Source organism: Kitasatospora sp. NPDC085895 (genome assembly GCF_040702125.1).
Classification (GTDB): Bacteria; Actinomycetota; Actinomycetes; order Streptomycetales; family Streptomycetaceae; genus Kitasatospora; species Kitasatospora arboriphila.
In genome coordinates this window covers 1-54,619 of sequence record NZ_JBFBJY010000021.1, presented here as the reverse complement: position 1 = coordinate 54,619, position 54,619 = coordinate 1, and the positions used below count along the sequence as shown (strand labels likewise).

Annotated in this window: 52 protein-coding genes and 3 pseudogenes (1 of these 55 cut by a window edge); 26 read left to right on the top strand and 29 right to left on the bottom strand. The window is 73.9% G+C overall.

The window, feature by feature from the left end; translation table 11 throughout:
• The 4 genes in view from AB0442_RS16090 to AB0442_RS16075 are tightly spaced (at most 37 nt apart) and all read right to left on the bottom strand, a layout consistent with a single transcriptional unit that may run on beyond the window.
• Positions 1 to 2,139: the 5' portion of a 3-hydroxyacyl-CoA dehydrogenase NAD-binding domain-containing protein gene (locus AB0442_RS16090; protein WP_366163329.1), read on the bottom strand. Its footprint begins 27 nt before the window's first position; only the first 2,139 of its 2,166 coding nucleotides appear in the window; its start codon is at positions 2,137 to 2,139; the stop codon falls past the left edge of the window.
• A 37-nt stretch (positions 2,140 to 2,176) separates the two neighbouring features.
• On the bottom strand, positions 2,177 to 3,391 hold the full coding sequence (locus tag AB0442_RS16085; protein ID WP_366163327.1) for an acetyl-CoA C-acetyltransferase: 1,215 nt from the start codon (positions 3,389 to 3,391) through the stop codon (positions 2,177 to 2,179).
• A gap of 34 nt (positions 3,392 to 3,425) precedes the next feature.
• Entirely contained in the window at positions 3,426 to 4,568 is a 1,143-nt protein-coding gene (locus AB0442_RS16080; RefSeq protein WP_363540237.1) for an acyl-CoA dehydrogenase family protein, read from the bottom strand.
• 10 nt (positions 4,569 to 4,578) lie between these two features.
• Positions 4,579 to 5,793, bottom strand: coding sequence for a CaiB/BaiF CoA-transferase family protein (locus AB0442_RS16075; protein ID WP_366163324.1), 1,215 nt, complete (start codon positions 5,791 to 5,793; stop codon positions 4,579 to 4,581).
• 185 nt (positions 5,794 to 5,978) lie between these two features.
• On the opposite strand from AB0442_RS16075, the gene AB0442_RS16070 reads away from it, so the two are divergent.
• The 3 genes from AB0442_RS16070 to AB0442_RS16060 all read left to right on the top strand — a co-directional run bounded on the left by AB0442_RS16070 (position 5,979) and on the right by AB0442_RS16060 (position 8,772).
• Positions 5,979 to 6,242, top strand: coding sequence for a DUF1876 domain-containing protein (locus AB0442_RS16070; protein WP_363493760.1), 264 nt, complete (start codon positions 5,979 to 5,981; stop codon positions 6,240 to 6,242).
• Between the two features lie 185 nt (positions 6,243 to 6,427).
• Positions 6,428 to 7,894 carry an endo-1,4-beta-xylanase gene (locus AB0442_RS16065; RefSeq protein WP_366163322.1) on the top strand — a complete coding sequence of 489 codons (1,467 nt, stop codon included), beginning with the start codon at positions 6,428 to 6,430 and terminating at the stop codon, positions 7,892 to 7,894.
• A gap of 200 nt (positions 7,895 to 8,094) precedes the next feature.
• A complete protein-coding gene (locus AB0442_RS16060; protein WP_366163320.1) occupies positions 8,095 to 8,772 on the top strand; it encodes a Pr6Pr family membrane protein in 678 nt (225 codons plus the stop codon).
• A 105-nt stretch (positions 8,773 to 8,877) separates the two neighbouring features.
• On the opposite strand, the gene AB0442_RS16055 is transcribed toward AB0442_RS16060, so the two are convergent.
• The gene (locus AB0442_RS16055) at positions 8,878 to 10,500 is read right to left on the bottom strand and encodes an ABC-F family ATP-binding cassette domain-containing protein (protein WP_366163319.1); all 1,623 of its coding nucleotides are present in this window, start codon (positions 10,498 to 10,500) and stop codon (positions 8,878 to 8,880) included.
• A gap of 352 nt (positions 10,501 to 10,852) precedes the next feature.
• On the opposite strand from AB0442_RS16055, the gene AB0442_RS16050 reads away from it, so the two are divergent.
• The 6 genes from AB0442_RS16050 (at position 10,853) to AB0442_RS16025 (ending at position 16,756) form a co-directional block, all read left to right on the top strand.
• Positions 10,853 to 11,803: a MerR family transcriptional regulator gene (locus AB0442_RS16050; protein WP_366163317.1), complete on the top strand. Its 951-nt coding sequence runs from the start codon at positions 10,853 to 10,855 to the stop codon at positions 11,801 to 11,803.
• Positions 11,800 to 13,035, top strand: coding sequence for an MFS transporter (locus AB0442_RS16045; RefSeq protein WP_366163316.1), 1,236 nt, complete (start codon positions 11,800 to 11,802; stop codon positions 13,033 to 13,035). The genes AB0442_RS16050 and AB0442_RS16045 overlap by 4 nt, the downstream gene beginning before the upstream one ends.
• 83 nt (positions 13,036 to 13,118) lie before the next feature.
• A complete protein-coding gene (locus tag AB0442_RS16040) occupies positions 13,119 to 13,616 on the top strand; it encodes a DUF4232 domain-containing protein (protein WP_366163315.1) in 498 nt (165 codons plus the stop codon).
• A gap of 62 nt (positions 13,617 to 13,678) precedes the next feature.
• Positions 13,679 to 15,316, top strand: coding sequence for an ABC-F family ATP-binding cassette domain-containing protein (locus AB0442_RS16035; RefSeq protein WP_366163313.1), 1,638 nt, complete (start codon positions 13,679 to 13,681; stop codon positions 15,314 to 15,316).
• A 63-nt stretch (positions 15,317 to 15,379) separates the two neighbouring features.
• Positions 15,380 to 16,057 (top strand): nitroreductase family protein, encoded by a 678-nt coding sequence (locus tag AB0442_RS16030; RefSeq protein WP_366163311.1) that lies wholly within the window; start codon positions 15,380 to 15,382, stop codon positions 16,055 to 16,057.
• Positions 16,058 to 16,156: 99 nt separating this feature from the next.
• Positions 16,157 to 16,756 (top strand): GNAT family N-acetyltransferase, encoded by a 600-nt coding sequence (locus AB0442_RS16025; RefSeq protein WP_363540246.1) that lies wholly within the window; start codon positions 16,157 to 16,159, stop codon positions 16,754 to 16,756.
• A 64-nt stretch (positions 16,757 to 16,820) separates the two neighbouring features.
• Here the strand turns inward: AB0442_RS16025 and AB0442_RS16020 are convergent, their stop codons facing one another.
• Entirely contained in the window at positions 16,821 to 17,777 is a 957-nt protein-coding gene (locus tag AB0442_RS16020) for an aldo/keto reductase (RefSeq protein WP_366163309.1), read from the bottom strand.
• Between the two features lie 286 nt (positions 17,778 to 18,063).
• Between AB0442_RS16020 and AB0442_RS16015 the strand changes: the two genes are divergently transcribed.
• From AB0442_RS16015 to AB0442_RS15995, 5 genes are all read left to right on the top strand, one after another.
• On the top strand, positions 18,064 to 19,605 hold the full coding sequence (locus tag AB0442_RS16015) for a carbohydrate binding domain-containing protein (protein WP_366163307.1): 1,542 nt from the start codon (positions 18,064 to 18,066) through the stop codon (positions 19,603 to 19,605).
• Positions 19,606 to 19,783: 178 nt separating this feature from the next.
• A complete protein-coding gene (locus tag AB0442_RS16010) occupies positions 19,784 to 20,662 on the top strand; it encodes a hypothetical protein (RefSeq protein ID WP_366163305.1) in 879 nt (292 codons plus the stop codon).
• 201 nt (positions 20,663 to 20,863) lie between these two features.
• Positions 20,864 to 22,252 carry an SDR family oxidoreductase gene (locus tag AB0442_RS16005; protein WP_366163390.1) on the top strand — a complete coding sequence of 463 codons (1,389 nt, stop codon included), beginning with the start codon at positions 20,864 to 20,866 and terminating at the stop codon, positions 22,250 to 22,252.
• Positions 22,253 to 22,352: 100 nt separating this feature from the next.
• A complete protein-coding gene (locus AB0442_RS16000; protein WP_363540250.1) occupies positions 22,353 to 22,847 on the top strand; it encodes a peptidylprolyl isomerase in 495 nt (164 codons plus the stop codon).
• A gap of 182 nt (positions 22,848 to 23,029) precedes the next feature.
• Positions 23,030 to 23,599, top strand: a complete 570-nt coding sequence (locus tag AB0442_RS15995; protein ID WP_366163303.1) for an NUDIX domain-containing protein — start codon at positions 23,030 to 23,032, stop codon at positions 23,597 to 23,599.
• 82 nt (positions 23,600 to 23,681) lie between these two features.
• On the opposite strand, the gene AB0442_RS15990 is transcribed toward AB0442_RS15995, so the two are convergent.
• From AB0442_RS15990 to AB0442_RS15980, 3 genes are all read right to left on the bottom strand, one after another.
• Positions 23,682 to 24,188 carry a hypothetical protein gene (locus AB0442_RS15990; RefSeq protein ID WP_366163301.1) on the bottom strand — a complete coding sequence of 169 codons (507 nt, stop codon included), beginning with the start codon at positions 24,186 to 24,188 and terminating at the stop codon, positions 23,682 to 23,684.
• Positions 24,185 to 24,745, bottom strand: coding sequence for a thioredoxin family protein (locus tag AB0442_RS15985; RefSeq protein ID WP_366163299.1), 561 nt, complete (start codon positions 24,743 to 24,745; stop codon positions 24,185 to 24,187). The genes AB0442_RS15990 and AB0442_RS15985 overlap by 4 nt, the downstream gene beginning before the upstream one ends.
• 216 nt (positions 24,746 to 24,961) lie before the next feature.
• Positions 24,962 to 27,304, bottom strand: coding sequence for a Tex family protein (locus tag AB0442_RS15980; RefSeq protein ID WP_366163388.1), 2,343 nt, complete (start codon positions 27,302 to 27,304; stop codon positions 24,962 to 24,964).
• Between the two features lie 214 nt (positions 27,305 to 27,518).
• Between AB0442_RS15980 and AB0442_RS15975 the strand changes: the two genes are divergently transcribed.
• Entirely contained in the window at positions 27,519 to 28,832 is a 1,314-nt protein-coding gene (locus AB0442_RS15975; protein WP_366163298.1) for a glycosyltransferase 87 family protein, read from the top strand.
• 39 nt (positions 28,833 to 28,871) lie between these two features.
• Here AB0442_RS15975 and AB0442_RS15970 read toward each other — a convergent pair whose 3' ends face one another.
• Positions 28,872 to 29,318 (bottom strand): MarR family winged helix-turn-helix transcriptional regulator, encoded by a 447-nt coding sequence (locus tag AB0442_RS15970; RefSeq protein ID WP_366163296.1) that lies wholly within the window; start codon positions 29,316 to 29,318, stop codon positions 28,872 to 28,874.
• A gap of 142 nt (positions 29,319 to 29,460) precedes the next feature.
• On the opposite strand from AB0442_RS15970, the gene AB0442_RS15965 reads away from it, so the two are divergent.
• Both AB0442_RS15965 and AB0442_RS15960 read left to right on the top strand, forming a co-directional pair.
• Positions 29,461 to 29,835, top strand: a complete 375-nt coding sequence (locus tag AB0442_RS15965) for a cupin domain-containing protein (RefSeq protein WP_366163295.1) — start codon at positions 29,461 to 29,463, stop codon at positions 29,833 to 29,835.
• An 82-nt stretch (positions 29,836 to 29,917) separates the two neighbouring features.
• Positions 29,918 to 30,658 carry a DUF4230 domain-containing protein gene (locus AB0442_RS15960; protein WP_366163293.1) on the top strand — a complete coding sequence of 247 codons (741 nt, stop codon included), beginning with the start codon at positions 29,918 to 29,920 and terminating at the stop codon, positions 30,656 to 30,658.
• A gap of 120 nt (positions 30,659 to 30,778) precedes the next feature.
• On the opposite strand, the gene AB0442_RS15955 is transcribed toward AB0442_RS15960, so the two are convergent.
• From AB0442_RS15955 to AB0442_RS15920, 8 genes are all read right to left on the bottom strand, one after another.
• Entirely contained in the window at positions 30,779 to 31,045 is a 267-nt protein-coding gene (locus AB0442_RS15955; RefSeq protein WP_363540258.1) for a GlsB/YeaQ/YmgE family stress response membrane protein, read from the bottom strand.
• Positions 31,046 to 31,149: 104 nt separating this feature from the next.
• A complete protein-coding gene (locus AB0442_RS15950; protein WP_344626065.1) occupies positions 31,150 to 31,692 on the bottom strand; it encodes a gamma carbonic anhydrase family protein in 543 nt (180 codons plus the stop codon).
• Positions 31,693 to 31,748: 56 nt separating this feature from the next.
• Positions 31,749 to 32,537, bottom strand: coding sequence for an SGNH/GDSL hydrolase family protein (locus AB0442_RS15945; RefSeq protein ID WP_366163291.1), 789 nt, complete (start codon positions 32,535 to 32,537; stop codon positions 31,749 to 31,751).
• A gap of 79 nt (positions 32,538 to 32,616) precedes the next feature.
• Positions 32,617 to 33,033, bottom strand: coding sequence for an avidin/streptavidin family protein (locus AB0442_RS15940; RefSeq protein WP_366163290.1), 417 nt, complete (start codon positions 33,031 to 33,033; stop codon positions 32,617 to 32,619).
• 181 nt (positions 33,034 to 33,214) lie between these two features.
• On the bottom strand, positions 33,215 to 34,132 hold the full coding sequence (locus tag AB0442_RS15935; protein WP_366163288.1) for a hypothetical protein: 918 nt from the start codon (positions 34,130 to 34,132) through the stop codon (positions 33,215 to 33,217).
• A gap of 14 nt (positions 34,133 to 34,146) precedes the next feature.
• Positions 34,147 to 34,989, bottom strand: a complete 843-nt coding sequence (locus AB0442_RS15930; RefSeq protein WP_366163286.1) for a papain-like cysteine protease family protein — start codon at positions 34,987 to 34,989, stop codon at positions 34,147 to 34,149.
• A gap of 169 nt (positions 34,990 to 35,158) precedes the next feature.
• Positions 35,159 to 35,818 (bottom strand): hypothetical protein, encoded by a 660-nt coding sequence (locus AB0442_RS15925; protein ID WP_363540263.1) that lies wholly within the window; start codon positions 35,816 to 35,818, stop codon positions 35,159 to 35,161.
• An 81-nt stretch (positions 35,819 to 35,899) separates the two neighbouring features.
• The gene (locus tag AB0442_RS15920) at positions 35,900 to 37,906 is read right to left on the bottom strand and encodes an RICIN domain-containing protein (RefSeq protein ID WP_366163284.1); all 2,007 of its coding nucleotides are present in this window, start codon (positions 37,904 to 37,906) and stop codon (positions 35,900 to 35,902) included.
• 551 nt (positions 37,907 to 38,457) lie between these two features.
• On the opposite strand from AB0442_RS15920, the gene AB0442_RS15915 reads away from it, so the two are divergent.
• Together AB0442_RS15915 and AB0442_RS15910 are read left to right on the top strand one after the other, a co-directional pair.
• A complete protein-coding gene (locus AB0442_RS15915; protein WP_366163282.1) occupies positions 38,458 to 38,643 on the top strand; it encodes a hypothetical protein in 186 nt (61 codons plus the stop codon).
• 7 nt (positions 38,644 to 38,650) lie between these two features.
• Positions 38,651 to 39,166 carry a DinB family protein gene (locus tag AB0442_RS15910; protein ID WP_344623094.1) on the top strand — a complete coding sequence of 172 codons (516 nt, stop codon included), beginning with the start codon at positions 38,651 to 38,653 and terminating at the stop codon, positions 39,164 to 39,166.
• Positions 39,167 to 39,195: 29 nt separating this feature from the next.
• Here AB0442_RS15910 and AB0442_RS15905 read toward each other — a convergent pair whose 3' ends face one another.
• Complete coding sequence (locus AB0442_RS15905) at positions 39,196 to 39,789, bottom strand: dihydrofolate reductase family protein (protein ID WP_344623095.1); 594 nt, start codon at positions 39,787 to 39,789, stop codon at positions 39,196 to 39,198.
• A gap of 120 nt (positions 39,790 to 39,909) precedes the next feature.
• The gene (locus AB0442_RS15900) at positions 39,910 to 40,278 is read right to left on the bottom strand and encodes a helix-turn-helix domain-containing protein (RefSeq protein ID WP_030262099.1); all 369 of its coding nucleotides are present in this window, start codon (positions 40,276 to 40,278) and stop codon (positions 39,910 to 39,912) included.
• Positions 40,279 to 40,363: 85 nt separating this feature from the next.
• Between AB0442_RS15900 and AB0442_RS15895 the strand changes: the two genes are divergently transcribed.
• Together AB0442_RS15895 and AB0442_RS15890 are read left to right on the top strand one after the other, a co-directional pair.
• A complete protein-coding gene (locus AB0442_RS15895; protein ID WP_366163280.1) occupies positions 40,364 to 41,575 on the top strand; it encodes a pyridoxal phosphate-dependent aminotransferase in 1,212 nt (403 codons plus the stop codon).
• 112 nt (positions 41,576 to 41,687) lie between these two features.
• Complete coding sequence (locus tag AB0442_RS15890) at positions 41,688 to 42,170, top strand: peroxiredoxin (protein ID WP_366163279.1); 483 nt, start codon at positions 41,688 to 41,690, stop codon at positions 42,168 to 42,170.
• A gap of 54 nt (positions 42,171 to 42,224) precedes the next feature.
• Here the strand turns inward: AB0442_RS15890 and AB0442_RS15885 are convergent, their stop codons facing one another.
• The 7 genes and pseudogenes from AB0442_RS15885 to AB0442_RS15855 form a co-directional block, all read right to left on the bottom strand.
• Positions 42,225 to 43,838: a metallophosphoesterase family protein gene (locus AB0442_RS15885; protein ID WP_366163278.1), complete on the bottom strand. Its 1,614-nt coding sequence runs from the start codon at positions 43,836 to 43,838 to the stop codon at positions 42,225 to 42,227.
• Between the two features lie 93 nt (positions 43,839 to 43,931).
• Positions 43,932 to 46,325 (bottom strand): glycoside hydrolase N-terminal domain-containing protein, encoded by a 2,394-nt coding sequence (locus AB0442_RS15880; protein ID WP_366163276.1) that lies wholly within the window; start codon positions 46,323 to 46,325, stop codon positions 43,932 to 43,934.
• 81 nt (positions 46,326 to 46,406) lie between these two features.
• A pseudogene (locus AB0442_RS15875) lies at positions 46,407 to 46,997 on the bottom strand (beta-galactosidase trimerization domain-containing protein); the annotation flags it as partial.
• A gap of 211 nt (positions 46,998 to 47,208) precedes the next feature.
• Positions 47,209 to 47,847: pseudogene (locus AB0442_RS15870) on the bottom strand (beta-galactosidase); the annotation flags it as partial.
• Positions 47,848 to 47,927: 80 nt separating this feature from the next.
• Positions 47,928 to 48,158: pseudogene (locus AB0442_RS15865) on the bottom strand (sugar ABC transporter permease); the annotation flags it as partial.
• 90 nt (positions 48,159 to 48,248) lie between these two features.
• On the bottom strand, positions 48,249 to 48,470 hold the full coding sequence (locus tag AB0442_RS15860; RefSeq protein WP_366163274.1) for a hypothetical protein: 222 nt from the start codon (positions 48,468 to 48,470) through the stop codon (positions 48,249 to 48,251).
• The gene (locus tag AB0442_RS15855; protein WP_366163272.1) at positions 48,467 to 49,921 is read right to left on the bottom strand and encodes an extracellular solute-binding protein; all 1,455 of its coding nucleotides are present in this window, start codon (positions 49,919 to 49,921) and stop codon (positions 48,467 to 48,469) included. The genes AB0442_RS15860 and AB0442_RS15855 overlap by 4 nt, the downstream gene beginning before the upstream one ends.
• Positions 49,922 to 50,409: 488 nt before the next feature.
• On the opposite strand from AB0442_RS15855, the gene AB0442_RS15850 reads away from it, so the two are divergent.
• From AB0442_RS15850 to AB0442_RS15840, 3 genes are all read left to right on the top strand, one after another.
• Positions 50,410 to 50,592 (top strand): hypothetical protein, encoded by a 183-nt coding sequence (locus AB0442_RS15850; RefSeq protein WP_366163270.1) that lies wholly within the window; start codon positions 50,410 to 50,412, stop codon positions 50,590 to 50,592.
• Between the two features lie 132 nt (positions 50,593 to 50,724).
• The gene (locus AB0442_RS15845) at positions 50,725 to 51,387 is read left to right on the top strand and encodes a ThuA domain-containing protein (protein ID WP_366163269.1); all 663 of its coding nucleotides are present in this window, start codon (positions 50,725 to 50,727) and stop codon (positions 51,385 to 51,387) included.
• A gap of 76 nt (positions 51,388 to 51,463) precedes the next feature.
• A complete protein-coding gene (locus tag AB0442_RS15840) occupies positions 51,464 to 51,937 on the top strand; it encodes a DNA starvation/stationary phase protection protein (protein ID WP_366163268.1) in 474 nt (157 codons plus the stop codon).
• Positions 51,938 to 51,980: 43 nt separating this feature from the next.
• On the opposite strand, the gene AB0442_RS15835 is transcribed toward AB0442_RS15840, so the two are convergent.
• Positions 51,981 to 52,748, bottom strand: coding sequence for an aminotransferase class IV (locus AB0442_RS15835; RefSeq protein ID WP_366163267.1), 768 nt, complete (start codon positions 52,746 to 52,748; stop codon positions 51,981 to 51,983).
• Positions 52,749 to 52,832: 84 nt separating this feature from the next.
• Between AB0442_RS15835 and AB0442_RS15830 the strand changes: the two genes are divergently transcribed.
• Positions 52,833 to 53,318 (top strand): hypothetical protein, encoded by a 486-nt coding sequence (locus tag AB0442_RS15830; RefSeq protein ID WP_366163387.1) that lies wholly within the window; start codon positions 52,833 to 52,835, stop codon positions 53,316 to 53,318.
• 3 nt (positions 53,319 to 53,321) lie between these two features.
• Here AB0442_RS15830 and AB0442_RS15825 read toward each other — a convergent pair whose 3' ends face one another.
• A complete protein-coding gene (locus AB0442_RS15825) occupies positions 53,322 to 53,726 on the bottom strand; it encodes a (2Fe-2S) ferredoxin domain-containing protein (protein ID WP_363540274.1) in 405 nt (134 codons plus the stop codon).
• A gap of 242 nt (positions 53,727 to 53,968) precedes the next feature.
• On the opposite strand from AB0442_RS15825, the gene AB0442_RS15820 reads away from it, so the two are divergent.
• Positions 53,969 to 54,403 (top strand): CBS domain-containing protein, encoded by a 435-nt coding sequence (locus AB0442_RS15820; protein WP_363540275.1) that lies wholly within the window; start codon positions 53,969 to 53,971, stop codon positions 54,401 to 54,403.
• Positions 54,404 to 54,619 lie beyond the last annotated feature (216 nt).

Sequence of the window (54,619 nt, the reverse complement as noted above, 5' to 3'; positions counted from 1 at the left end):
GGCCATCTCGTCCAGGAGGGCGGGCGGGGTGAAGCGGTCGCCGTAGGCGGCGGCCAGTTCGCGGGCGCGGGCGGCGAATCCGGCGAGGCCGCCGGGGTAGCCGTTGATGTACTGGAGGACGCCGCCCGTCCAGGCGGGGAAGCCGATGCCGAGGATGGAGCCGATGTTGGCGTCGGCGACCGAGGTGAGGACGGACTCCTCCAGGCAGCGGACGGAGTCCAGGGCCTCGGCGAAGAGCATCCGCTCCTTCATGTCCTCGAACGGGATCTCCTTGCCCGGCTGCGTGAAGTGCTCGCGCAGGCCGGGCCAGAGCCGGGTGCGCTGCCCGTTCTCGTACTCGTAGAAGCCGGCGCCGCCGCTGCGGCCCTCGCGGCCGAACTCGTCGACCATGCGGTCGATGACGGTGTCGGCGGGGTGCGGCTGCCAGCTGCCGCCGGCCTCCTCGACGGCCCGCCGGGACTCGTTCCGGATCTTGCGGGGCAGGGTGAGGGTGAGCTCGTCCATCAGCGAGAGCACCTTGGCCGGGTAGCCGGCCTGGGCGGCGGCCTGCTCGACGGAGACCGGGTCGAGGCCCTCGCCGACCATCGCCACGCCCTCGTTGATGAACTGTCCGATCACGCGGGAGGTGAAGAAGCCGCGGGAGTCGTTGACCACGATCGGCGTCTTGCGGATCTGCCGGACGAGGTCGAAGGCGCGGGCGAGCGCCTCGTCGCCGGTCTGCGGGCCGCGGATGATCTCGACCAGCGGCATCTTGTCGACCGGCGAGAAGAAGTGCAGGCCGATGAAGTCGGCGGTGCGGTCGACGCCTTCGGCGAGCAGCCCGATCGGCAGGGTGGAGGTGTTGGAGCAGAGCAGGGCGTCGGGGGCGACGACGTCCTGGACCTCCTGGAAGACCTTGTGCTTGAGCTCGGGGTTCTCGAAGACGGCCTCGATGACGGCGTCGCAGCCGGCCAGGTCGGCGGCCTCCGCGGTCGGGGTGATCCGGGCGAGGAACTCGGTGCGCTCGGCCTCGGTGCTGCGGCCGCGGGCGACCGCCTTGTCGAGCAGCGCGGCGGAGTAGGCCTTGCCGCGTTCGGCGGCCTCGACGGTGACGTCCTTGAGGAGGACCTCGATGCCGGCCTTGGCGCAGGAGTACGCGATGCCGGCGCCCATCATGCCGGCGCCGAGCACGGCGACCTTCTCGACCTTCCGGGCGGGGACGCCCTTGGGACGGCCGGCACCGGAGTTGACGGCCTGCATGTCGAAGAAGAAGGCCTGGATCATGTTCTTGGCGGTCTGGCCGCAGACCAGCTCGGTGAAGTACCGGGCCTCGACGGCCATCGCGGTGTCGACGTCGACCTGGGCGCTCTCCACGGCCGCGGCCAGGATGTTGCGCGGCGCCGGGTAGGGCGCGCCGGCGAGCTGCTTGCGCAGGTTGGCCGGGAAGGCGGGCAGGTTGGCGGCGAGCGCGGGGCTGGCCGGGGTGCCGCCGGGGATCCGGTAACCCTTGACGTCGAAGCGCTGCACGGACTCCGGGTGGGCGTCGACGAAGGCGCGGGCCTTGGCGAGCATCTCCTCGGGGGTGGCGGCGAGTTCGTCGACCAGGCCGTGCTGCAGGGCCTGCGCCGGGCGGTACTGCTGCCCCTGCAGCAGGACCTTGAGCAGGGCGTCGGTGATGCCGAGCAGCCGCACGGTGCGGACGACTCCGCCGCCGCCGGGCAGCAGGCCGAGGGTGACCTCGGGCAGGCCGATCTTGGTCGCCGGGGTGTCCAGGGCGATGCGGTGGTGGCAGGCGAGGGCGATCTCCAGGCCGCCGCCGAGGGCGGCGCCGTTGATCGCGGCGACGACCGGCTTGCCGAGGGTCTCCAGGGCGCGCAGGGCGCGCTTGATCCGCATGCCGTGCTCGAAGGTCTCGGCGGCCTGGTCGGGCCCGACGGAGGAGAGCAGGTGGAGGTCGCCACCGGCGAAGAAGGTCTTCTTGGCGGAGGTGACGATGACGCCGCGCACGTCGGCGGCGGCCTTCAGCCGGGCGACGGTCTCGTCGAGCGCCTCGGTGAAGGCGGCGTTCATGGTGTTGACGGACTGGGCGGGGTCGTCGAGGACGAGGGTGACCACGCCGTCCTGGTCCTGCTCCCAGCGGATGGCGGATGCTGCAGTCATGGGGAAGTCTCTCCAGGGAGTGGCGGGGAGGGGGTGGTCAGATGCGCTCGATCACGGTGGCGACACCCATGCCGCCGCCCACGCAGAGGGTGGCCAGGCCGTAGCGGAGGTCGCGGCGCTCCAGTTCGTCGACGAGGGTGCCGATGAGCATGGCGCCGGTGGCTCCGAGCGGGTGGCCGAGGGCGATGGCGCCGCCGTTGACGTTGACCTTCTCGTGGCCGAAGCCGAGTTCGCGCATGAAGCGCAGGGCGACGGCGGCGAAGGCCTCGTTGATCTCGACCAGGTCGATGTCGTCCGCGGTGAGTCCGGCCTTGGCGAGGGCCTTGCGGGTGGCGGGGGCGGGGCCGGTGAGCATGATGGTGGGCTCGGAGCCGGACACGGCGGCGGAGACGATCCGGGCGCGCGGGGTGAGTCCGTAGCGCTCGCCGATCTCGCGGGAGCCGATCGCGACCAGGGCGGCGCCGTCGACGATGCCGGAGGAGTTGCCGGCGTGGTGGACGTGGTCGATCCTCTCCACCCAGTGGTACTTCTGCAGGGCGACGGCGTCGAAGCCGCCGGCCTCGCCGATGCCGGCGAAGGAGGGCTTGAGGCCGGCCAGCGTCTCGACGGTGGTGCCGGGGCGGATGAACTCGTCGCGGTCCAGCACGATCAGGCCGTTGCGGTCGCGGACCGGCACCACCGAGCGGTCGAAGTGGCCGTCGGCCTGGGCCTTGGCGGCGCGGGCCTGGGACTCGGCGGCGAAGGCGTCCACGTCGGTGCGGCTGAGGCCCTCGACGGTGGCGATCAGGTCGGCGCCGATGCCCTGCGGGACGAAGCCCGTCTCGTACGCGGTCATCGGGTCCATCGCCCAGGCCCCGCCGTCGGAGCCCATCTTGACCCGGGACATCGACTCGACGCCGCCGGCCAGGATGAGGTCCTCCCAGCCCGAACGGACCTTCGCCGCGGCCAGGTTGACGGCCTCCAGGCCGGAGGCGCAGAAGCGGTTCTCCTGGACGCCGGCGACGGTGTCGGGCAGGCCGGCCGCGATGGCGGCGATCCGGGCGATGTCGGAGCCCTGGTCGCCGATCGGGCTGACCACGCCGAGCACGATGTCGTCGATCGCGGCCGGGTCCAGGGTCGGGAAGCGGGCCTGGAGCTCGTGGATCAGGCCGACCACCAGGTCGATCGGCTTGGTGCCGTGCAGGGAGCCGTTGGCCTTGCCGCGCCCGCGCGGGGTGCGGATCGCGTCGTAGACGAACGCTTCAGTGGTCACGGTGAGTGCCTTTCGGGGGTAGGTGACCGGGCGGTCAGCCGAGGAGGGAGCGGCCGATGATCTCTTTCATGATCTCGGTGGTGCCGCCGTAGATCGTCTGGATGCGGCCGTCGGTGAACGCCTTCGCCACCGGGTATTCCGTCATGTAGCCGTAGCCGCCGTGCAGTTGCAGGCAGCGGTCGGCGGTGCGCTTCTGCAGTTCGGTGGCCCACCACTTCGCCATCGAGGCGTCGACCGGGGTGAGCGCGTACCGGTTGTGCTCGGTGATGCAGCGGTCGACGAAGGTCCGGGTGACGGCGCACTCGGTGGCGAGTTCGGCGACCTCGAAGCGGACGTGCTGCAGCTTGGCGAGCGGCTTGCCGAAGGCGGTCCGCTGCTGGACGTAGCGGGTGGTCAGCTCCAGCAGGTGCTCGGCGCCGGCGATCGCGGAGACCGCGATGGTCAGGCGCTCCTGTGCGAGGTTCCGCATCAGGTGGACGAAGCCCCCGTTGAGCTCGCCGAGCAGGTTCTCCTTGGGGACGCGGACGTCGTCGAAGAACAGCTCGGCGGTGTCCTGGGACTTCTGGCCGATCTTGTCGAGGTTGCGGCCGCGCCGGAAGCCCGGCATGCCGCGCTCGACGACCAGCAGGCTCAGCCCGTGCGCGCCGCCCTCGGGGGTGGTGCGGGCCACCACGATCACCAGGTCGGAGATGATCCCGTTGGAGATGAAGGTCTTGCTGCCGTTGAGGAGGTAGTGGTCGCCCCGGTCGACGGCGGTGGTGCGGATGCCCTGCAGGTCGGAGCCGGCACCGGGCTCGGTCATCGCGATCGCGGTGACGATGTCGCCGCTGCAGAAGCCGGGCAGCCAGCGACCCTTCTGCTCCTCGGTCGCCAGCGAGGTCAGGTACGGGCCGATGATGTCGTTGTGCAGGCCGAGCGCCAACCCGCTCACCCCGGCCCGGGTGAACTCCTCCGCGAGGACGGCCGGGAAGCGGAAGTCGGGGGTGCCGCCGCCGCCGTACTCCTCGGGGACGGCGAGGCCGAGCAGGCCGTGGCGGCCGGCGGCGAGCCAGGCCTCCCGGTCGACGATGCCGGCCTGCTCCCAGCGCTCCTGGTGCGGCAGCACCTCCTTGGCGAGGAACGCCCGGACGGTCTCCCGGAAGGCCTCGTGCTCCTCGGTGTAGATCTCGCGCTGCACCTGCTGCTCCTCAGTGGTGTGGACGGTCGGTGCGGGACTGCGGCGACTGCGGGGGCAGCTGCTGCGGTCGTTCCTGCGGCTGCCCGTCCGGGCGGCCGGCGAGGGCGGGGACGTCCCAGTCGCGGGCGACCTCCGCGGTGTGCGCGCCCGGCAGGGCGGGCGGGCGGCGCAGCGTGCCGGGGGTGGCGGAGAACCGGGGGGCCGGGGCCGGCTGGACGACGCCGTCCTGCTCGGTGTAGCTGCCCCGGGCCTTGAGCTGGGGGTGGTCGGCGGCCTCGTCGAGGCTGAGGACGGGGGCGGTGCAGGCGTCGGTGCCCTCGAAGACGGCCGTCCAGTCGGCCCGGGTGCGGGTGGCGAAGCGGTCGGCGATCAGGGTGCGCAGCTCCGGCCAGCGGGCGAGGTCGTGCTGACCGGGGGCGTCCGCGCCGAGGCCGAGCAGCCGGGCGAACTCGGCGTAGAACTGCGGCTCCAGCGCGCCGACGGCCATGTGCCCGCCGTCGGCGGTGCGGTAGAGCGCGTAGTAGGGGGCGCCGCCGTCGAGCAGGTTGGCGCCGCGGGTGTCGTGCCAGTGGCCGGCCGCCTTGAGGCCCCAGAGCATGCTGGTGAGGTGGGCGGAGCCGTCGACGACGGCGGCGTCGACGACCTGGCCGGTGCCGGTGGCGCGGGCGTGGTGCAGGGCGGCGAGCAGGCCGACGGCCAGGTAGAGCGAGCCGCCGGCGTAGTCGCCGAGCAGGTTGGCGGGGACGCCGGGCGGGCCGCCCCTTTCGCCGGCGACCAGGCTGAGCACGCCGGCGGTGGCGATGTAGCCGATGTCGTGGCCGGCCCGGTCGGCGAGCGGGCCGTCCTGGCCCCAGCCGGTCATCCGGCCGTAGACGAGGGCGGGGTTGCGGGCGAGGCAGTGGGCGGGGCCGACGCCGAGGCGTTCGGCGACGCCGGGGCGGTAGCCCTCGATCAGCAGGTCGGCGCGGGCGACGAGGTCGAGCACGGCGGCGGGGCCGTCCGGTGCCTTGAGGTCGACCAGGACGGAGCGCTTGTTGCGGTTGGTGAGGTCGAGGGCGGGCGCGGGGCCGAGCGGCGGCGGGCCGGGGCGGTCGACGCGCACCACGTCGGCGCCGAGGTCGGCGAGCAGCATGGCGGCGAACGGGCCGGGCCCGAGGCCGGCGAGTTCGACCACGCGGACGCCGGCCAGCGGGCCGTGGGCGGCGGGGCCGAGGGGTTCGGTCACGGCCGTTCTCCCTTGTTTGACAGTTCAGCTGTCACAGTCGCGATGATAGACATGTGACCCGCCGGTAACAAGGGTCGGCCCGCACCCGGTCCGCACCCGGCACGCTGCGCCCGCGCCACGCTTGCACGGCTCGCCCGGCGGGCGGATTCTGGGGCTGACGACCGCCGTCCGAGAAGGTGATCCGCATGCACAACCACTGGATCGTCGACCTGAACTTCGAGGAGGACGAGAGCCGGACGAGCTGCACCGCCTCGCTCAGCGGGTTCAGCGCGCCCGGCGTGCGCGGCGTCGGCATCGCCCGCCGCAACCCCGACGACTCCCCCGACTCCACGATCGGCGAGGAGCTCGCCGCGGCGCGCGCCTGCTCCAACCTCGCGCACCAGCTCATCGACAAGGCCGCCGCCGGCATCGAGACCCGCACCCACGAGACCGCCCGGCTGACCTTCTGACCCGCTCGCCGGCCCCGGAGGCCGGCGGCCTTCCCACGGGTCCGGCGCAACCGCGCCGGACCCGTTGACGTGCCCGCGCCCCACCCGTAGCGTCGGCACGAACCCTCGGAGGCACCACCGACCCCTCCGGGACTCTGCGTGTCGCAGTACCCCGGGTACACACTTCACGCAGAAGGGACGCCCCCGTGGCCTCCACTCCGCGCCGCAGCAGCCTGGTCGCGATCCTCGCCGCCCTGCTGGCCGCCGTGCTCCTCCCGTTGTCCACGCCCAGCGCCCACGGCGCCGACACCCCGTTGCGGACCCTCGCATCGGCGGACGGCCGCCGGATCGGCGTCGCCGTCTCGGACAACCGCCTCACCGGCTCCACCGCCTACAGCTCGCTCGTGTCGGGGCAGTTCAACTCCGTCACGGCCGAGAACGCGATGAAGTGGGACGCCGTCGAACCGAGCCAGGGCAACCTCAACTGGGCCGCCGCCGACCGGCTGGTCGTCTTCGCCCGGGCCAACGGCCAGGTCGTCCGCGGCCACACCCTCGCCTGGCACAGCCAGGTGCCCGGCTGGATCACCAACGGCGGCTTCAGTGCCGCCCAGTTGCGCACCCTGCTGCAGCAGCACATCGCCACCGAGGCCGGCCGCTACGCCGGGAAGGTCTACGCCTGGGACGTCGTCAACGAGGCCTTCAACGACAACGGCACCCGCCGCAGCAGCATCTGGCAGGACAACCTCGGCGATGGCTGGATCGCCGACTCGCTGACCTGGGCCCACCAGGCCGACCCGGCCGCCAGGCTGTACATCAACGACTACGGCGTCGAGGGCGTCAACACGAAGAGCACCGCGCTCTACGACCTCGTCAAGTCGCTGAAGCAGCAGGGCGTTCCGATCGACGGCGTCGGCTTCCAGGCACACCTGGTCCTCGGCCAGGTGCCGTCCGACCTCAAGGCCAACCTGCAGCGGTTCGCCGACCTGGGCGTGGACGTCGCGATCACCGAGCTGGACGTCCGGATGCAGACGCCGTCCAACGCCACCACCCTCGCCTCGCAGGCCGAGGACTACCGCAAGGTGATCACCGCCTGCCGGGCCGTCGCCCGCTGCGTCGGCGTGACCGTCTGGGGCCTGGACGACGCCGACTCCTGGGTGCCGGGCGTCTTCTCCGGCTACGGCGCGGCCACCCTGTACGACGAGAACCTGCAGGCCAAGCCCGCCTGGGCGGCGGTGGCCGCGGCCTTCGGCGGCTCCACGGCCAGCCCGTCGCCGTCCGGTTCCGGCTCCGGCTCCCCGTCCTCGTCGGCCTCGCCCTCGCCGTCCGCCCCGCCCAGCTCCTCTCCGCTGCCGGGCGGCTGCACCGTCGCGTACCGGATCGCCAACCGGTGGACGGGCGGCTTCACCGCCGACGTCACCGTGACCAACAAGGGCACCTCGGCGATCGGCCCGTGGCAGGTGGGCTGGCAGTTCGGTGCCGGCCAGCAGGTCACCCAGGGCTGGAGCGCGGTGTTCACCCAGTCCGGATCGGCCGTGACCGCGGCCAACCCGCCCTGGGCGACCGGCCTCGCCCCCGGCGCGTCCTACGGGTTCGGCTTCAACGGCAGTTGGGGCACGAGCAACCCGGTACCCGCCTCGTTCACCCTGAACGGGACGGTCTGCACCACCGCCTGATCCCCGCACGAACGGCGGGCCGGCTCCCCCTCGGGGGCCGGCCCGCTCCGCATCTTTGCAGGACAGCCGCAGTGCGGGACGCCGACAGGCAGCTTCCACAGCTTCCCTACCGGCGGGTAGAGTGCGGCGACCGGCCCACCCTCCGACCCGTCCGTCCGGCGTCGGGCCGCGTCCGCACTCCGACGAGAACTGGTGAACCCATGACAGTCCGGACCAAGCCCGCCCTCTGGTGGCGGCTGGCCATCGTGCTCTCGGCCGGCCTGGGGCTGGTCCTCAGCAACAGCTCGCTGGTGTACTTCACCCTCGAGAGCAACGTCATCGTGCTCGGCTACTTCATCTCCGCCGTGTACTGGATGGTCAAGCGCAACACCGTCGACGCGCCCGCGCCCCGGCTGCGCGGCGCCGCCACGCTGTACATCGTGATCACCGGCCTGGTCTCGCACATCCTGCTCCAGCACGGCGAGAGCCCGCTGCCCGGCCTGGTCTCCGGCCCCGACCGGCTGCAGCACTGGTCCAGCTTCTTCCTGCACTACACGACGCCGCTGATGGTCGTCGCCGACTGGCTGCTGCTGAAGCCCCGCAACGCCTCCCGCTGGAAGGACATCCCGCTCTGGCTGGCCTTCCCGCTCGGCTACGCGCTGGTCACCGAGGCCCGGGCGATCCTCTTCCCGTCCTTCCCGCTGAAGTACCCCTACTTCTTCCTCGACCCCACCACGGACGGCTACGGCTGGGTCGCCGGCCAGATCGGCCAGCTGACCGTCGAGTTCGTCGTCCTCGCGGTCGTCGTGGTCGGCCTCGACCGGCTCGGCACCAGGCTCGTCGGCGGCCGCGCCCCCGCCCCGACGGCCGAGGCGGCCGGGGCGCCCGCCGAGGGCTGACCGCCGCGGGCCGGCCCGGCAGCGCCGCCGGCCACCGAGAGCCCGCCGGGGAGGGACGACCGCAGGGGGTCGGCCCTCCCCGGCGCCTTTCCGGCCCGGGACGGCCTACAGCGGGTCGACCGTGCGCAGGCTGCCGCCGTCCAGCTCCAGCCAGCGGGTGATGCCGATCGACCGCAGGAACGGCACGTCGTGGCTGACCACCACCAGCGCACCCCGGTAGCCGGACAGCGCCTGGGTGAGCTGGCGGACGCTCGCCAGGTCCAGGTTGTTGGTCGGCTCGTCCAGCAGCAGCAGCTGCGGCGGCGGCTCGGAGAGCAGCAGCGCGGCCAGCGTCGCCCGGAACCGCTCCCCGCCGGACAGCGTGCCGGCCGGCCGGTCGGCCCGCTCGCCGCGGAACAGGAACCGGGCCAGCCGCGCCCGGATCGCGTTGTTCCCCGCCGAAGGGGCGAACTGCCGCACGTTGCCGACCACGCTCAGCCCGTCGTCCAGCAGGTCGAGCCGCTGCGGGAGGTACCGCATCGGCACCGGCGTGCCCACCTCGCCCGCCGCCGGGGCGAGTTCGCCCGCCACGGTGCGCAGCAGGGTGGTCTTGCCCGAGCCGTTCCGCCCGACCAGGGCCACCCGCTCCGGGCCGCGCAGCTCCAGGTCGATCGGCGCGGCACCGACCGGCCCGTGCGCCGGACGCACCCGGTCGAGGAGGAGCACCGTCCGGCCTGCCGGGACGGCCGTGTGCGGCAGGTCGATCCGGATCTCCGCGTCGTCGCGGACGGCCTCCTCCGCCGCGGTCAGCCGCTCCTTCGCATCGGCCAGCCGCTCGGCGTGCATGCCGCGCACCCGCCCGGAGGTCGCCTCGGCCTTGTTCTTGAACGCCCCGGCGAGGATCTTCGGGTCGTTGCGCTGGGCGGACTTCGCCTTCCCGTACGCGGCGCTGCGCTCCAGCCGGGCGCGGGCCTCGATCAGGTCGCGCTTCTGCCGCTGCACGTCGGCCGCGGCATTGCGCACCAGCCGCTCCGCGGTCTCCTGCTCGGCGGCCAGCGTCCGCTCGTAGTCCGCGAAGTTGCCGCCGTACCAGGTCACCGAGCCGTCCCTGAGGTCGGCGATCTGGTCGACGTGCTGCAGCAGTTCGCGGTCGTGGCTGACGATCACCATGACCCCGCGCCAGGCGGCCACCGCCTCGTACAGCCGCGCACGGGCGGACCGGTCGAGGTTGTTGGTGGGCTCGTCCAGCAGCAGGACGTCCGGACGACGCAGCAGCAGCGCCGCGAGGTGCAGCAGCACGCCCTCGCCGCCGGAGAGTTCACCGGTGGTGCGGTCCAGGTCGAGGCGGCCGAGGCCGAGGCGGCCCAGGGTCTCCCGGGCACGCTCCTCGACGTCCCAGTCGTCGCCGACCGCGGTGAAGTGCCGCTCGTCGGTGTCGCCGGACTCGATGGCGTGCAGGGCCTCGCGGGCCGCCCGGATGCCGAGCGCCTCGTCGACCCGCTCGTCCTGCCGCAGGGTGAGCCCCTGCGGCAGGTAGCCGAGCTCGCCGCCGACCCGGACGGTGCCCGAGGTCGGCGTCAACTCCCCGGCGATCAGCCGGAGAAGGGTGGACTTGCCGGCGCCGTTGAGGCCGATCAGACCGGTGCGGCCCGGGCCGACGGCGAGGTGGAAGCCCTCCAGGACGGGGGCACCGTCGGGCCACTCGAAGGACAGGTCCGAGCAGAGGACGGACGTGGTGGGTTGAGCCATGGATGGCCTCCTGCGGTTGCTACGGATGAGAGAGGGAGCAACACGGGAGACACCGCGGGAGCGGCAGGACGGCACAGGGGAGCGGCACGGGCACCACGCAGGGGCCGGCTCTCGTCCGAGGTCGCACGCTCACGCGCTCCACCGCCGACGATCGGTCGGGCGGGAGCTGTCGAGCGGTGTCTCGTGACCTCAGAAGAGCAAGGGCCTTCTCCAGACATGCGGGGCTGTCGTGCGAACACCCACCACCGTACGGACCGCTCCCCCCGCGGAGCAACGGATTTAACCGGCGGTCGGTCGGCCCGGTGACGGCGGGGCTTGAGTCTCCGGTAGGGGGAGACGTGAAGGTGGGGGCATGAACGGCGAGACGCTCTATTCGATCGGTGATCTGGCCCGGAGGACGGGTCTGACGGTGAAGGCCATCCGGTTCTACGCGGACACCGGGATCGTGCCACCGACCGACCGCACTCCGGCCGGGTACCGCCGGTACGGCACCGATGCCGTCGCACGCCTCGAACTCGTACGCACTCTGCGCGAGTTGGGAATCGACCTGGCGACCATTCGCAAGGTCATGGACCGGGAGGTCTCGCTGACGGACGTCGCGGCGACGCACGCCGAGGCACTGGACGTGCAGATCCGCGTCCTGCGGCAGCGCCGCGCCGTGCTGACCGCGGTGGCCAGGCGCGGCTCGACCCCCCAGGAGACGGACCTCATGCACAAGCTGGCACGCCTGTCGGAAGCCGAACGGCATTGTCTGATCGACGACTTCCTCGGTGCCGTGTTCGACGGCCTGCGTGATCACCCCGCGTTCGCGGCGGTCGTGCGCTCATTGACACCCGAACTGCCCGGCGACCCCGAGCCCGAGCAGATCGAGGCGTGGGTGGAGCTGGCCGAACTGCTCCGGGACCACGATTTCCGCACCACGCTGCACGGTACGGCCCAGGACCTGGCGGCCGACCGGGCCCCGGACGACGCCGGAGGACTGCCCCGGATCCTCGCCGATGCCGTCCGGGTTCAGGTGGCACCGGCTCTCGAGGCCGGGGTCGAGCCGGACTCGCCTGCGGCGGAGCCGATCGTGGCCGCACTCGCGGCCCACTACGCGCGCATCCTCGGCTGCCCGGCCTCGCACGATCCCCGCACCCTCTACCGGCGTCTCGCCGCCCGGCTGGAGCAGATGAACGACCCGCGCCGGGACCACTACCTGTCGTTGCTGGCCGTCGTCAACGGCTGGCCGGCACCCGGGAGCCTGGCGCCCGTGCTCACCTGGTCCACCGCGGCGTTCCGCACCCGGATACCGCGGCGATGAGCCGATCACCTGCCACACCCGACACCGCACGACCGGAGCACCCGACCCCGTACCGGTTCCTTGCCGACTACCGGAGTCTGCTCGACGTACCCGGCTTCTGGCGCATGGTCGTCATCGGTACGACGTCGAAGCTCGCCGCGAGCATGACGGGTCTGAGCCTGCTGCCCCTGGTCAGCGGCCCCCGTTCGTACGGGACCGCCGGACTGGCGGTGAGCTGCTCCACCCTCGGCCAGGGGCTGAGCGCACCGTTGCGTGGACGCCTCGTCGACCGCCTTCCGATCCGCCCGGTCCTCCTCGGCTGCCTTGCGGCCCATCTCGCCGCCACCGTCGCCGTGATCGTGGCGGTGCGGAACGGCGCCGGCACCGTGCCGGTCTGTTCACTGGCCGCAGCCGTCGGCGCGAGTGCTCCACCCGTCGCGGTCATGATGCGTTCCGTCCGGCGCGGCGTCACCACCGGCACGACCCTGAGGACGGCGATGGCGCTCGACACCTCCATGACGGGTGCCGCGCTGATCGTCGGCCCGGTGCTCGCCGGCTGGCTCGGCCTGTCGCTGTCGCCCCTCCTGCCGTACGCGGCCATCACCACATCGACGGTCACCGGCGTCGTCCTGGTGGTGGTCGACTCCTCTGCCGTGGTCGTGCCTCCGGCCGCGGCCGGGCACCTGCGGGGGCCCTGGGCGTCGCCGGCGTTGCGCCGTCTGCTGGCCGCCGAAGCCCTGTTCGTGATGGGGGTGACGGCCCTGGACGTGGTGCTGCCGATCCACGCCCGCCAGGAGGACGCGGCCGGGCTGGCCGGCCTGTACCCGGGCGGCCTCGCGGTCGGCAGCGTCGTGGGGAGCCCCGCTCCGGGTACGGCGACGAAGCGGCTGTCGCACGGGCTCGCGTTGCCCGTCCTGCTCGGCGTGGTCGCCCTCGGATGCACCGCTCTGGCCGCGGCCGCAAGGCTCTCCCCGACGGCGGTCCTCCTGGTGTGCCCGATCGCCGGCCTGGTCATCGGGTCGCTCTTCGCCCTTCTGCGCACCACAGGAGGTGATCTGGCCCCGGCCGGGCAGGTCACCGGGACCATGTCCTGGCTCAGCACCGTCGACCTGGCCGGCGGTGCCGCGGGGGCAGCCGTGTTCGCGCACCTCGCCGATGCGGAAGGAAGCCCGACGGCACTCGCGCTCGTCCCCGTGGTGGTCGCGACGGCCGCGGTGGCCGGCCGGCGGGTCCAGGCACACCCCTGTCGGTAGAACCGCCCCCGTACGGTTCTGCGTCTCCTGGGGTGTGGGCAGGTCTGCAGGTAGTGCCTGCCCGGTCCCGGACGGGGGACGTCATGATTCGATTCGGCAAGCGCACCCTGGCCCTCGGTTCCGCCGCCGCCCTGCTCGCCGCAGGCGGGGCGGTCGCCGCCGCGCAGAGCGTCCAGGCCGCACCCGCGACCCCGACCTGTCAGGCCGGCGACCTGTACCTGGCCGTCGGCAGCCCGCAGGGCGCCGCGGGGTCCTTCCTCTACCCGGTGGAGTTCACCAACACCTCCACCCACTCCTGTGCGCTGCGCGGTTACCCCGGTGTCAGCGTGCTCACGACCGGCCACGCCATGATCGGTGCGCCGGCCACCCGCAACGGTGTCCCGGCGAGCACGGTGGTGCTCGCGCCGGCCCGCACCGCGGCGGCGACGATCCGCACCAACGACCCGGGTGTCGTCCCGAGCTGCCGGACGACCTCGACCTACCTCGGGGTGTACCCGCCGGCCAGCACCCAGCAGATGCTGGTCCCGTACCACCTGCGGGTGTGCGGGCTCTTCGAGATCAGCCCGGTGCAGAGCTCCTGACCGCGGCGGTCACGGCCGCCCGGGCCGGGGCCGCGGCCCGGGCGGCCTAGAATCGGCGCATCATGAGCGCCACTCTCGTAGTCAAGGACCTCGCTGCCGGCCACGGCGAGCGCACCCTCTTCGCCGGGCTCGACCTGGTCGTCGCGCCCGGCGACGTGATCGGCCTGGTCGGGGTGAACGGGGCGGGCAAGTCGACGCTGCTGCGCCTGCTGGCCGGCCTGGACACCCCGGAGGGCGGTGCGCTGCGGCTGAGCCCGCCGACCGCGAACGTCGGGCACCTGCCGCAGGAGCCGGAGCGTCGCCCCGGCGAGTCGGTCCGGGACTTCCTGGCCCGGCGGACGGGTGTGGCGGCCGCGCAGGCCGCCCTGGACGAGGCCACCGAGGGCCTGGTGGAGAGCCGTCCCGGCGCGGACGACGAGTACGCGGTGGCCCTGGACCGCTGGCTGGACCTCGGCGGCGCGGACCTGGAGGAGCGTGCCGAGGAGGTCGCCGACCAGCTCGGCCTGAAGGTCTCGCTGGACCTGCCGATGACGGCGCTCTCCGGCGGCCAGGCGGCCCGGGCCGGCCTCGCCTCGCTGCTGCTGTCGCGCTACGACGTCTTCCTGCTGGACGAGCCGACCAACGACCTCGACCTGGACGGCCTGGAGCGGCTGGAGTCCTTCGTCAAGGGCCTGCGCGCGGGCACGGTGCTGATCAGCCACGACCGCGAGTTCCTGGCCCGGACGGTGACCCGGGTGCTGGAGCTGGACCTGCACCAGCAGCAGGTCAACCTGTACGGCGGCGGCTACGAGGCGTACCTGGAGGAGCGGGCGGTGGCCCGCCGGCACGCCCGCGAGCAGTACGAGGACTACGCGGACACCAGGGCCTCGCTGGAGACCCGCGCGCAGATGCAGCGCAACTGGATGGAGCACGGCGTCCGCAACGCCCGCCGCAAGGGCGGCGACAACGACAAGAAGGCGCGGGCGACCCGCGCGGAGTCGACGGAGAAGCAGGCCTCGAAGGCCCGGCAGACGCAGCGCATGATCGAGCGGCTGGACGTGGTCGAGGAGCCGCGCAAGGAGTGGGAGCTGCGGATGGAGATCGCCGCCGCGCCGCGCTCCGGCGCCGTGGTGGCCACCCTGCGCGGTGCGACCGCACGGCGCGGGGACTTCTCCTTCGGGCCGGTGGACCTGCAGATCGACTGGGCGGACCGGGTGGCGATCACCGGGGCGAACGGCGCGGGCAAGTCCACGCTGCTGGCCGCGCTGCTGGGCCGGCTCGACCTGGACGGCGGCAGTGCCGCGCTGGGTTCGGGCGTGGTGGTCGGCGAGGTCGACCAGGCCCGCGGGCTGTTCCTCGGGGACGAGCCGCTGTCGGACGCGTTCGCGGCGGCGGTGCCGGAGTTCACCGAGGAGGAGGTGCGCACGCTGCTGGCCAAGTTCGGGCTGAAGGCGGTGCACGTGCTGCGTCCGGCGGGCACCCTGTCGCCGGGCGAGCGGACCAGGGCGGCGCTGGCGCTGCTGCAGGCCCGCGGGGTGAACCTGCTGGTGCTGGACGAGCCGACCAACCACCTGGACCTGCCGGCGATCGAGCAGTTGGAGTCGGCGCTGGCCTCGTACACCGGGACGCTGCTGCTGGTGACGCACGACCGCCGGATGCTGGAGGCGGTCACGGTGAACCGGCGGCTGGTGGTCGAGGGAGGCCGGGTCCGCGAGCTCTGACGGCCCGGGCCGTGCCGGTAGGAGGTCTGTACCACCGGGCGGCCGTGTGCTGTGCTGGCGGGCATGGTTGACGAATCATCAGCACCGGGCGCGGTCCACCCGACCGTGCCGCTGGTCCCGATGGCGGTGCCGGCCCACGAGGCCGAGGACCGCTGCAGGTCGTTCCACGACGTGATGGCGCAGCGGCGCACCGTCCGGGACTTCGCCGCCCGTCCGCTGCCGGACGGGGTGGTGGAGTGGGCGGTGCGCACCGCGTCGACGGCGCCGAGCGGGGCGCACGTCCAGCCGTGGCGCTTCGTGGTGGTCACGGATCCGGCGCGCAAGCGGCGGCTGCGGGAGGCCGCGGAGGCGGAGGAGCGCGAGTTCTACGCCCGCCGGGCCTCGCCGGAGTGGCTGGCGGCGCTGGCCCCGCTGGGCACCGACTGGCGCAAGCCGTTCCTGGAGGACGCACCGGCGGTGATCGTGGTCTTCGAGGTCCACAAGGGCCCGGACACGCCGCGGCCGTACTACACCAAGGAGTCGGTGGGGATCGCGGTCGGGCTGCTGCTCGCGGCACTGCACCAGGCCGGGCTGGCGACGCTGACGCACACGCCGAGCCCGATGCGCTTCCTGAACGAGGTGTGCGAGCGGCCCGCCGAGGAGCGGGCGGCGTACGTGATCCCGGTCGGCTACCCGGCGGAGGGCGCACGGGTCCCGGACCTGCGACGCAAGGGGCTGGAGGAGGTCCTGGTGCGGATGTGACGCCAGTGGCGGGCGTCGGCCGGAAACCGGCGCCCGCCGGCTCCGCCGCGCCGGGAAAGCCGTTGAAGGCGCCGCTGGCCTGCGCCGATAATCCTTGTCATGAACCACACTGCCGACGTTCCTGACACCGGCCCGCGTCCGGTGTCCGCCGCCCGCCCGCCGGAGCTGCTGCCGCTGCCGCTCGGCGCGTCACTCCGCCGCCGCCGGGTCGCGGACGCGGCCGCGCTCAACGAGGCCGTCCGCACCAACCTGGAGCACCTGCGCCCGTGGATGCCGTGGGCGAAGGCGGCGCCCAGCATGGAGCACAGCATCGAGATGTCCCGCGCCGGCGAGGAGGTCTGGGACGCGGGCACCGACTTCATGTACGTGCTCGCGCCGGACGCCGATCCGGGCGAGGTGATCGGTGCGTTCGGCCTGCACGGGCGGATCGGGCCGGGCGCCCTGGAGATCGGCTACTGGGTGGGCGTCGGGCACACCGGCCGCGGCCTGGCCACGGAGGGCGCGCGGGCGCTCGCCGAGGCCGCGCTGGCGCTGCCGGGCGTCGAGCGGGTGGAGATCCACTGCGACGAGGCGAACACCGCCAGCGCGGCCGTCCCGCGCAAGCTCGGCTTCCGGCTCGACCGCGTGGACGAGGCCCTGGTCACCGCCCCCTCCGAGACCGGCCGCAAGCTGATCTGGGTGATGGAGCACACCGCCTGAAGGGCACACCGCAAGGGGCGCGCGGGGTGCCCCCGGCGCCCCTGAGGTGCCTCGGACCCGGTTCTCAGTAGCGGTCGCCGACCGGGGCGGGCAGGGCGTCGAGTTCGGCGAGGTCCTCGGCGGTGAGCCGGACCTCGGCCGAAGCGGCGTTGTCCGCCAGGTACTTCGGCGTCTTGGTGCCGGGGATAGGGATGACCAGCCGGCCCTGGGCGAGCACCCAGGCGAGCGCCACCTGGGCGGTCGTGGCACCCGTCCGCCCGGCGATCTCCTCGACCTTCGCGACCAGCGCCAGGTTGGCCTCCAGCGCCTCGGCCTGGAACCGCGGCAGGGTGGCCCGCCAGTCGTCCGCCGGCAGGTCGCCCGCGGAGGAGAACCGGCCGGCGAGGAAGCCTCGGCCGAGCGGCGAGAACGGCAGGAAGGCGATGCCGTTGGCCTCGGTGTAGGGCAGCACCTCGGCGAGGGCGTCGCGCGTCCAGAGCGAGAGCTCGGACTGCACGGACGCCACCGGGTGGACGGCCCGGGCCCGCCGGATCTGCTCGACCGTGACCTCGGACAGGCCGATCTGCCGCGCCTTGCCGGCCGTGACGGCCTCGGCGAGCGCGCCCCAGGTCTCCTCGATCGGCACCTGCGGGTCGACCCGGTGCAGCTGGTAGAGGTCGACGTGGTCGGTGCCGAGCCGGCGGAGGCTGTCGTCGATCGCCTTCCGCACGTGCTCGGGGCGTCCGTCGTTGCCGACCCGCGCGCCGCCGGTGCCGGGCACCAGGCCGACCTTGGTGGCCAGCACGGCGCGCTCCCGGTACGGGCCGGCGAGTGCGCGGCCGACCAGTTCCTCGTTGTCGTACGGGCCGTAGATGTCGGCGGTGTCGATCAGGGTGACCCCGAGGTCCAGCGCGCGGCGGACGACCTCGACGGAGGTCTCGTCGTCGCGGCCGTTGGGGTCGTAGGCCCAGGTCATGCCCATGCAGCCCAGGCCGACCACGCCGACCTCGGGGCCGCCGGTGCCGAGCACGGTGGTACGCATCTGTTCCTCCTGCGGTGGTGGTTCGGTGGTGATCCGGTCGCGGTGCAAGCCTGCCGGTTGGAGTGCACTCGAGGTCAAGCCGGCACCCGACGGCCCGTCAGCCACCACGGCTCCGGCGGACCTTAAGCGTGCCGTAAGCCTTGCCCGGGTGCCGCCGGGAGGGTTGACGCACCCAGATGGTCTAGTCCATTTTGTGAGCGGCGCCGCCCCTCGACCCCCGGCCCCCGCCCCGCGCTCCCCCACGATCCGCGCGGGCGGCGGGCCACGTCCCGAAAGGCCCTCCCCCATGCCACGCGCGCTCCACCGCCACGCCGCCCGCCGCACGAGCCGCATCGCCGCCGCCGCCTGCGCGGCCGCCCTCGCCGCCGGCGGCCTGACCGTCCTCGCCTCCGGCGCCGACGCTGCCGCCGCCAACCTGCTCGCCAACCCCGGCCTGGAGAGCGGTTCGGCGAGCCCCTGGACCTGCTCCGCCGGTACCGGCTCGGTGGTCAACACCGGTGCGCACAGCGGCACCTACGCGCTGCGCGGGGCGGCCTCCAACGGCGACACCGCCCAGTGCACCCAGACGGTCTCCGTGCAGCCCCACACCACCTACAGCCTCTCCGCCTGGGTGCAGGGCCAGTACGTCTACCTCGGAGCCACCGGCAACGGCGTCACCGACCCGGCCACCTGGACGCCCAGCGGCAGCAGCTGGCAGCAGCTGAGCACCTCGTTCACCACCGGCGCCGCCACCACCAGCGTCACGGTCTACCTGCACGGCTGGTACGGCCAGGGCGCCTACCTCGCCGACGACGTCGTCCTCTCCGGCCCCGGCGGCACCCCGTCCCCGACGCCGACCGGCACCACCACGCCGACGCCCACCGCCACGCCCACCCCGACGGCCACGCCCACCCCGACGCCGACGGCCACCCCGACGTCCACCCCGACCTCGACGCCGACCGGCCCCGCGGTGGCCCTCCCGGTCGCCCCGTACGTCGACATGGGCGCCTGGCCGACCCCGTCGCTGACCGCGATGGCGAGCGCCGGAAACCTGAAGTCCTTCACCCTCGCCTTCGTGACCTCGGTCGGCTGCAAGGCCAGCTGGTTCAACGCCTACGACCCGCGCACCGGCTGGGGCAAGGACCAGATCGACGCGATCCGCGCGGCCGGCGGCGACGTCAAGGTCTCCTTCGGCGGCGCCTCCGGCACCGAACTCGCCCAGGCATGCTCGACGGTGGACTCGCTCTTCGCCGAGTACGACGCCGTGGTCAAGGCCTACGGCCTCACCTACGTCGACTTCGACATCGAGGGTGCGGCCGTGCCCGACACCGCCGCCAACGCCCGCCGCGGCGCCGCCCTCGCCAAGCTGCAGCAGGCGCACCCGGGCCTGAAGATCTCCTTCACCCTGCCGGTGCTGCCCGAGGGCCTCACCGCCGAGGGCGTCTCCGTGGTCCGCGCGGCCCGCGACGCCGGGGTGGCCGTCGACCTGGTGAACGTCATGGCGATGGACTACAACCGGCCCGCCACCGACTACGGCACCGACGCCGTGCAGGCCGCCCAGTCCACCCGCGACCAGCTCGCCGGCCTGTACCCGGCCAAGACGGACGCCCAGCTGTGGGCGATGACCGGCGTCACCCCGATGCTCGGCGAGAACGACGACCACGGCATCTACAACCAGGACGACGCGCGGCAGTTGGTGGCCTTCGCCCAGCAGCACCACCTCGGCATGCTGTCCTTCTGGGAGACGGGCCGCGACGCCAACGCGTGCACCGGCGCGCTCTACAAGTGCACCAACATCAGCCAGAGCCCCTACGAGTTCTCCAAGATCTTCGCGCAGTACCGGGGCTGAGTCCGGCCCTCCCCACTCCCCCTCCCGGGCCCGGCGGCCCCGGCGGAGCCTCCACGGCCCGCCGGGGCCGCCGGCGTTCACGGCCGTCCGACACCTGACGCCACCTCACATCCCTGGTGCATCATGGGCTGCGCTTTTCGATCACCGGCCGCACCACGACCCAGGGAGACCCTCGCGCATGCCGCTCGACCGCGCCCTTCCGCGCCGTGCCTGGCACCACCTCGAACCGCTGCACGCCGTCCTCTACTACGCCCCCGAGGCGTTCGCCGAGGCCGCGGCGCTCGGGTACGACACCGCCACCCGCTGGCCCAGCTACTTCGCCTGGCGGACGGCCCCGTTCGGTGCCGCCAGCGCCGAACTCGCCACCGCGGTCTGCTACAGCTTCAGCCCCGCCGCGGTGGCCGAGCACGTGCCCGCAGCCTGGTCGGTGGCCGCGCCCGAGGAGGTGCTCGCCGCCCGGCTGCGCGGGGTGGACGCCTTCTACCGCGGCCTGCTCGACGGCGCGGGCCTGCCCGACCTCGGCGAGGCCGCCGAACTCGCCCGCGCCGCCGCCGAGTCCGCCGTCACGGCGGGCCGCCCGCTGGCCGCCGCCAACGCCGCACTCCGCTGGCCCGAGGAGCCGCACCTGGCGATCTGGCACGCCGCCACCGTGCTCCGCGAGCACCGCGGCGACGGCCACCTCACGGCCCTGCAGGCGGCGGGCCTGGACCCGTGCGAGTCCCTGGTCTCGCTCGCCGCCACCGGGGCGGTCGCCGTGCCGGACTTCGCCGGCCGCGGCTGGACGGGCGAGGAGTGGGCGGCCGCCGCCGAACGGCTGGCCGCCCGCGGCTGGGTGGACGCCGGGGGCCGTGCCACGGAGGCGGGGCGGGCCGGCCGCAACGAGGTGGAACGGCTCACCGACGACCTCGCCGCCGCCCCGTGGGAGGCCCTCGGCGCCGAGCGCACCGAGCGGCTGCTCGGCCTGCTCGGCCCGCTGTTCCTCACCGTCGTCCGGGCCGGGCTCTTCCCGGCCGGCGGCACGCTCGGCATCATGACCGTTCCCGCGCCCACCTGGTGACGGAGCGCGGGGCGCCGGGCCCGGCCGCCCGTGCGCGGGCCTTTGCCGCCGGTTATTCGATTCCGGGCTGACAGAGGTGCTCGCTAGGCTCCGAGCACCGCCGGGGCGGCCGGAGTGCCGGCGGCCCGGGCGGTGTTCCAGCGAGCCCCGCGACCGCCGCCGGGCCGCCGACCTAGCCCGAACGGAGGGGCCGTGCCAACGCTGACCACCGAGCTTTCCGAGGATGATCTCGCGGTCTGGGAGCACACCGTGGCGCGGCTGCGCCGGCTCCCCGCGGACCACCCCGTCCGGGTCCGGGCCGAGAAGACCGCCAGCGAGATGATCCGCGAGGGCCGCCGCCGGCGCCGCCAGCACGCCCTGGACGCCGCCCGGCTCTCCGACGGCGCGCTGGTCGCCCGCACCGCCACCGGCGCCCCCGACCGCCGCGAGGACGCCCCGCTGGCCCTGCCGGAGCGCACCGGGCCGATCGGCGACCTGGCCCGCTCCCACCACTGCTACGTGTGCAAGTCTTCGTATCGACAAATGGATGCGTTCTACCACCGGCTCTGCCCGGGCTGCGCCGCCGACAACACCGCCCGCCGCGCCCTGAGCACCGACCTGCGCGGGCGCCGCGTCCTGCTCACCGGCGGCCGGGTGAAGATCGGCTTCCAACTCGCCCTGATGATGCTCCGCGACGGCGCCGACCTCACCGTCACCAGCCGCTTCCCCGGCGACACCCTGCGCCGCTTCCGCGCCGTTGCCGACAGCGCCGACTGGTTCGACCGGCTGCGGGTGGTCGGCATCGACCTGCGCGACCCCCGCCAGGTCCTCGGCCTCTGCGAGCAGCTCCACGCCGAGGGCCGGCCGCTGGACATCCTGGTCAACAACGCCGCGCAGACCATACGGCGGCCCCCGGAGGCGTACGCGCTGCTCACCGCGGGAGAGCGGGCCGCGCTGCCGGAGGGCGCCCGCGTGCTGCACGCCCCGGGCTTCAGCCCGATGCCCGCGCTCGCCCCGGCCTGGCCCACCGCCGAGCTGGAGTCCGCCGGCGAACCCGCCCGCCCGGGCCCGCTCCCGGCGATCCCGGCGCAGCGGGCCGACGAGGCCGGGCTGCTGCCGGACACCTCGGAGCACAACTCCTGGTCGGCGAAGCTCGGTTCGCTCGACCCGGCGGAGCTGCTGGAGGTCCAGCTGGTCAACGCGGTCGCCCCGGCGCTGCTCTGCGACCGGCTGCTGCCGCTGCTGCTCGCCTCGCCGCACCGCAACCGCTACATCGTCAACGTCACCGCCGTGGAGGGCCGGTTCGCCGTCCGCAACAAGACGCCCGACCATCCGCACACCAACATGGCCAAGGCCGCGCTCAACATGCTGACCCGCACCAGTGCCGCGGAACTCGCCAAGCAGGGCGTCCACCTGTGCGCCGTCGACACCGGCTGGATCACCGACGAGACGCCCGCGCCGGTCAAGGCCCGCAAGGCGGCCGCGGGCTTCCGCACCCCGCTGGACATCGTCGACGGCGCCGCCCGGATCTACGACCCGATCGTCCGCGGCGAGTCCGGCGCGCCGGTGTCGGGCGTGTTCCTCAAGGACTACCGGGAGGCCGCCTGGTGACCGCCCGGGCACGGTCCGGAGCCGGCCGCCGACCTGCGGATGCGGGCCGCACTGCCGGGTGATGTCGGCCTCCGGGCCCGGACCGTGCCATGATTCCCCCATGGCTTCGAACGTTTTCTTCGACATCACGATCGACGACGCCCCCGCCGGGCGCATCGTCTTCAAGCTGTACGACGATGTCGTGCCCAAGACCGCCCGCAACTTCCGCGAACTCGCGACCGGCCAGAACGGCTTCGGTTACGAGGGCTCCGGCTTCCACCGCGTCATCCCCGAGTTCATGCTGCAGGGTGGTGACTTCACCAACCACAACGGCACCGGTGGCAAGAGCATCTACGGCGCGAAGTTCGAGGACGAGAACTTCGAGATCAAGCACACCCGTGCGGGTCTGCTGTCGATGGCGAACGCCGGCCGCAACACCAACGGCTCGCAGTTCTTCATCACCACGATCCCGACCGCCTGGCTGGACGGCAAGCACGTCGTCTTCGGCGAGGTCGTCGAGGGCATGGACATCGTCAAGCTCGTGGAGTCCAAGGGCTCCCAGAGCGGCCGCACCTCGGCCAAGATCACCATCGCCAAGTCCGGCATCGTCGAGTAAGGCCCGCCGGGCCCCGCTCCGGCCCGCCGTGCGCCCCCGCCGCCTCGGCGCGGGCGAACGGCGGGCCTTCGCACGTCCGGGCCCGTGCGCCCGCGCACGGTCCTTGCACGACGGCTCACCCTTCCGGTAGACGCGTACCCGAACGCGCATCGGCGGGGCGGTCGGCGGACTAGGATCGATCAATGACGGACACCACGGACAGAGCAGGGGAACTCGCGGCCCTGGCGGCCCGGTTCCCGCACCTGCACGCCCCGCAGCGGTGGGCGTGGGGCGGTATCGACGCGCAGTTCTCGACGGAGCTCCCGCCGGACGAACTGATCACCAACATCCATCTGGTGGGCTTCACCGAAGGCGGGGTGGTGCTCTGCAGGGACGCCCGCGGGCACTGGTTCCTGCCGGGCGGCACCCGTGAGGCGGCCGAGACGGTGGAATCCTGCCTGGAGCGGGAGTTGCGCGAGGAGGCGGGGGCGCGGCTGCTCTCCCCGCCGGTCTGGATCGGCCACCACCACGCCGTCACCGACGCCCCGGAGCCGTACCGGCCGTGGCAGCCCCATCCCGAGAAGGCCTGGCTGTGGGGCTGGGCCGAGGTGGTGGTGGACTCCCCGCCGACCAACCCCGACGACGGCGAACAGGTCGTCGAGGTACGGGCGATGTCCGCCGAGGAGGCCCAGCGCCTGCTGGTGCGCGGCCGGGAGGCCTGGTGGGGCGAACTGGTGGCCCTCGCGGTGGAGTCCCGCGCGGCCCGCGGCTGACGGCACCTGTCCGGGGCCGCACCCGCGCTCCCGGCCGCACCCCGGCCCGGGCCGCCCAGGCGCTCCGGGCCGCACCCCGGCCTCAGGACGGGTCGAGCGGGACGACCTGCCGCACGACGGGAACGAGGCAGCGCTGCGCACTGCAGGCGCCGTAGCTGATCACGGCTCCGGCCGGGCCCGTGCCGGTGCCGCGGACCGGCACGGTGAGGGTCACCGGCCCGTCCGGGTAGACCGGCAGGGCGACGCCTAGGCCGGACGGGCTGACGGTCAGCAGCGGCCGGTCGGCCCTCGGCGCGCCGGCTGCGGCGAGCGAGCCGTCGAGCCCGAGCCTGGTGGGGATGCCGAGCCCGGAGACTCCCCCGTCGGGCAGGTCGACGCTGTAGAGGTGGAAGCCCGGTTCTTGCGGGGTGAAGGTGGCCCGCAGGAGCCGGGGCGACGCGCCGGCGGCGTCCAGCCGGAGTTCGACCGTGACGCCGCCGCCGGTGTAGCGGCCCGACGGCGCGGCCTCCGTCCGGTCCGGCCCGGCGCAGCCGAGCGGCAGCAGCAGCGCCGCGCCGAGGACGGCGGCGGACCGGGCGCGGAGCGTCACTTCGCGGACCAGCGCTTGAGGAAGGCGGCGACCCCGGCGGCGTCCATCGAGCGGGCGTTGGAGAAGGAGCCGTCGTTGGTGGCGGTGCGGACGGTGCCGTCCGGGGCGAGCACGACCAGGGCGGGGATGCCGCTCCGCTGCAGGTCGACGTAGCGGGCGGCGAGGTCGAGGTTGTGGTCGAACTGGCCGACGTCGACGGCGACCACCCGGTAGTCGCTGTGGAGCAGCGGTGCGACCTGGCCGGCGCGGAACAGCTTGTCGAGGACGTGGCAGTCCGGGCACCAGTCAGCGCCGAAGTCGAGCAGCACCTGGCGGTGGTCGGTCGCGGAGAGGGCGAGCGCGGCCTTGATGTCGGCGGCGGCGTCGCGGGTCCCGTCGTAGCCGTCGGGGATCTCGGCGTCGGCCGGGGCGGCGGAGGCCGGGGTGGCGGAGCCCGGCGTGGCGGCGGCCGGAGCCACCGCGACGGGCGCGGCGGACGGTTCGGCCTTCGATGCGCAGCCCGTGGTGACGGCGGCTGCGACGGCAAGAGCGGTGAGCAGGGCGCGGCGGCGGCCCATGGGTTTCCTCCCCGGCGATCATGGATGACCTGGGGAGGATAGCGGGCGGCCGCACGCGCCCCCGACAGGGGTGCCCGCATGTGCCCCGGACACCTGTGGCCCGACTTCGAAGGGCGCCCCGGTGGTGATCCACCCGAGCGCCCTTCGAAGGCGGCCCTAGGGCTTGTCCGACGATTCGCGTCGCATCGGCACGCGGCGGGAATCGTCGGACAAGCCCTAGCGGGTCAGGCCCGCCCGTCGGAGGGCGTCGGCCATCGCGGAATTGACCACCGGCGCCTGCTCGCGGCCGCCGCCGCGGCGGTCCTGGCGGGGCGGGCGGGAGCCCCCGCGGTCGCCGCCGCCGCGCCGGTCGCCGCGCTCGGCCCGGTCGACCCCGCCGGAGCGGGGTGCGGTGTCGTCGTCGAGGCGCAGCGTCAGGCCGATGCGCTTGCGCGGCACGTCGACCGAGGTGACCTTGACGCGGACGATGTCGCCGGGCTTGACGACGTCCCGCGGGTCCTTGACGAAGGTCTTGGACAGCGCGGAGACGTGTACCAGGCCGTCCTGGTGGACGCCGACGTCCACGAAGGCGCCGAAGGCGGCGACGTTGGTGACGACGCCCTCCAACACCATGCCGACCTCGAGGTCCCCGATCTTGTCGACGCCCTCCTTGAAGGTCGCGGTCTTGAAGGCGGGGCGGGGGTCGCGGCCGGGCTTGTCGAGCTCGCGGAGGATGTCGGTGACGGTCGGGACGCCGAAGGTGTCGTCGGCGAAGTCCGCCGGGCGCAGCGAGCGCAGCACCGAGCCGTTGCCGATCAGTGCGGGCAGGTCGCCGCCGGTGGCGGCGAGGATGCGGCGGACGACGGGGTAGGCCTCGGGGTGCACGGCGGAGGCGTCCAGCGGGTCGTCTCCGCCGGGGATCCGCAGGAAGCCGGCGCACTGCTCGAAGGCCTTGGGGCCGAGCCGGGCGACGTCCTTGAGGGCGCGCCGGGTGCGGAAGGGGCCGTTGGCGTCGCGGTGGGCGACGATGTTGTCGGCGAGGGTGCCGGTGACGCCGGAGACCCGGGTGAGCAGCGGCGCGGAGGCGGTGTTGACGTCGACGCCGACGGCGTTGACGCAGTCCTCGACGACGGCGTCCAGCGAGCGGGAGAGCTTCACCTCGCTGAGGTCGTGCTGGTACTGGCCGACGCCGATCGACTTGGGGTCGATCTTGACGAGCTCGGCGAGCGGGTCCTGGAGCCGGCGGGCGATGGAGACGGCGCCGCGGATGGAGACGTCCAGGCCCGGCAGTTCCTGCGAGGCGAAGGCCGAGGCGGAGTACACGGAGGCGCCGGCCTCGGAGACCATGACCTTGGTCAGGCCGAGGTCGGGGTGGCGCTTGATCAGGTCCTCGGCGAGCTTGTCGGTCTCCCGCGAGGCGGTGCCGTTGCCGATCGCGACCAGGTCGACTGCGTGCTTCTTCGCGAGGGCGGCGAGGGTGGCGAGCGCGGCGTCCCACTTGTTGGCGGGCTGGTGGGGGTGGATCGTGTCGTGGGCGACGACCTTGCCGGTGGCGTCGACGACGGCGACCTTGACGCCGGTGCGGAAGCCCGGGTCGAGGCCCATGGTGGCGCGGGTGCCGGCGGGGGCGGCGAGCAGCAGGTCGCGCAGGTTGGCGGCGAAGACCCGGACGGCCTCGTCCTCGGCCTCCTGGCGCAGCCGGGTGCGCAGGTCGATGCCGAGCCGGACGAGGATGCGGGTGCGCCAGGCCCAGCGGACGGTGTCGGTGAGCCACTTGTCGGCGGGGCGGCCGCGGTCGGCGATGGCGAAGCGGGCGGCGATCCGTTGCTCGTAGTCGTTCTCGCCGGGCAGGTCGCCGTCCTCGCCGTCGTACGGGGAGAGGTCGAGGTCGAGGACCTCCTCCTTCTCGCCGCGCAGCATGGCGAGGATGCGGTGCGAGGGCAGCTTGGTGAACGGCTCGGCGAAGTCGAAGTAGTCGGCGAACTTGGCGCCGTCCTGCTCCTTGCCCTCGCGGACGGCGGCGACCAGGCGGCCCCTGGTCCACATCCGCTCGCGGAGCGAGCCGACCAGGTCGGCGTCCTCGCCGAAGCGCTCGACCAGGATCGCGCGGGCGCCGTCCAGGGCGGCCGCGGTGTCGGCGACGGCCTCGCCCAGGTACCCGGCGGCGACCGCGGCCGGGTCCTGCGAGGGGTCGGCGAGCAGGGTGTCGGCGAGCGGCTCCAGGCCGGCCTCGCGGGCGATCTGGGCCTTGGTGCGCCGCTTGGGCTTGAAGGGCAGGTAGATGTCCTCCAGGCGGGCCTTGGAGTCGGCGGCGAGGATCTGGGCGCGCAGCGCGTCGTCCAGCTTGCCCTGGGCCTCGACGGACTCCAGGACGGCGGTGCGCCGCTCCTCCAGTTCGCGCAGGTAGCGCAGCCGTTCCTCGAGGGTGCGCAGCTGGGCGTCGTCGAGCGCGCCGGTGGCCTCCTTGCGGTAGCGGGCGACGAAGGGAACGGTCGCGCCGCCGTCGAGCAGGTCGACGGCCGCCTTCACCTGCCCTTCGCGGACGCCCAGCTCTTCGGCGATCTTGCGTTCGACCGGCATGGTCACGGGGCCTGCCACCTTCTCCCGGGGTTCCTCCTGGTACGCCCTGCATTCTGGCAGGTACGGCCTGCCGGATCGGGTCGGGCCGTGTCCTGGGGGCGGCGTGGCGCGTTGTGCTGACGGTCGGTGACACACGGTTTCACCGTGATTACCCGACTCGATTTGTCTGGTATGAGATAGATCACAGGCACGCGAAGCTTTCTCCGTGGAGGCGATGGTGGCTCAGGCCCCGACCCCGGTCACCCAGTGGGGAATGCCCCTGGGCGGGCCGTTCCGCTGGACGCGGCCCGCGACCTGGCCCCGCGAGGCGCTCGCCCTGGCCGGGTACTGGACCGCCTCCCGTCTCGTCATGATCGGCATGCTCCGCTCCGGCAAGGCCGAGCAGGCGATCGAGGTGCACCGCACCTACTACCACTGGTTCCTGGTCCTCAGCGACGGCCACTTCCCGGTCGGCGACGTGACCTGGCAGTACCCGCCCGGCGCGGCGCTCGCCATGCTGGCCCCCGGACTGCTGCCCTTCCTCACCTACCTGCAGGCCTTCGCGCTGCTGATGCTGCTCACCGACGCGGTCACCCAGGCCGCGCTGGTCCGGGTCTCGCTGCGCCGCAACGGCGGGGTGCACCGGGGGCGGTCGACGGCGGGGGCCTGGATGTGGGCGCTCTCCCTGCCGCTGCTGCTCGGCCTGCCGTACGGCCGCTACGACCTGCCGGTGACGGCACTGGCGATGGCCGCCCTGCTGCTGATGCCGAGCCGGCCGCGGGCGGGCGGGGCGCTCGCCGGGATCGGCGCGATGGTCAAGGTGTGGCCGGCCCTGGTGGTGCTGGGTGCGCCGCCCGGCAAGGGGACCCGGCAGGCGTGGACGGGGATGTGCCTGTCGGCGGCGGCGCTGCTGCTGGTGATGGCCACCCTGTTCGACGGCGCGATGGACTTCCTGACCGCGCAGCGCGGCCGGGGCGTGGAGATCGAGTCGCTCGGCGGCAGCGTGCTGCACGTGGCCCGGGAGCTGGGCTGGCCAGGCGAGGTGGAGATGCACTACGGCTCGCTGGAGTTCCTCGGCCCGCACGTCGACCTGGTGGCCCGGGTGTCGCTGGTGCTGACGGCGCTGGCCTTCGGCTGGCTGCTGCTGTGGCGCTTCCGGGCCAGGCGGTGGAACCCGGCGCTGCCGTACGACGCGGCGCTGACCGCGGTGCTGCTGTTCACCGTGACCAGCCGGGTGATCAGCCCGCAGTACCTGATCTGGCTGATCGGGCTGGCCGCGGTCTGCCTGACGGTGCGGGGGTCCTCGCAGCGGCCGGTGGCGGTGGTCATCCTGCTCGCCGTCGGGGTCACCACCGTCGACTACCCGCTCTTCTTCGACGCGATGATCAAGGGCGGCTGGCAGCCGACCCTGGTGATCGTCGCCCGGAACGGACTGCTGCTGGTCGCCTCGCTCTGGTCGGCGGCCCGCCTGTGGCGCGTCTCGGTCTCCCCGGTGGCCGCCCTCCAGGAGGCCCCCCGCGTCAGCCGGGGCCCCATCCGCGTGGCCTGACGGCCGGGGGGGGCGCGCCGCCGCGCCCCCCGGCCGCCGTCACCACACCGGCCGGATGCGCCCGCTGGGGCCGAGGGCGGCGAGGTCGGCGGTGAGCCGGTGCAGGCGCTGCTCGCCGAGCGTCTCCCGCCAGGGGCGGACGGCGTCGGCGGCGGCCTCGTCGGCGGCGCGGGTGCAGGCCCAGCCGCGCCCGGTGAGGACGACCAGCCGGGCACGGGCGTCGGCGGGGTGCGGGTGCCGTTCGACGTACCCCTTGCGGACGAGTTCCTCGACCATCTGGCTGGCCGCCTGCTTGGTCACGCCGAGGTGCTCGGCGAGTTCGCCCACGGTGGCGCCGTCGGGGGCGAGCCGGACGAAGGCGAAGCCGTGCGCGGGCCGCAGGTCGTCGAAGCCGCGGGCCCGGACGCCGTCGTCGATGCTGCGGACCAGGTCGGCGGCCAGGCCGAGGACCAGGGGCGGCAGGGCGCGGGCGGCGGGCTCGTCCATGGCGGTCAGTCTAGGTGCTTGACGGTTCGTCGGTACCGAGGGCACGTCGGCCTCCAAAGAAGTCCAGCCACTTGACTATATAGTCAACCTGATTGACTATATAGTCAAGCTAACTGCCTTTCTGCGCACCAAGGAGACAGCTGTGCCAGTCGTCCGTCCCGACCACGCCACCGTGTTCGACCTGCACGGTGCCCGTTTCACCTCGTACGCCTCCGCCACCACCGGCGCCGACCTGCTCCGCAGCTGGCGGCTCGACGTCCCCGGCGGCACCACCGGCGTGGAGCACACCGTCAGCAGCGAGGAGGTGCTGCACCTGCTCGACGGCGCGCCGACCGTGACCCTCGACGGCGAGGCCACCGTCCTCGCGCCGGGCGACACCGTCGTCGTCCCGGCCGGCAGCCGGCTGAAGGTGGACAACCCCGGGCCGGGGCCCGCCGCCGCCTGGGTCACCACCACGGCCGGACTGCGGGCGACCCTCCCCGACGGCTCGGTCGTCAACCCGCCCTGGGCCGTCTGAATCGAACTCCGGATCGGGGGAAGGATCCGCGGGCCGGGCCGGACACCCGAGCCCGCCGCCGACGCCCCAGGGAGGTTCCGCGATGGCCCGCCGGTCCGCACCAGAGCGCACGCCCGAGCACGACGACGAGTCCGAGGCAGACGGCAGACCCCCGGGCGGGCGGCCCGCCCGGGGCGGCGGCGGACGCGGCCGGCTGCCCTGGTACTTCGGGCTGCCGGTCGCGCTGGCCGCCGTCCTCGTCCTGCTGCTGGCGGCGGCCAGGCTCGACCTGCTGCCCGGCCTGCCGAACCCGTTCGCCGAACGGGAGGTCGACCGCAGCGGGCCCGCCGTCCTCAAGTCCATCCAGGACATGAGCCGCTACACCGCGGCCACCGGCAACTTCCAGGTCATCGTCGACCTCGACCAGGACGCCAAGTTCCTGCCCTCGCAGCTGCTCGGCAAGCGCACCCTGTACGTCGCCACCGGCAGCGTCGGCGCCTACGTCGACCTCGGGGCGCTGCCGCAGGGCGCGGTGACCGTCTCCGCGGACCGCCGGACGGCCGCCATCGCCCTGCCGCACGCGAAGCTGGCCGACGCCGCCCTGGACGTCCGCCGCTCCTACGTGTTCTCGCAGCAGCGCGGGCTGTTCGACCGGATCGGCGACTTCTTCTCCGGGAACCCCGGCGACCAGCAGCGGCTGGAGGTCCTGGCGACCGAGAAGATCCAGACCGCCGCCCGCGACACCGCGCTGACCGCCACCGCCGAGACCAACACCACCGCCATGCTCCAGGGACTGCTCCGCTCGCTCGGCTTCACCACCGTCACCGTCACCACCACCGGCTGACCCGGCCCGGACGGACGGGCAGGCCGAAGAGAGCGCTCGGACGGTCGGTCCAGGGGCGCGTGGGGGCACCCGCCCCCTTGGACCGACCACCCGGGGCTCCTAGGGCTTGTCGGACAAGCCCTAGCGGGCCTTCCGGCGTTCCCACATCGGGGCGACGACCGCGACCAGGGCGACCGCGAAGCCGATCTGCAGCAGGTGGCGGGTCCAGTCGATGCCGCCGGTGTGCGCGACGCCGAGCCAGCCGGCGACGCCGTTGCCGAGCAGTGCGCCGGCCGCGCCGAGCAGCATGGTCAGCCACCACGGGATCGCCTGCGGGCCGCGCAGGATCAGCTTGGCCAGGACGCCGAGGACGAATCCGATCAGCAGGATCCACAGCAGTTGGAACACGGCTCCTCCGCTCCGCCGGGCTCCGCCCGTCCCGGCACCGCCGCTGGTTGTGGGTGATCACAAGCTTGCGTCCTGGCGGGCCGCTCAGCACGTCGGAGGGCGGCTCAGAGCGGCCGGACCCCCGGGGCGCCGACGCCGCGGTGGGCCTCGGCGAGCAGCAGGTAGCCCTCGGCGTTGGTGCGGATCCCGGCCCGCTCCTCGTCGGTGAGCGGGCGGCGGACCTTGGCCGGGACGCCGGCGACCAGGGAGCCGGGCGGCACCTCGGTGCCCTGGGTGACCACCGCACCGGCGGCGATCAGCGAGCCCGAGCCGATCCGGGCCCCGTTGAGCACCGTGGCGCCCATGCCGACCAGCACGTCGTCCTCGACCGTGCAGCCGTGCAGCACCGCGTTGTGGCCGACCGAGATCCGCTCGCCGAGCACCAGCGGGAAGCCGGGGTCGGCGTGCAGGGTGCAGTTGTCCTGGATGTTGGTGTCGGCGCCGACGGCGATCGTCTCGGCGTCGCCGCGCAGCACCGCGCCGTACCAGATGCCCGCGCGGGCGGCGACGGTGACCGCGCCGACGACGACCGCGTTGGGGGCGACGAACGCCGAGGGGTCGACGGCGGGCACCCGGCCCGCGACGGCGGCGATCAGCGGCTCGGCCATGGTCGTTCTCCTGTGCTCGGTGCGGTACCCGGGGACGTGCGTGCGGAGGCGGGGGTTCAGCCCTCGTACGGGAGCAGCTCGGCGCGCTTGGGCGGGCGGCCGTCGCCGGAGGAGCGGCCGGTGAGGCGGCGGCCGATCCACGGGCCGAGGTGGCTGCGCAGCCAGCGCAGGTCGGCGCCGAGCTTCGCGGTGCGGCTCTGCGGGGCGGGGGGCGGCAGCGGGATGCGCCAGTCCTGGGCGGCGGGGCGGCCGAGCGCCTCGAGGACGGCGACGGCGACCCGGCGGTGGCCCTCGGCGGAGAGGTGGAGGCGGTCCTCGGCCCACATCCGCGGGTCGTCGAAGCAGGGGGCGCTGAAGAGGTCGACCACGACCGCCCTGCCGCCGGAGTCGCGGGCGATGCCCTCGACGAAGGCCTTGAGCTCCAGGACGGCCGGCAGCAGGCGGGTGCCGCCGGGCATCCGGCGGCTGGGGTCGGTGCTGGTGAACATGACCACGGTGGCGCCGCCGGCGAGCAGGGTGCGGGCGGCGACGCCGAACCGCTCCCTGACGTGGGCGATGTCGCAGCCGGGCCGCAGCACGTCGTTGAGCCCGCCGGCGAGGGTGACCAGGTCGGTGCCCATCGCGGCGGCCGGGCCGACCTGCTCGTCGCAGATCTGGCCGATCAGCTTGCCGCGGACGGCGAGGTTGGCGTAGCGGAAGCCGCCGTCCTGCTCGGCGGCCAGGGCGGTGGCGACGCGGTCGGCCCAGCCGCGGTAGTGGCCGTCGGGCAGCAGGTCGTCGCACATGCCCTCGGTGAAGGAGTCCCCGACGGCGACGTAGCTGGTGAAGGTGGCTGTGTTCTCCATGGCCCGACGATCGTACGCGCACCGGCTACCGGCCGGTACGAAGGGGCGCCCCGGAGCCGGGGCGCCCCTGGTGGCGCGGTCAGCTGGGGTGGGAGGCGGGGCGGCGGCCGCGGAGGTGGCGTTCGACGTCCTCGGGGGCGGGGGCCTGCCGGGTGAAGACGTCCTGGCCGACCACGGTCGACTCCCAGACGTCCGCGGCGGAGGCCGAGCGGGTGAGCAGCCAGGTGGCGAGGATGGTCTCGTCGCCCGCCAGGTACTGCCCGCTCCAGCTGGTGACCGAGCCGGCGTCGCCCTGCTCGTTGCGCCAGGCGACCGTCCAGCCGACCGCGGTGCCCCGGCCGGGCCCGGCCGGCGCGTCGTGGCGGCCGGTGAGCTCGTACGGGCCGGCCACGTGGCCCGCGCCCGACACGTACGTCCCGGTGAGGCCGCCCGACGTGTCGTCGGTGAGCCGCATGTGCGAGCCGAACTCGTTGTACCAGTCTCCGGCGATGGTCATCGATGCACTCCCTGGGCGGACCCGTTCCGGCGGCCGCACCCCGGTCGGGCGGCCGCGTGGCTCTCCCAGGATCGGTCCGGGGGGTGGGCTTCGCACCGCAACCGGGCCGGTGCGCGGGTCGCCGGCGCCGTGGTCTCCGGACAGGACCGGAGGGCCGCGGCGCCGGCGGGTCGGGGCCCGCTCAGGCGGCGCCGGCGGAACGGCGGCGGCGGAGCAGGGCGGTCGCGGAGCCGCCGAGGGCGAGCGCCCCGGCGGTCGCGGCGGCCCACCACGCGGTGCGGTCGGCGGGCGCCGCGGCGGGTGCGGCCGCCGCGACCGGGGCGGCGTCGGCCGCGTCCGGGGTGCCGGCCGCGGGCGCGGCGGCGCCGTCGAGGCCGGGGTAGCCGCCGGCCAGGCCCTTGCGGTCGTAGGCGGAGCCGGGCAGCTTGTCGCCGTAGCGGGCGCTGACCAGCTTCTGGTAGGCGGCGAGGGTCACGCTGTGCTTGCCGCCGAGGCCGCTGGTCGCCTCCTGGTTGAGCGCCTCGACCTGGCCCTTGTCGGTGAGCCGGTACCAGGCGTGCAGCTGCGGCTCGGTGAAGGTGCGGGCCTGCGCGGTGCCCTGTTCGGCGAGGGAGACCTCGGCGTCGCCGTCCCGGATGCCGGCCAGCTGCCAGCCGCTGCCCTTCCGGTCCTGCGGGGCGAGCAGCACGGCGGCGCGGTGGCCGTCGGCGGCGGCGACCCGCGAGGCGAGGTAGGAGAGGCGCAGCGCGGTGTCGGCGGTGGGCCGGGCCTTGCCGGAGACGAAGTCGGGGGCGAGCTCGTAGAGCGCCACCGGGTTCTTCAGGTCGAAGGCGGGCGGTCCGGCCGGGGCGGCCGCGCTGCGCGGGGCGCCGACCGTGCCGCCGTCGGCGGCGGGGGCGGCCGGGGCGGCGGACTGCTGCCGGGTGACGGTCAGGAAGCGGGAGACGGTGTCCCGGACCTGGCCGGACTGCAGGACCTGCTGGGCCGAGCCGAGGTCGGGGCCGTCCGCGGCCTGCGCCGGGGAGGCGGAGGCGAGCAGGGCGAGGCCGGCGGTGGCGGCGAGCACGGCCGCGCGGTGGAGCTGCGGGATGGTGGTCACGGTCGGTCGTCTCCTCAGCCGTGGATGCCGATGCGGGAGTGGGTCCACTGGAACGAGTTGTTGTTGACGTAGGTGTTGTAGTTCCACCAGGTGTAGGTCTGGGTGGAGGGCCACGGGTCGCCGACCGCGATCATGTTGCTGGTGCTGTCGTAGCCGTAGATGACGTTCATGTGGCCGCCGCCGGAGGTCCAGCCGATCCGGACGGCGAAGGGGCGGCCGCCCGCGATCTCGGCGGTGGTCTCGGCGAAGGAGGCGCTGCGGTAGAGGCTGCGGCCGCTGGTGGAGAGCCCGAGGCCGGCCAGGCCGTTGGCCATGTCCTCCAGCGTCGCGGGCTGGTTGTTGCAGTTCACCCAGGTGCCGCGGGCGGCGAGCCGGCAGAACTCCTCCTGGGTGGTGCTGCGACCCCAGTAGTTGGCGATGGTCACGCCCGAGGCGTCCCAGCACCACTGCGTCCTGACCTGCTTCTGCATGCCGATGGCGAGGGTCTTGGTGCCGGTGTTCGTGGTCGTGGTCGAGCCGCAGACCGGCAGGCCGTTGGTGTTCTCCCGGATGAAGGCGTCGGCGATGTAGTAGGTGCCCGACCAGATCCAGCGGGTGTTGCCCTCGATCTGGTCGCCGGTGGTGCGGCAGGCGGTGGGGACGTGGTCGCCGACCGCGGAGGTGCCGGTGATGCGGGAGGTCAGCGAGGGCTGGGTGCGCTGGTTGACCGTACGGTAGCCGCCCTGGCCGCCGATCACGGTGCCGGTGGAGGCGGCCTGGGCGAGGACGCCGATGCCGAGGAGCAGCGCTCCGGAGAGCGCGGCGACGATCGCGGCCAGCAGGGTCTTCTTGCCGCGGGATGCGCGGAGTCTGTGCATGGTGCTCCTTGATCCGAAGGTCCGGGCCGGGCCGGCGGGTCACCGGCGGCCCGGACTCGTGGGCCGGATGCGCCCGGGTCGGGACGTGCGTGGTCGGGGCGTGCCGGTCAGGGCATGCCCGACGGGACGGGCCGGGTGCGGGCGCACGGAGGGTGGGGACGGCGCTCCGTCAGGAACGGGCGGAGCGCCGGAGGATGTGGACGGCGGCCGCGACGGCGCCCCCGGCCAGCACGGCGGTGCCGAGGCCGGCGAGCGCGAGCAGCCAGGCGGGCCGGTCCCGGTCGTCGTCGGGCGCGGCGGTGGCCGGTGCCGGACTGCCGGAGGGCGCGGGGCCGCCGGACGGGGCCGCCGTTCCCGCCGGGACGGGGTCGGCGACGGTGCCCGGCGAGGGGGTCGCGGTGGTGGGGCCCTGGGTGGCGGCGGTCGGTCCGGCCGACGGGGCGGAGCCCGGCGGGTCGGTCACCGGCACGTCCAGGGTTCCCTGGTAGCGGCCGAGTCCGGGGAAGGCGGTCTCGGCGGTGACGGTCCAGTGGCCGGGCGGCAGCACCTCGGCCGTGGTGAGGACACCGGGCCGGCCGGGTACCGCCACCAGCCGCCAGGGGCCGAGGGCGGTGCCGTCCGGGGCGGTCGCGGAGAAGGTGCCCGCGATCCGCTCCTCGACCGGGTCGCGGTCGTTCTCCCACAGGGCGGTGGCCTGCGGGTGGCCGCCGGTGCTGCCGGTGACGGTGAGGGCGATGGTGTCGCCGTGGGCGTGGGCGGTCGCGGCCGGGCCGAGGACGAGGAGTCCGGCGAGGACGGCCGAGGCCGCCGCGGAACGTCGGTCGGGCATGGGCGTGCGCTCCTGGGCAGTGGGCGGTGCGGTGGGGGCCCGCCCGCGTGGCCGGCGGGCCCCCGGTGGCTCGGCGGGGCGTCAGGACGCCTTCTGGACCGTCCAGGTGTGGTAGCCGGAGCCGTTCGGGTCCTGGAGTTCCATCAGCCAGGCGCCGTAGTAGGGGCGGCCGGAGATGCCGAGGACGAGCGAGCTGCCCCGGGCGGTGACGGTGACGCCGCCGCCGGCGGTCGCGATCCGCCACTGCTGGGCGGCCGAGGAGCCGTTGCAGGGCTGCTGGTACACCCACTGGCCGGCGCCGGCGGCGCCGCCGAGCTGCAGGCACTTGCCGGAGACCGCGGAGCGGATCCGGGAGTAGCCGCTGCCGGCGTCGTCGAAGTACCAGCGCTGGCCGGTGTACCCGTTGGGCTGGGAGGCGACCAGCACGGTGCCGTCGGCCGACTTGCCGCCCCAGATCTCGGCGGCCAGCCCGCTGGCGCCGTTCACCAGGGTGTAGGCGGCGCTGGGCGTGGTGGTGCTGCCGGCCTTCGGGGTGTGGAAGGTGACGGTGCGGCCCGGCGCGGAGTCCTTGCCGGAGCGGTCGCGGAAGGCCACCGCGACGCTGTAGTCGGTGTCGGGGCGCAGGTTGTAGATGCGCACCGAGTTCTGCTGCACCCAGGCGAGGAAGTCGCCGTTCAGCCGGACCTGGTACCAGTCGGCGCCGTTGACGGCGGGCCAGTTGAGCACCGCGGAGTCGGAGGCGAGGCTGCCGACGGTCGGCACGGGGCCGGTGGTGCCGGTCGGCCCGGTCGGGCTCGGCTTGGGCGACGGGGTCGGCGAGGAGGTCGGCGAGGGGTTCGGGTTGGGGTTGGTGCTTCCGCCTCCGGTCATCAGGAACTGGTTGTTCGCGATGTTCCAGTGGGTCGCGAGGTAACTGCCGGCCTTGGGGCTGGTGTTGTAGTAGTCGTCGTGGTTGCAGTCGAGGCGCTCGTCGTGGCCGCGCTCGGGGCAGACCGTCCGCATCGCCGGGTAGTACGGCGAGTCGGAGTAGCACATGACGTCCCACTCGTCGGTGCAGTGCGCGCCGCGGCTGGTGTTGGGCGCGCTGTTGTTCACCGCGCCGAGGTTGTGGCCGAGTTCGTGCGCGGCGGTGGAGCCGCTCCAGCAGCCGGAGTCGGTGCGGCCGTACGAGGGGCCGAAGTTGGACAGGTTGTCCTGGCCGGGACGCTCGTCGCCGTTGAAGGTGCCGATGCCGCAGTACACGTTGGCGTCCGCGAAGACCATGTACTTGCGGTCCTTGCGGTTGAAGCCCTTCTGCGCGAGGGCGTTGTTCATCGCACTGAACTCGGCGAGGGCCGAGTCGGGCAGCTCGACGTTGAGCACCGAGGGGGTGCAGTCCGCGGCGGTGACGTAGCGGATGTGCCGGACTCCGCCGGTCTCCTGGGCGCTGGCGTAGTAGATGGTGTCCGCGTCGGCGGCCCACTTGCGGAAGGACGCGGCGTACTGCGCGTAGCGGTCCTTGCCGGGTCCGTGGGCGTACACCACCTGGATGCGGTTGCCGCTGCTGCCGTCGCCGTCGCACTGGACGGTCTGGTCGGCCGGGCCGGCGGCCGCGGTGCGGGCGGGCTTGGCGGTCGCGCTCGGCGCCGGGGCGGCCGCGGCGGTCCGGGCGGCCGTGGCGTCGACGGCCGCCTCCGTGCCGGCCGTCGGCGCCTGTGCGGCCTGGCCCGCGGGGGCGGCGCTGCCGGGTGCGGCGGCGGGCTCCTCGGCCTTCACCGCCGGCGGTGTGTCCTTCTTGACGTCCACGCCCTTGGGGGGCGCGTCCGGCCCGTGGGTGCAGTTGCCCTCGGCGGTCCGCAGGACGCCGACGCACTTGTCGCCCTTGGGTGCCGCTTTGAGGCCGGTGTACACCAGACCGCGCGGCGGGTCGTTGCTCGGTATCGAGACCACCGGTTCCGGGGCCTTGTCGTGCGCGGGTTCGGCGGCCGGCGCGGACCCGTCGGCGGACACGCCGGCCGCAGCCGTCGTCCGCTCCTCGGTGAAGACGCCGCCCATCGCGGCGCTGCCCACGAAGACCCCCGTTGCGGCCACGACGGCGGCGACCAGCATGACGCGGCCGCCCTTCCGCCGGTTGACCGCTCTTCTACGACCGGACAAAACCAGACCTCATTCCTTGGAGGGGTTGAGTGCCGGGAATCCTGCCAGAACGTTCGATCGACTTGGATGCACGTGTTCTACGCGCGAAGAAGTACGGGCTTCAACGACTCCACAATTCGTCCCGATGGTTCGTCAAGTTCATTGTGGAAAAGTGAAGTTGGTTGACAGGTGGAGCATTGGTCCAGACCGATGCCCCATCGGATCCGTATGCGACGTAATGCAAACGTTATGTTTCGTGATCTGTCGTTAGACGGCCCGTCAAATAGTGAAATTGCACAGAGTAGGTGCAATATCACTCTGCATCATGGCAAGAAGATTCCATTTGGAGATGTCCCAGCCGCACTTATGGGGCCGAGGTGACGGTCCGTCATCACCTCGGCGCGGGGCGGACACAACGGGCACACCCGAATAGCGTGGGCGGATGCCGTTCACGCCGAGTCATCCCGCCGCCGTGCTGCCGCTCATCACCCGGGGGCCGGGGCCGCGGGCCGCTGGTGGCTGCGATGGGCACGGCGCTGCGGATCGCGCGATGGTCCGGCGGACCGGGCCCGGAGCCCGCGTACGAGCCCGTCCCCACCGTCGCGTTCGGCTCGCTCGCGGGGGCCGGCCCGGCGCTGCTCGGCTACGGCGCCCTTTGGCGGCTGACGGCGGGAAAGGCACTGGCGCGGCGGTTCGGCCGGGCGGCATGATCGCGCCATGACCTGGACCGCACCCGACACCAAGCGCACCGGCGGCTCCCTCGTGGCCGGCGAGCGCGAGATGCTGACCGGCTACCTCGCCTGGCAGCGCGACACCTTCCTGTTCAAGTGCCAGGGCCTGACGGGCGAACAGCTCGCGCTGCGCCCGCTGCCGGAGTCGAACCTCTCGTTGCTGGGCCTGATCCGCCACCTGGCGAAGGTCGAGCGGACGTGGTTCCGCGAGCGCTTCGCCGGCCTGCCGGTGCCGCGGCTGTACTCCGAGAGCCCGAACAAGGACGCCGACTTCGACGAGCTGGACCCGGCGCGGGCCGAGGAGGACTACGCCCGGCTGCTGGAGGAGCGCCGGCTCGCCGACGAGGTCCTGGCCGGCGCCTCGCTGGACGACACCTTCGTGCTGGACGGCGAGGAGTACTCGCTGCGCCTGGTCCTCTTCCACCTGGTGTCCGAGTACGCCCGCCACAACGGCCACGCCGACCTGCTGCGCGAGCACACCGACGGCGTCACCGGCGGCTGACCGGGCCGGCGGCGGCCGGGCCCGGGCGGTCAGTCGCGGCGGACCCGGAAGCGCAGGTGGCACACCCGGTCGCCCTGGACGATCTCCGGGTCCTCCAGCACCAGCGGTGAGCCGTGGTAGCCGCCGAAGTAGTGCACGCCGGCGCCGAACACCACCGGGACGAGGTCGACCAGGACCTCGTCCACCAGGCCCGCCGCGAAGGCCTGGCCGCCGACGTCGCCCGGGGTGACGGCGACGTCCCCGTCCCCGGCGTACTGCTTGGCGAGGGCGACCGCCTCGGCCGGGCCGCCGGTGACGAAGGTGAACGGTGCGTCGGGGAAGTCCCACTCGTCCGGCGGGCGGTGGGTGACCACGAAGACGGCCTCGCCGACCGGCGGCCTGCCGTCCCAGCCGTTGGTGATGTCGAACAGACGGCGGCCGATCACCGTGGCGCGGACGGTGGACCAGGCCGAGCGCAGGTACTCCGCGCTGGCGGCCGAGACCCGGAACACCCGGTCCGGGTCGGCGCCGGTGACCTCCACGTCCCCGTTGGAGTACCAGTCGAACAGTGCCCCGACCTGGTCGGAGTGGTCCGCGATGAATCCGTCCAGGGACATCGAGGCCTGTGTGATCACCCGTGCCATGTGCGCCTCCCGCCGCCCACCGTAGGGGCGGGCGGCCGGGGCGGGCGCGGGACACACCGCGGCGGCCGGCCGCTCACCCGGAGCGGTCAGGCCGGCCGCAGGACCGGGGCCCGGGGGCCGTCAGCCGACCGCGGTGTACCAGTGCTCGCGGACGGCGTCGGTGGGCCGGGGTTCGCCGAGGTCGGGGCCGCCCCAGACCGCGAGCGCCTCCAGGACGGGGCGCAGCTCCTGGCCCCGGGCGGTGAGTTCGTACACCGAGGCGTTGGCGGGGCGTTCCAGCCGGCGGCGTTCGACCAGTCCTTCGCCCTCCAGCTGCTTGAGCCGGGCGGCGAGGATGTCGGTGGAGACGCCGGGCAGGTCGGCGTGCAGGTCGGTGTAGCGGCGGGGCCCGCCGAGGAGTTCACGGACGATCAGGAGGCTCCAGCGCTCCCCCACCGCGTCCAGGGCGCGGGCGACGGCGCAGTACTGGTCGTAGCTTCGGCGTGGCATGGGGATCAGCATAGCCAAAAGGTTGGACTTTCCAAGTGGTTACTTGGTAGAACAAAGCAACCAGAGGTGAGGTCGGGAGGCCGCAGTGGAGTTTCGGCAGTCCAGCAAGCTCAAGGACGTGTGCTACGAGATCCGTGGCCCGGTGGTCGACCAGGCGAACGCCCTGGAGGAGGCCGGGCACAGCGTCCTGCGGCTGAACACCGGCAACCCCGCGCCGTTCGGCTTCGAGGCGCCGCCGGAGATCCTCCAGGACATCATCCGCAACCTGCCGAACGCCCACGGCTACAGCGACTCGCGCGGCATCCTGCCGGCCCGCCGCGCGGTGGTGCAGTACTACCAGCAGCGCGGCGTCACCGGCATGACGGTCGACGACGTCTACCTCGGCAACGGCGCCTCCGAGCTGATCCAGATGGCCGTGCAGGCGCTGGTGGACGACGGCGACGAGGTGCTCGTCCCGATGCCGGACTACCCGCTGTGGACGGCGGTGGTGCGGTTCGCCGGCGGCCGGGCGGTGCACTACCTCTGCGACGAGCAGGCCGACTGGTTCCCCGACCTCGACGACATCGCCTCGAAGATCACCGACCGCACCCGGGCGATCGTCGTCATCAACCCCAACAACCCGACCGGCGCCGTCTACTCGAAGGAGCTGCTGGAGGGCATCCTCGACCTCGCCCGCCGGCACGGCCTGATGGTGCTGGCCGACGAGATCTACGACAAGATCCTCTACGACGGCACCGAGCACCACTGCCTGGCCGCGCTCGCCGACGACGTCCTCACCCTCACCTTCAACGGCCTGTCCAAGGCGTACCGGGTGGCCGGCTTCCGCAGCGGCTGGCTGGCGGTGTCCGGCCCCAAGCAGCGGGCCGCGGACTACCTGGAGGGCCTGACCATGCTGGCCGGCATGCGGCTGTGCCCGAACGTGCCGGCGCAGTACGCGGTGCAGGCGGCGCTCGGCGGCCACCAGTCGATCAACGACCTCACCCTGCCCAACGGCCGGCTCACCGAGCAGCGCGACGTCGCCCACCGGGCGCTGAACGAGATCCCGGGCGTCAGCTGCGTCAAACCGAAGGGCGCGCTGTACGCCTTCGCGCGGCTGGACCCCGAAGTGCACAAGATCGTCGACGACGAGCGGTTCGTGCTGGACCTGCTGCTCCGCGAGAAGATCCACGTCGTCCAGGGCACCGGCTTCAACTGGCCGCGCCCGGACCACTTCCGCTTCGTCACCCTGCCGCGCGCCGACGACCTGGAGACGGCGATCAGCCGGATCGGCCGCTTCCTGGCCACCTACAAGCAGTGACCGCGAACTCGACCGCCCGGCGGGGTGCATGACACCCGCCGGGCGGGCGGGCTAGCATCGGGCCGAAAGAAGACAGACAGGTCTGTCTACCTGATGCCCGGAGGGGACGTCCATGCCCAAGCCGCCCGAGGCCGGAACCCAGGCCCCCGACTTCGCCCTGCCCGGCCTGCTGCTCGCCGGGGACACCGCACAGCGCCAGGAGTACCGGCTCTCCGACGCCAAGGGCGGCGGCCCGCTGGTGCTGGTCTTCTACCCCGGCGACGACACGCCCGTCTGCACCAAGCAGCTCTGCGAGTACACCTCCGACCTGGAGCGCTTCACCGGGCTCGGCGCCACCGTCTGGGGCGTCAGCCCGCAGGGCCTCGACAGCCACGAGCAGTTCGCCCGCCGGCACCGGATCGCCTTCCCGCTGCTCGCCGACACCGACCGCACGGTCGCGAAGGCGTACGGCATCGCGGTGCCCGGACTCGGTCTGCGCCGCTCGGTGTTCATCCTGGACGGCGACCTCACCGTCCGCTGGAAGCACGTCGCCCTGGCCGGCCTGACCTTCCGCCACAGCGACGAACTCGCCGCCGAGCTCGCCGGGTTGGGCTGAACGACGGCACCGGGCCCGCCTCCCCGACCGGGGGCGGGCCCGGCGCGTCCGGCCTCAGTGCGCCGTGCACTCGCCCGCGCGGCGGGCGATCGTGTAGTGGTCGACCTGCGTGCCGTCCTCGGCGAGGGCGGTGACCTTCATGGTGGCGGTGCGGCCCTTGTGCGCCGGGGCGACGTCCACCCGCACGAAGGAGTAGCCGGTGTAGCGCACCCGTGACCACTCCACCGTCTCCGGCACCTTCACCCCGCCCTTGCCGAAGTGGAAGGTGTTCACCGAGTCCACGCGGTGCTCGTGGCCCTCGTAGGTGTCCGGCGCGTCGAAGGAGTACAGGCTGCGGCCGGCCGCGCCCGCCGTCACGTACACCACGCCGTCCTTGGCCGGCTCGACGGTGCCGCCGCTCGGCACCGCCTTCGCCACCTTGTTGCCGAGGATCGCGTCGGTGCGCTCGTACACGTGGTTGTGGCCGTTCACGACCAGGTCGACCCGGTACTTCTCGAAGAGCGGCACCCAGGCCTCGCGGACCCCGCCCTCGGAGGCGTGCTGGTGGGTGGTGGAGAAGGCGCAGTGGTGGAAGAAGACCACCACGAAGTCGACGCCCTCGTCGGCCCGCAGCGAGCGCAGCGTCCGCTCCAGCCAGGCGGTCTGCCGGCCCGCGGTGAGGCCGAGGTTGGCCGGGATCTCGTAGGAGACGTCGTTGGCGTCCAGCGAGACCACGCCGACGTTGCCGTAGACGAAGGAGTACACGCCGGGCGCGGTACGCGGGTCCGGGCCGTTGCCGGGCAGGAAGAACCGGGCGTCCTCGCCGCCGTAGCCGTGGTGCGAGTACCAGGCCTCCATGTCGTGGTTGCCGTAGGAGACCATCCACGGGATCTTCGCCGCGACCGTCTCGGTCTGCACCAGGAAGGCGTCCCAGGTGGTGGCCGAGTACACCGACTTGTCGGAGTCCTGGCCGGAGCCGGCCGGGTCGGCGTAGCAGATGTCGCCGGCGTGCAGGTGGAAGGCCGGCTTCTGGGCCAGGATCACGTGGTCGTTCCCGGCGGCGTGCGAGGAGACGCCCTGGTCGCCGAAGGCGGTGAAGGTGAACGGCTCGTACGGGCGGCCGCCGCGGCCGTGCCGGGCCGGCGCGGTGCGGAAGGTGGAGAGGGTGGAGATCGCCTGGCCCGAGGCCGGGTCGAAGCCCTGGTGGCCGACGCCGTAGTAGTAGGTGGTGTCGGGCTGCAGGTGGTCCAGCGCGACGTGCAGGTAGTACTGGTCGACCGGGGTGCCGGTCGGGGTGAGCGCCGGGGTGTGCAGGGCGCGCACCTCCGCCTCCACCTTGTGCGAGAGGTCCCACGGGTGGCGGCCGAAGCGCAGGAACGGCCGCTTCACCGGTGCCGGGACCTGCCAGGAGATCCGGAACTGGGTGTCCGGCCGCGGGCCGAAGGCGAGGTGGCGGCCCGTCGGCGCGACCAGCGCGCCGTCGACGCCGTCGGTGACGGAACCGCCGGCCGGCGCCGCCGAGGCGGTGCCGCTGCCCAGCGCGCCGCCGACGGCCAGCAGACCCACCGTCACCGCCGAGGAGCGCAGCATCCTGCGCCGGGACAGCCTGCTGCGCAGGTACTCGTGCTGCTCGGCCGTGCTCATGCGGTCGGCGAGCCCCGCGGGCACGCCCATGTTCGGGATATCCATGCCCGGGAGGCTCCCAGCGGTGGTTGGCCCACGGAGGGACTTCCGGTGAACGGGCGCCGTCGCGCCGGTCTGCCGCCGAGCAAGAATCGGCCATCAGTTCGCAAAGTCCACGGCCGGCCGGTCGACGGTGCGACAGAACTCCACGGTGACGGTGCGCAGCCGGCCGGCCGTCAGCTCCAGCAGCTCGCCGCCCTCCTTGTGCAGCGGGGCGATCCGCAGCTCGACCGTGCAGGCCCGGTCGGCCCGCAGCGTCAGGGTGACCTGCCCGGGCGACCAGGCCAGCTCCTCGACGACCGCCCCGAAGCGGGTGCGCGCCCCCGTGAGCCGACCGCTCGGCAGGGCGGCGGGCAGCGCGGGCAGCACGGTCAGGTGGGCCGGGCGGCCGGGGCGGGCCGGGCGGGAGCGCAGCAGCATCTCGGTGAGCACCCCGGGCAGGGCGTGCGCCACGTCCGCGTTGAAGACGTCCCGGTCCGGGTAGTGGCTGCTCATCAGGGAGCGGAAGAAGAAGCCGCGGACGAGCAGGTGGGCGAGCTGACAGGTGAGCAGCCCGGCGTCGTCCAGCCGGGCGGCGGCCAGCGCCCGGTGCAGGTGGCCGTGGCCGGAGTGGTTCTCGTCGCCGCGCAGCAGCAGCGCGGTGCGGGCGGCCGCGGCGAGCTCCGGGGTGGTGTCCGGGGCGATCTCGCCGAGCGGCCAGACCGGGTAGAGGTGGCTGACGTGTCGGTGGTCGTAGCCGTCCCGGTGGCCGGGCCAGGCCCATTCGGCGAGCGCACCGTCCTCGTTGACGAGGTAGTCGGGCAGCCGGGCGGCCAGGGCCCGCCAGCCGGCGGTGCGGGCGGCGGGGGCGGCGCGGTGCCGGTCGGCGAGGTCGGCGGCGGTGGTGAGGGCGTGCCGGGCGGCGGCGATGTCCATGGTGGCGTTGACCGAGGCGGCGGCGGGCGTCGCCTCGCCGGTGGCCGGGTCGACGGGGTGGTTCTCGGGTGAGTAGGAGGGCACCACGGCGATCCGGCCGTCCGGGCCGGTGCGGGTGAGGAAGTCCTCGTAGAAGGCGGCGGTCTCCAGCAGGGTAGGCAGCAGCTCGCCGGTGAGGAAGGCGGTGTCCCCGGTGGTCTCGGCGTGCTCCAGCAGCGGGTGCAGCAGCCAGTCGGCGCCGGCCGTCCACAGGTGGTGCGCCCAGCTGTGGTTGAAGTGGTACTGCAGGCCGTTGGTGCCGTCGGTGTGGGCGGGGGCGACCGCGCCACGGGTGCCGTAGAGCCGGCGGGCGTTGGTGCGCCAGTCCGGCAGCTGGTCGCGGACGAGGGCGGCGAGCGCCAGCGAGGCCTCGGGCAGGCCGGTCGCGGCGGCGCCGGCGAGCTGCAGGTTGAGGTTGGCGTTGGTGGTGAACGCGCCGCCCCAGGCGCTCCCCCAGTCGCCCGTCCACAGACCGCACAGCCGCGGCGGGCGCTCCCCGGAGGAGGCCAGCAGGTGGTACCGGCCGGCCGCGAACAGCGACTCCAGCAGCGCGGGTTGCAGCGTCGACGGGTCGGCCTCCTGGCGGGCCAGCAGCTCGGCGACGGGCAGCTCGCGGTCGGCGGCCGGGGCGTGCAGGTCGAGGGCGACCCGGTCGTAGGCCTCGATGTGCAGGTCGAGGTGGCGCTGCAGCAGCAGTTCGTAGTCCTCGGACAGCGTGTACAGGCCCGTGTCCAGCCGGCCGAGGCGGCCGTCGGGTTCGGCGACCGGGCCGCGGGCGGTGCGGGTGAGCAGCAGCAACTGGCGGGCGCCGCTCACGTGCACCCGGGGGCCGTCACAGCGGACGGTGCCGCCGGGGGCGAGCAGCCGGGTCGCGCCGCGGTAGCCGAGCTCGCTGTCGGGGTAGCGGACGCGCAGCCGCAGCAGGGCGGTGTCCCGCGGAGCGTCCGCCCCGGGCGCGGGGATCTCGGCGGGGCGGTAGACCGAGCGGACGGCGGCCCGCAGCTCCTCGGGCGCGCCGGGCAGCCGGGTGTCGAGGCAGACCTCGGCCTCGACGGCGCCGCCGCTCGGTGCGGTCAGCAGGTGCACCACCACGTCGTCGGCGCGGGAGACGAAGGTCTCGCAGCGCCACCAGCCGTCCGCCTCGTGCCATTCGGCGGCGGCGACGCCGGTGCGCAGGTCCAGGGTGCGCCGGTAGCCGTCGGCCTCGGCGGCCGGACGGCGGACGCGGACGGCGAAGCCGGGGTGGAAGGACTGCACGTACCGGGGCTCCCGGTCGCCGCCGAACGCGGCCACCGCCTCCGCCTGCCGGCCCGCCAGCAGCGCGTCCTGCACCTCGGCGAGCACGGGGGCGAGCAGCGGCGGCTCGGCGCCGCTCGCCGGGTCGGGGCGGACCAGGTGGTGGTGGGTGATCACCAGGTGCTCGTCCTCGGTGCGGCCGTGCACGAGGACGCCGTGCCGGCCGTTGCCGCCGAGGTAGGCGTCCTCCCAGCGGGCGGCGGGTGCGGTGTCGTGGATGCCGTGCGTGGGGGCGTCGGGCATGGCGGAGTCCTGTCGGTCACATGGGTCGCAGCACCGCTGCGCCGTGGGGGGCGAGCTGTAGGGCGGCGGTGTCGCGGGCGGTCAGCAGGTTCCGGTGAGGGCCGGACAGGGGGAGGTGCACCGGGCGGCGGTGTGGTTGAGCACGAAGAGCAGTCCGCCGCGCCGGACGGCCTCCACTCCGTCGGGGAGGCCGGGCAGTTCGGGGTGCTCGCCGGCGGCGTCGGCGGCGCCGGCGAGCAGCCGCCGCAGGACGGCGGGGTCGGGCAGGGTGGCGAGGTAGTGGGCGCGGCCGTGCCGGGTGGCGGCGGGGGTGCCGTCGGCGAACGAGGCGATCACCTCGGTGCCTTCGGCGAGGCGCAGCTCCTCGCTCCACAGGTCCGCGGTGCCGCCGCCGTCGAGGCCGGCGGGCGCGTCGAGCGGGCGCCACTCGAGCGGGTGGACGCCGAGCAGGTCGCGCAGCCGTCCGTCCGTGCCGCCGGGACGGATCGTGTCCTGGTCGTCGGCGACACCGGTGAAGAAGCCGGCGACCAGGGTACCGCCGCGGCGTGCGTGGGCGACCAGGTTCTCGACGGCCCGGTCGGAGGCGAGGTAGAGGTTGGGGACGACGACCAGCCGGTAGCGGGTGAGGTCGGCCTCCGGGTGGACGTGGTCGGCGGTGAGGTGGGCGTCCCAGAGGGCGCCGTGCCGGGCGAGGGCGAGCGGGGCGAGGTCGCCCCGGTCGGGGGGGGCGGCCGCGCTGCTCCAGCGCCCACCGGTTCGGCCAGTCGAAGACGACGGCCACCTCCGCGCGCACCTCGGTGCCCACCACCTCGGCGAGCAGCGGGAGTTCGCGGCCGATCGCGCGGACGGCCCGGTGCTGCGGGGTGTCCGCCCCGGCGTGCGGCAGCAGCGCGGAGTGGAACTTCTCGGCGCCCTGGCGGGAGGCCCGCCACTGGAAGAAGCAGAGGCCGTCGGCGCCTCGGGCGACGGCCTGCAGCGCCTCCAGGCGGAGCCGCTCGGCCGGCTTGGCCCGGTTGACGCCGCGCCAGTTGACGGCGGATGCGGCCATCTCCATCTGCAGCCAGGGGCCGCCGGCCTGGGAGCGGGTCATGTCCTGGCCGAGGGCGGCCCGGACGGCGGCGCGGGGGTCGGCCGGGCCGGGGTGGGCGTCGAGCGAGACGACGTCCTGCTCGGCGGCGAAGGCCCAGCAGTCGACGTGCGGGTGGAGGGTCATGAAGTTGGTGGTGACCGGCGGCTCCGGGCTGTGCCGGCGGAGCACGTCGCGTTCGGCGGTGAAGCACTCCAGCAGCACGTCGGAGCAGAACCGGCGGAAGTCCAGCACCTGCGCCGGGTTGGGCAGGTAGGGGGCGGCGAGCGGCGGGGTGACGGTGGACCAGCTGCTGTGCCGCTGGCTCCAGAAGGCGGTGCCCCAGGCCTCGTTGAGGGCGTCCAGGCCGCCGTGCCGCTTGCGCAGCCAGTCCCGGAAGCGCCCGGCCGTCTCCTCGCAGTGGCAGACCGGCCCGTACTCGTTGTTGACGTGCACATCCGGACGGCCGGGTGGCGGCCGAACGCGGCGGCGAAGTTCTCGAAGCCGACGAAGGCGCTGCCGGTGATGCCGCCGCCGTAGACGTCGTAGTCCTGGAAGGCGACGACGTTGCCGAGCAGCGGGACGTAGGTGAAGACCAGGAGCAGGCCGACGGCGGGCAGGGTCATCAGCAGCAGGGTGCGGTCGCGGCGCAGCCGCTGCCTGCGGGTGATGCCGCGCCGGGGTGCGGCGGGCCCTGCGGGTCGGCTGTCGGCGGGTGGGGCCGGCGGCGGTGCCGGCCGGTCGGCTGCTGGGGCCCTGCTGGTCATGGTGGGTGCTCCGCCCTGGCCGCCGGTGCGATGCGCCACCGGGCGGCCGTAGTGCATGTCGTGGGGTGCGCCGGCGCGGCCGGCGCGCGGTCAGCTGGAGGACTTGTCGAGGATGTCCTGGTAGAAGGCGCGCAGTTCCTCGCCGCCGTTCTTGCGCCAGTTGTCGACCGCGTCCTTGACGTCGGAGATCTTCTTGCGGTTGCGCACGACCTCCTTCTGCAGGTCGTCGAACGGGGTGTGGAGCGAGGCGTAGCGGCTCGGCTCCTGGATCTGCATCGCGTGGAAGAGCGGCTTCTTGGCGAAGGCCGTCATCCGGCCCATCCAGTCGGCGAAGTCGGTGGCGGCCTGCGGCTGGTCGGACCAGGCGATGGTGGCGGCCGGCGAGGCGACGAACTCGCAGGAGGAGAGGACCTCCTTGGTGCCGAGGTCGGTCTGCACGGGGTGCCGGAGGCGTCGCGGTTGTAGTGGACGCCCTCGACGCCGAACTTCTCGAGGACGAACTCCTTGCTGCCGAACGGCGCGGCGGCGTAGTCGGCGACGGCGAGCAGTTCCTCGATCCTCTCGGCGGGCAGCTTGGCGGAGAGGAAGCTGAAGATGCCGGCCGGGCTGCCGATGTAGAGCTCGAGCCTGCCGCCGTCGTGGGCGAAGGAGTCCATCGGCTTGATGCGGAACTTCGGGTTGGCCTTGGCCTGTTCGTTCATCATGCCGCGCATCACGTCGCCGTCGTTCATGATGAGCGACTGGCCGGAGGTGAAGCGGGTCTTGGCGTCGTTGGCCTTGCCGGCGACGGAGTCGGGGTGGACGCTGCCCTGGGCGTAGAGCTTCTGCGTCCAGGAGAGCGCCTCGACGTACTCGTCGGTCTCGACCAGGTGGACGAGCTTGCCGTCCTGCTGCTTCCAGTAGCCGGGCATGGTGCGGGGGACGCAGTTGAACATGACCTGCGCCGTCCACCACATGTCCTCGCAGGCCCAGACCTTGGCGGGGCTGGTGGTCTCCTTGGCGAGGGCGAGGAACTCGTCGGCGGTCTTCGGCAGGGTCCAGCCCTTCTCGGCGAAGACGTCGGCCCGGTAGTAGGGGACGACGCCGCCGAGCGGGCGGTTGGGCATCGGCAGGCCGCGCAGCTTGCCGCCGAACATGCACATCTTCCAGGCGTCGGTGGGGATCGCGGCGAGGTTGGGGTACTTCTTGGCCTTGTCGCCGGAGAGGTGCGGGCCGAGGTCGGCGGCCTTGGCGCTGATGGCGTTGGGGATCTGGCCGTTGATGTTCCAGCCGGGGATGCAGAACAGGTCGGGGATGCTGTCGCCGGCGAGCACCGCGCCGAGCTTGTCCTGGTAGGTGACGCCGTCCTGCAGTTGCCAGTTCACCTTGATGCCGAGCGCCTCGTCCATCGCGGCGAAGTACTTGCTGCCCTTGCCCGGGTCGGAGCCCCAGAGCGGGGTGAAGAAGGTGTACGAGCCGCCCTTGCCGGGCTTCGCGGCGACGGAGGCCTTGAGCTCGGCGGGGAACTTCAGGAAGGCCGGGGTGGAGCCGTTCGAACCGGGGATGCCCGGGGTCACGAGGGTGGAGGCCACGAACGCGGGCAGGGCGTTCTGCAGGGCAGTGCCGGTGGCGACACCGCCCTTGCCGCCGGCGCGGCCGGTGCCGGAGGAGCAGGCCGTCAGCAGGCCGCCGCCGGTGACCGCGGCGGCTGCGGCGACGGCGGCGCCGAGGAAGCCTCGGCGGGACGGGCGGGAGGCGGAGCCGACTCTGTCAGCGCTGGTCATGGCGGGTGGGGCCCTTCGTCGTGTGGCGGGGCGCTCGGTCGTGGGGCGGCCGGCGGCACGGCCGCGCCCGGCCGGCGTCCCCGGGGTGCGGCTGGGTGGGAGGTCCCGCGGCGGGGCCGAGGGGGTGTGACGACGGTGCGGGGGGTGGCGCGGCGGAGCGCCCCCGGCGGGTGCGGCGGTGGCCCGGCCACACTGTCGAAGCGCTTCAACGTGGTGCCAGGCCAGGCCAGCCCGGCCGCCACACAAGGGTTTGCGCGCGGTTCACAGTTCAGGACTTGACGGCGGAACAGACCGTGCGACCGCTTCGGGACAGCCACCTGCGACCCTGCCGAATCAGTCTGGACCAGCAGGAACACCCGGCGCGGGCGACCCGGGCCGGCGGTCGGCAGTCTTGACAGCCTGCGATGCCACTGCCAATTTCGAAGCACTTCGACCGACCACCTCGTGAAGCCGCAGCTCCGCCCCCGCGCCGCACCGGAGGACCATCCATGCCCGACGACGGGGCGACCCGCGTCGATCTCACCGCCGCCCGGATCGAGGTGCCCGCCGCCGGCGGCCGGTACGCCTGGACGACCGTCCGGGCCGACCTCGCCGTGCCCGCCAAGGGCGTCCACGAGCTGCGGATCGTGCTGCGCGGCGCGCTGCGGCTGGCCGAGGCCGCCTTCGGCTGAGCCGGGTGCCGGCCCCGCGGCGGTGGTTGCGGGGCCGGCACTTGGCGATCCGCGCACGGATCGTGCACGGAGGGTGCACGGACCGTCCGGGCCCTCCCCCGGCACGCACCCGCTGAGGCAGGATCAGCCCCCATGACCGCCAGGATTCTCATTCACACCCGCAACCTGCTCTTCCCGCACGAGTCCGTCGTCGACGGCGTGCGCGCGCTGCGCGAACTCGGCGCCGACCACGGCTTCGACGTGGACGCCACCGACGAGCCCTCGGAGTTCCGCCCGGGCTCGCTGCGCCGCTACGCCGCCGTGGTCTTCCTCTCCACCGGCGGCGACGTGCTGGACGAGCCGGGACGGGACGCCCTGCGGGCCCACCTCGGCGCCGGGAACGGCTGGATGGGCGTGCACTGCGCGGCCGGCACCGAGCTGGAGTGGCCCTGGTACGAGGGCCTGGTCGGGGCCCGCTTCCACAGCCACCCGCCGATCCAGACCGCCACCGTCCGCACCGCCGACAGCGGCCACCCGGCCACCTCCCACCTCCCGCCCAGCTGGACGTGGACCGACGAGTGGTACAACTTCCGCACCGACCCCCGGGAGCGCGACGTGCGGGTGCTGCTCACCGTGGACGAGGACGGCTACGAGGGCGGGCTGATGGGCCCCGGCCACCCGATCGCCTGGTCCGGCGAGCACGACGGCGCCCCCACCTTCTACACCTCGATCGGCCACGCGCCGGAGGCCTACCGGGACGCGTGCTTCCGGGCGCACCTGCTGGGCGGTGTCCGGCATGCGCTGGGCGAGAAGTAAGAGATGCCCGGTTTGACCGATTCCCTGTGAGAGGCCGGCGGGCGCCGGAGTCGGACGAGCCCGAGGAGCAGCCCCGATGTACGCCATCCACGGCCCGCTGCCCGACGCCGACCGCGCCACGGTCGGCGAGGCCCTGCAGGGCGCCCTGGTCTACCTGGTCGACCTCTCGCTGGTCGGCAAGCAGCTGCACTGGAACGTGGTGGGCCCGCGCTTCCGCCCCGTCCACCTGCAGCTGGACGAGATCGTCGTGCTCGCCCGGCAGCACGCGGACACGGTGGCGGAGCGGGCCGCCGCGATCGGCTTCCCGCCGGACGGCCGGGCGCGGACCGTCGCCGACAGCAGCGGCATCACCGCCCCCGCCTCGGGCCCGGTCCGGGACGACGACACGGTGGCGGCCCTGGTCGCCGCCCTCGGCGCGGTGATCGCCCGGATGCGGCAGCGGATCACCTCCACCGCCGACCCGGACCCGGTCAGCCAGGACATCCTGATCGGCCTCACCGCCGACCTGGAGAAGTACTCCTGGATGGCGCAGGCCGAACACACCGGCTGAGCCCCTTCCGCGGGGCCGCGCGGGGGTGCCCCGCGCGGCCCCGCTACAGCCGCTCCCCCGGCACCGCCGCGTACGCCGCGCGCAGGGCCGCCACCACCGGGTGCGCCACCGCCAGGTCCGTCCCGTCCACCGCCGCCACCGGGCGCACCCCGACGGCGGCGTTGGTCGCGAAGGCGGCCTCGAAGCCCGCCGGGCCGGTGATCCGCCCGGCCCGCCACGGGTGGGCGGCCTGCAGCAGTTCCATGGTGGTGCCGCGCAGCTGATCGGCCGCCGGCCAGAACACCTCGCCGCCGCGGACGAAGCCGATGTTCCAGGTGCCGCCCTCGGAGACGGCCCCGGAGGCGTCGGTGAACAGGGCGTCGTCGTAGCCGGCCGCCTGCGCGGCCCGCCGCTCGCGCAGCGCCCCGAACAGGCCGACGCCCTTGACGTGCGGCGCGTCCCGCTCGTACCGGACGGTCCGCACGCGCAGCGGCGGCAGCCGGGCCGGCCCGGCCGGACGGGTCGTCACCAGGACGCGCGGGCTCGCCGCGGCGCCGATCCGGCCGAGGTCCAGCTCCGGGTCGAAGACGGTCACCCGCACCGTCGCGGCCCCGGCCGTCGGCGCCGCCCGGCGCGCGTACGCCCGGACGCGCTCCAGGTCGAGGTCGGTGCCGAACAGTTCGCGGCAGTCCCGCTCCAGCCGGGCGAGGTGCAGCCCGAGGCCCCTGACCAGGCCGTCCTCCACCAGTACGGTGGTGAAGTGCCCGTAGTTGGTGAGCGCCAGGGCCTGCAGCTGCGCGGCCGTGGCCGGCCGCCCGTCGAGTTCCGCCATGCGCCCAGCATGGCAGCAGCCGCCGCGGTAGCCTCGGCTCGGCCCGGCGGGTACGGGCCGGCGGCGGCGACCGGTGAGGACGGCATGACGGCGATCGCGGTGACCGGGCACCTGGACCTCTCCGAGCGGACGGTACCGCTGGTGCGGGACGAACTGCGGGCGCTGCTCGCCGCGCACCGCCCCGCCGGGTTGACCGGCCTGTCCTGCCTCGCGCCCGGGGCTGACTCGCTCTTCGCCGAGGAGGTGCTCGCCGCCGGCGGTCGCCTGGTCGCCGTCCTGCCCTCGCCCCGCTACCGCCGCTGGCTCGCCGAGCCGGACCGGCCCGCGTTCGACCGGCTGCTCGCGGCCGCCGCCGAGGCGGTCGTACTGCCGTACCGGGAGCAGTCCGACGCCGCGTACCAGGCCGCCAACGCCGAACTGCTGCGCCGGGCCGACCTGGTGGTCGCGGTCTGGGACGGCCGGCCGGGGCGCGGCCTCGGCGGCACCGCCGACATGGTGGCCACCGCGCGGCGGGCCGGGGTTCCGGTCCGGGTGGTGTGGCCGGACGGGTCGGCCCGGGCGGCGGCCTGACGGTCAGCCGGGCAGGTTCTCCCGGATCCGCCGGGAGACGGTGAACTCCTGGAGGTCGAGGGTGCCCGGCGCGGGCACCAGGCCGGGGCCGCCGGCCCGCACCCACTCCACCACTTCGTCGATCATGTCGTCGGAGAGCACCCAGCCGAGCCAGACCGGCCGTCCGCCGGCCTGCCGCCCCTCGGCGGAGGGGCCCACCACGACGACGTTGGAGTGTCCGCAGGCGTCCAGGCAGTCCACCGCCCGGACCTTGCCCGCCTCGCCGATCCCTTCGCGGAGCCGGGCCAGCTGGCCCTGGTGGTCGACGCCGGGGTGCTTGGCCGTCGTACCGCAGCAGCAGCCCCGGCAGACGGTGACGGTGACCGGCGCGGGCGCGGCGGGCGGCTGGCTGCGGGGACGACGGGCCATGGGTTCCCTCCCTGGTGCCCGCCGCCGCGCGCCGCCGAACGGGTGACGGCTCCGAGAACGGCGGACCGGTACGAACGGCACCGCCACAACGGTCGGCACCTGGGGAGATTCTGCCGCAGCGGGCCGCCCGCTCCGCGCGCGGCCCCGGACGGTGATGCATATGGTGATCGCACCATCACGCTCCGCGTGCCGTCGCGGCCGCCACCGGCGGTCGACCCCGCGGACGACGAGAGGAAACCCCCGTGACCACTGCCAGTGACATCATGCACCGCGGCGCCCAGTGCATCGACGCCGACCAGACCCTGATGGCCGCCGCGAAGATGATGCGCGACATGGAGGTCGGCGCCCTGCCCATCTGCGGCCCGGACGGGATGCTCAAGGGCATCATCACCGACCGGGACATCGTGGTGAAGTGTCTGGCGGCCGGCAAGGACCCGTCGACCATGATGGCGATGGACCTGGCCGGCCACCTGCACTGCGTGAAGGCCTCCGACGACATGGAGGCGGTGCTCAAGAAGATGGAGCAGCACCAGATCCGCCGGATGCCGGTGATCGAGGACGGCCGGCTGGTCGGGATGATCAGCGAGGCCGACCTCGCGATGGGCCACCGCGAGGGCCAGCGACTGACCGACCGTCAGATCATCGAGTTCATGGACAGCATCTACGTGAGCCGCTGACGCCGCGACGCCCCCGGGGCGGGGGGGGGGCGGGCCGGGGGCGCGCCCCCCCCCCCCCCCCCCCCCCCCCCCCCCCCCCCCCCCCCCCCCCCCCCGCCCCCCCCCCCCCCCCCCCCCCCCCCCCCCCAACCCCACAAAAAAAAAAAAAAAAAACAAAAACAACAACAACAACACACCAACAAAAAAAAAAAAAAAAAACAACAACACCAACAAACC

What these genes read in the sequence shown, in the direction of transcription:
- AB0442_RS16070 (WP_363493760.1), top strand. Translation starts at nt 5,979, where the DNA reads ATGCACAACCACTGGATCGTCGACCTGAACTTCGAGGAGGACGAGAGC.
- AB0442_RS16060 (WP_366163320.1), top strand. Translation starts at nt 8,095, where the DNA reads ATGACAGTCCGGACCAAGCCCGCCCTCTGGTGGCGGCTGGCCATCGTG.
- AB0442_RS16055 (WP_366163319.1), bottom strand. Translation starts at nt 10,500, where the DNA reads ATGGCTCAACCCACCACGTCCGTCCTCTGCTCGGACCTGTCCTTCGAG.
- AB0442_RS16050 (WP_366163317.1), top strand. Translation starts at nt 10,853, where the DNA reads ATGAACGGCGAGACGCTCTATTCGATCGGTGATCTGGCCCGGAGGACG.
- AB0442_RS16045 (WP_366163316.1), top strand. Translation starts at nt 11,800, where the DNA reads ATGAGCCGATCACCTGCCACACCCGACACCGCACGACCGGAGCACCCG.
- AB0442_RS16040 (WP_366163315.1), top strand. Translation starts at nt 13,119, where the DNA reads ATGATTCGATTCGGCAAGCGCACCCTGGCCCTCGGTTCCGCCGCCGCC.
- AB0442_RS16035 (WP_366163313.1), top strand. Translation starts at nt 13,679, where the DNA reads ATGAGCGCCACTCTCGTAGTCAAGGACCTCGCTGCCGGCCACGGCGAG.
- AB0442_RS16030 (WP_366163311.1), top strand. Translation starts at nt 15,380, where the DNA reads ATGGTTGACGAATCATCAGCACCGGGCGCGGTCCACCCGACCGTGCCG.
- AB0442_RS16025 (WP_363540246.1), top strand. Translation starts at nt 16,157, where the DNA reads ATGAACCACACTGCCGACGTTCCTGACACCGGCCCGCGTCCGGTGTCC.
- AB0442_RS16020 (WP_366163309.1), bottom strand. Translation starts at nt 17,777, where the DNA reads ATGCGTACCACCGTGCTCGGCACCGGCGGCCCCGAGGTCGGCGTGGTC.
- AB0442_RS16015 (WP_366163307.1), top strand. Translation starts at nt 18,064, where the DNA reads ATGCCACGCGCGCTCCACCGCCACGCCGCCCGCCGCACGAGCCGCATC.
- AB0442_RS16010 (WP_366163305.1), top strand. Translation starts at nt 19,784, where the DNA reads ATGCCGCTCGACCGCGCCCTTCCGCGCCGTGCCTGGCACCACCTCGAA.
- AB0442_RS16000 (WP_363540250.1), top strand. Translation starts at nt 22,353, where the DNA reads ATGGCTTCGAACGTTTTCTTCGACATCACGATCGACGACGCCCCCGCC.
- AB0442_RS15995 (WP_366163303.1), top strand. Translation starts at nt 23,030, where the DNA reads ATGACGGACACCACGGACAGAGCAGGGGAACTCGCGGCCCTGGCGGCC.
- AB0442_RS15985 (WP_366163299.1), bottom strand. Translation starts at nt 24,745, where the DNA reads ATGGGCCGCCGCCGCGCCCTGCTCACCGCTCTTGCCGTCGCAGCCGCC.
- AB0442_RS15980 (WP_366163388.1), bottom strand. Translation starts at nt 27,304, where the DNA reads ATGCCGGTCGAACGCAAGATCGCCGAAGAGCTGGGCGTCCGCGAAGGG.
- AB0442_RS15975 (WP_366163298.1), top strand. Translation starts at nt 27,519, where the DNA reads ATGGTGGCTCAGGCCCCGACCCCGGTCACCCAGTGGGGAATGCCCCTG.
- AB0442_RS15970 (WP_366163296.1), bottom strand. Translation starts at nt 29,318, where the DNA reads ATGGACGAGCCCGCCGCCCGCGCCCTGCCGCCCCTGGTCCTCGGCCTG.
- AB0442_RS15960 (WP_366163293.1), top strand. Translation starts at nt 29,918, where the DNA reads ATGGCCCGCCGGTCCGCACCAGAGCGCACGCCCGAGCACGACGACGAG.
- AB0442_RS15950 (WP_344626065.1), bottom strand. Translation starts at nt 31,692, where the DNA reads ATGGCCGAGCCGCTGATCGCCGCCGTCGCGGGCCGGGTGCCCGCCGTC.
- AB0442_RS15945 (WP_366163291.1), bottom strand. Translation starts at nt 32,537, where the DNA reads ATGGAGAACACAGCCACCTTCACCAGCTACGTCGCCGTCGGGGACTCC.
- AB0442_RS15940 (WP_366163290.1), bottom strand. Translation starts at nt 33,033, where the DNA reads ATGACCATCGCCGGAGACTGGTACAACGAGTTCGGCTCGCACATGCGG.
- AB0442_RS15930 (WP_366163286.1), bottom strand. Translation starts at nt 34,989, where the DNA reads ATGCACAGACTCCGCGCATCCCGCGGCAAGAAGACCCTGCTGGCCGCG.
- AB0442_RS15925 (WP_363540263.1), bottom strand. Translation starts at nt 35,818, where the DNA reads ATGCCCGACCGACGTTCCGCGGCGGCCTCGGCCGTCCTCGCCGGACTC.
- AB0442_RS15920 (WP_366163284.1), bottom strand. Translation starts at nt 37,906, where the DNA reads ATGCTGGTCGCCGCCGTCGTGGCCGCAACGGGGGTCTTCGTGGGCAGC.
- AB0442_RS15915 (WP_366163282.1), top strand. Translation starts at nt 38,458, where the DNA reads ATGGGCACGGCGCTGCGGATCGCGCGATGGTCCGGCGGACCGGGCCCG.
- AB0442_RS15910 (WP_344623094.1), top strand. Translation starts at nt 38,651, where the DNA reads ATGACCTGGACCGCACCCGACACCAAGCGCACCGGCGGCTCCCTCGTG.
- AB0442_RS15905 (WP_344623095.1), bottom strand. Translation starts at nt 39,789, where the DNA reads ATGGCACGGGTGATCACACAGGCCTCGATGTCCCTGGACGGATTCATC.
- AB0442_RS15900 (WP_030262099.1), bottom strand. Translation starts at nt 40,278, where the DNA reads ATGCCACGCCGAAGCTACGACCAGTACTGCGCCGTCGCCCGCGCCCTG.
- AB0442_RS15890 (WP_366163279.1), top strand. Translation starts at nt 41,688, where the DNA reads ATGCCCAAGCCGCCCGAGGCCGGAACCCAGGCCCCCGACTTCGCCCTG.
- AB0442_RS15885 (WP_366163278.1), bottom strand. Translation starts at nt 43,838, where the DNA reads ATGGATATCCCGAACATGGGCGTGCCCGCGGGGCTCGCCGACCGCATG.
- AB0442_RS15880 (WP_366163276.1), bottom strand. Translation starts at nt 46,325, where the DNA reads ATGCCCGACGCCCCCACGCACGGCATCCACGACACCGCACCCGCCGCC.
- AB0442_RS15860 (WP_366163274.1), bottom strand. Translation starts at nt 48,470, where the DNA reads ATGACGGCCTTCGCCAAGAAGCCGCTCTTCCACGCGATGCAGATCCAG.
- AB0442_RS15855 (WP_366163272.1), bottom strand. Translation starts at nt 49,921, where the DNA reads ATGACCAGCGCTGACAGAGTCGGCTCCGCCTCCCGCCCGTCCCGCCGA.
- AB0442_RS15850 (WP_366163270.1), top strand. Translation starts at nt 50,410, where the DNA reads ATGCCCGACGACGGGGCGACCCGCGTCGATCTCACCGCCGCCCGGATC.
- AB0442_RS15845 (WP_366163269.1), top strand. Translation starts at nt 50,725, where the DNA reads ATGACCGCCAGGATTCTCATTCACACCCGCAACCTGCTCTTCCCGCAC.
- AB0442_RS15840 (WP_366163268.1), top strand. Translation starts at nt 51,464, where the DNA reads ATGTACGCCATCCACGGCCCGCTGCCCGACGCCGACCGCGCCACGGTC.
- AB0442_RS15835 (WP_366163267.1), bottom strand. Translation starts at nt 52,748, where the DNA reads ATGGCGGAACTCGACGGGCGGCCGGCCACGGCCGCGCAGCTGCAGGCC.
- AB0442_RS15830 (WP_366163387.1), top strand. Translation starts at nt 52,833, where the DNA reads ATGACGGCGATCGCGGTGACCGGGCACCTGGACCTCTCCGAGCGGACG.
- AB0442_RS15825 (WP_363540274.1), bottom strand. Translation starts at nt 53,726, where the DNA reads ATGGCCCGTCGTCCCCGCAGCCAGCCGCCCGCCGCGCCCGCGCCGGTC.